The organism is Variovorax trehalosi (genome assembly GCF_051216415.1).
In the GTDB taxonomy this organism is placed as follows: domain Bacteria; phylum Pseudomonadota; class Gammaproteobacteria; order Burkholderiales; family Burkholderiaceae_C; genus Variovorax.
Map to the genome: position 1 here is coordinate 564,420 of NZ_JBPJZG010000006.1, position 42,005 is coordinate 606,424.

Consider the following 42,005-nt stretch of genomic DNA (forward strand, 5'->3'; position numbering starts at 1 on the left):
TCGACGAACGAAGGCATCGCGCCATGATGCCCGAAGGGATGCGCAGGCGCGGAAAGCGTGCTACTGTGAACTCCTTCACGCGTCTTTTTTGCCGGAGGTTCTCCGATGCGCAGGCCCGCTTTCTACAGCCGTTCGCCCCGCACGCCGCCGCCGGCCGCAGAACAAGCGGCCGATCCGGCGGATGCCGAGGCATCGCCGGACACGGCAGGCGCAGGTGGCGCCGTGCAGCCACCGGCCGTCCGCACCGGCTGGCAGCCGGGACGCAAGAGCTTCGCCCTCCTCCTCGTGCTGTGCGCGGCGCTGGTCGCCGGCGGCACCGTGTGGTGGCCGCGCCAGGGCAAGGTGATCACGCAGAAGGACATCGACGCGGCCGTGCTGCGCACGATGCAGACCGCTACCCTCCCCTCGCCCGCCGCCAGAGCGGCCGACATCATCCGGCCCTCGGTCGTTCGCGTGGTGGGCTATGGCACCGAGAAGGCCACGCCCGAAGCCAAGACCCAGAAGCGCGGCCGCAACATGGCCAAGGGCAAGCCGCCCGAAGCCCCGCTCGACGGCACGGCGCCCGGCGAAGTCGAGCGCGGCGTCGGCACCGGCGTGGTGATCGTCGACAAGGGCGTGATCCTGACCAACCTGCACGTCGTGGCCGGCGCCGAGAAGATCAAGGTCACCTTCGCCGACGGGCTGGAGGCGGTGGCCGTCATCACCGGCGTGCAGCCCGAGAACGACCTCGCGGTGCTGCAGGCGCAGAAGATTCCCGACGACCTGATTCCCGCCGCGATGCGCTCCACCGCCGACCTGCGCCCCGGCGACCAGGTGGCAGCCGTGGGCTTTCCGTTCGGCATCGGGCCCTCGGTGTCGGCCGGCGTGGTGTCGGGCCTGAAGCGCTCGTTCCGCTCGCCCGAGGGCAAGCAGGAGCTGGGCAACCTGATCCAGTTCGACGCGGCCGCCAACCCCGGCAACTCGGGCGGCCCGCTCATCAACATGGACGGCGAGGTGCTGGGCATCGTCACCGCCATCCTCAACCCGACGCAGCAGCGCACCTTCATCGGCATCGGCTTCGCGGTGCCCATCGAGAACGCGGCCTCTGCGGCAGGTTCGCCGCCGTTCTGATTTCTTCGAAAGCCCTTCGCATGAGCACAGAGAACCCGCCCCTGTCGACCTTCTCCACCGCGCCCGCCACCGCCGAGCTGATGGAGCAGATCCTCTACGAGGTCAAGCGCGTGGTCGTGGGCCAGGACCGCTTTCTCGAGCGCGTGATGGTCGCGATGCTCGCGGGCGGCCACCTGCTGGTCGAAGGCGTGCCGGGCCTGGCGAAGACGCTCACCATCAAGACGCTGGCCGACACGGTGCGCGGCCAGTTCAAGCGCATCCAGTTCACGCCCGACCTGGTGCCGGCCGACCTGGTGGGCACGCGCATCTACAACCAGAAGACGGGCGACTTCAGCACCTCGCTCGGCCCGGTGTTCGCCAACCTGCTCTTGGCCGACGAGATCAACCGCGCGCCGGCCAAGGTGCAGAGCGCGCTGCTCGAGGTGATGCAGGAGCGCCAGGTCACCATCGCCGGCGAAACGCACAAGGTGCCGCGGCCCTTCCTCGTGATGGCGACGCAGAACCCCATCGAGACCGAAGGCACCTACCCGCTGCCCGAGGCGCAGGTCGACCGCTTCATGATGAAGGTGCTGGTCGACTACCCGAGCGACGAGGAAGAGTTCGTCATCGTGCAGCGCGTGATCGGCCCGGCGGTGGAAGCCCGCCCGGTCGCCACCACCGAGCAGCTCGCGGCGCTGCAGGCGGAGGCGCGGCGGGTGTACGTCGACCCCTCGCTGATCCAGTACGCGGTGAAGCTCGTCTCGGCCACCCGCACGCCCGAGAAGCACGGCCTGAAGGACATGCGCCGCTTCATCACCTTCGGTGCGAGCCCACGCGCCAGCATCAGCCTCACCGAGGGCGCGCGTGCGCTCGCGCTGTTGCGCGGCCGTAGCTATGCGCTGCCCGAGGACATGACGACGCTGGTGGGCGACGTGCTGCGCCATCGCGTGACGCTTTCCTACGAAGGGCTGTCCGAGGGCCTGACGCCCGACAGCCTGATCGAAAAGATCATGCGGGCCATCCCCGCTCCACCCAAACCGCTCGAACATGAAAAGCTGGTGGCGTAAGGCCCCCGCGGCCGCGAACGACGAACGGCTTGCCGCGGAGGCCGGTGGAGCCGAACGCGCGCTGCGCCGGCTCGAATGGACCGTCATCCGCCGCCTCGACGGCCTGCTGCAGGGCGACTACCGCACGCTGATGCGCGGCAGCGGGCTCGACCTGGCGGACCTGCGCGAATACCAGCACCACGACGACGTGCGCCACATCGACTGGAACGTCACCGCCCGTCTGCAGACGCCGCATGTGCGCGTCTTCACCGAAGACCGCGAGATGGCGGCCTGGTTCGTGCTCGACCTCAGCCGCTCGGTCGATTTCGGTTCGGGCCTGAAGGCCAAGCGCGAGATCTCGGCCGGCTTTGTCGGCGTGCTGGCGCGACTGCTCACGCGGCACGGCAACCGGGTCGGTGCGCTGGTCTACGGCAACGACCTCGAGGCCGTGATCCCGCCGCGCAGTGGCCGGCGTCACGTGCTGCACCTGCTCCATGCGATGGAGCGCCGCGCCGACAAGGCCGGCGCGCCGGCGCAAAAGGGCATGACCCGCCTGGACGACCTGCTCAAGTCCGCCGCCAACCTGATGCCGCGCCGTTCCACCGTCTTCGTGGTGTCCGACTTCCTGAGCGAGCCCGGCTGGGAACGCCCGCTCGGCCAACTGGTGCAACGGCATGAAGTGATCGCCGTGCGCCTCTTCGATCCGCTCGAACTCGAACTGCCAGACCTCGGCCTCGTGCCACTGCGCGATGCCGAGACCGGCGAGCAGCTCTGGGTCGACACCCACGATGCCGGTTTTCGCAAGCGCTTTGCGCGCCTGGCTGCCGAGCGCGAGGCGACGTTGCGCGCCTCGCTCGCCAAGGCCGGCGTCGACGCCCTGGAGCTTTCGACCAGCGACGACCTGGTGGAAGCCATCGTTCGTTTCGCCGACCTGCGCAAGCGCCGTACGCGCGTCGGCGCAGGGTCGGTCTCGGGCAGCGTGAAGGCGGTGGCAGCATGACTTTTCTCTGGCCTCAATTCCTCTGGTTGCTGGCGGCGTTGCCGCTGCTGGTGTTGCTCTATGTCTGGCTGATCCGCCGCAAGAAGAAGCTCGCGGTGCGCTATGCGAGCCTCTCGATCGTGCGCGAGGCGATGGGTGCCGGGCAGAGCTTCAGAAGGCACATTCCGCCCTTGCTGTTCCTCTTGGCCATGGCCGCGATGCTGGTGGCCGCGGCGCGGCCGATGGCGGTGGTGATGCTGCCGTCGAACCAGCAGACCATCATTCTTGCGATGGACGTCTCGGGCAGCATGCGCGCGGCCGACGTGCTGCCCAACCGGTTGGTGGCGGCGCAGGAAGCGGCCAAGAGCTTCATCAAGGATCTTCCGCGCACCGTGAAGGTGGGCATCGTCGCCTTCGCGGGCAGCGCGCAGGTGGCGCAGTTGCCCACCACCAACCACGACGACCTGGTGACCGCCATCGACAGCTTCCAGCTGCAGCGTGCGACCGCCACCGGTAACGCCATCGTGGTGTCGCTCGCCACGCTGTTCCCCGATGCCGGCATCGACGTCGAGCAGTTCAGCGCCCCGAGCCGCCAGCGCGGCACGCCGATCGACCAGACCGAGAAGAAGCTCAAGGACTTCACGCCCGTGGCGCCCGGCTCGTTCACCTCGGCCGCGATCATCATGCTGACCGACGGCCAGCGCACCACCGGCGTCGATCCGCTCGATGCGGCCAAGGCCGCAGCCGACCGCGGCGTGCGCATCTACACGGTGGGCGTGGGCACGGTCGATGGCGAAACCATCGGCTTCGAAGGCTGGTCGATGCGCGTGCGGCTCGACGAGGAAACGCTCAAGGCCGTCGCCAACAAGACCAATGCCGAGTACTTCTACGCCGGCACCGCGAACGACCTGAAGAAGGTCTACGAAACGCTCAGCTCCAAGCTCACCGTGGAGAAGAAGGAAACGGAAATCTCGGCGCTGTTCGCGCTCGGCGCGGCGGTGCTCACGCTGCTGTCGGCGGGGCTGTCGCTGCTGTGGTTCAACCGGATTCTCTAGGTCAGGCCTTCGGGGCCGACTGAAGGCCGGCGAGCACCTCGCGCAGGATTTCTTCCGACAGTGCTTCGTCGTCCACGGCGCGGGCCAGCACCACGCCACCGTACATCGACGCCAAAGTCCGGATCGCGTCGCCCCGGGCATTCTTCTTCGAGCGCCATGGAAAATTCCTGGCGAAGCGGTCGATGACCGACTTCAGGTACGTCGTGAGCGACGCGCCCACGCCATCCCCGCTGCCCGTCTGGCCCGCGAACGCCGCCACCAGGCAGCCCTCGGCGCGTCCGTCGCGGTGCTCGTGGCTCAGGTAATCCTGCACATAGGCGCGCATGCCTTCGGGCGTCTCGCCGGCCGCGTCGAGGTCGGCGAGCGCCGCCTGCGCAGAGTGCGCGATGCACTCGGCCATCAGCGCTTCTTTCGAATCGAAGTGGTTGTAGAAGGGCCCGTGCGTGAGGCCCGTGGCTTTCATGATCTCGCTCACGCTCACGCCGAAGCCGCGCTCCTTGAACAGGCGCGAGGCTTCGGCCAGGATCTTCTGGTGCTTTTCGGCGGTTTCTGCTGGGGGGTATCGCATGTGACCTCTTTCTGTCGCGGGGTACTTCCGGGTCTCGTTTGACGTTAAGCATGATAACCATCATGCTTCGCCACCTCAAACATGATGGTCATCATGCTTGCAGTGCCGGCCACCGTCCCACCCACTTTTTGAATGGATTCGAAATGAGCGAACAAGCAACCCTCGGCACCGCCGTCGTCACCGGCGCATCGGCCGGCCTCGGCAAGATCTATGCGGACCGCCTGGCCCGCCGCGGCCACGACCTCGTGCTGGTGGCACGCCGCGCCGACCTGCTGGAAGAAGTCGCGACCGCCCTGCGCGCCAAATACGGCGTGAAGGTGCAGACGCTCGCCGCCGACTTGGCCGTTGCCGGCGACCTCGCGCGCGTCGTCAAGACCGTGTCCACCGACGCGTCGGTCACGCTGCTGGTCAACAACGCCGGCCTCTCGACGCTCGCGCCCGTCGCGCAGACCACGGCCGCGCAACTGCAGAGCATGCTCGACGTGAACATCAACGCCCTCGCTCACCTGAGCCACGCCGCGCTGGCCGCCTTCAAGGCACGCAACCGCGGCACGCTGGTGAACATCGGCTCGGTGCTGGGCTTCCACACGCTGCCGATCAGCAGCATCTACAGCGGCACCAAGGCCTTCGTGGTCGCGTTCACGCGCGGGCTGCAGGACGAAGTGGCTGGCACCGGCGTGAAGGTGCAGCTGGTGCTGCCAGCGGCAACGGCCACCGACATCTGGGAACTCTCGGGCGTGCCGATGTCGGCACTGGCCGAAGGCACGATCATGGCCGCCGAAGATTGCGTGGACGCCGCCCTGGCCGGCCTCGACCTGGGCGAGCCGATCACCCTGCCGTCGGTGAACGATGCGGCCTTGCTCGCGACTTTTGTCGATGCGAGCGCCAAGCTGTTCGGCGCTTCGCAGACCAGCAAGCCGGCAGCGCGCTATTTGGCAGCGGCCTGATCAGCTGCCTGCGCGGCCGCGATCGCCGCGTAATCCGGTGACTTCACCGCGCCGATGCCGCCCAGGAACAGATCGGCCACGATCGGCGCAATCGCCGCGTGGTCGAGCGTTCCGCCCGGCTTCATCCAGGTGAACATCCAGTTGATCATGCCGAACAGCAGCATGGTCAGCGGCTTGGCGAGGTCGTCGCTCGGCGCACCGGGCCGCAGCGCCGACACCGCGCGCGCAAAGCCCGCGACCACCTCGCGCTCCTTGTCGAGCACGCGCTCGCGGTCTTCTTCCTCGAGAAAGCGCACGTCGTCGGTCAGCACGCGGTGCGCGTCCTGCGCGCCGGCATATTCCTCGACGATGCGGTAGATGAAGCGGCGAAGGCGCTCTTCATCGGTGTGCGTCGACGCCTCTTCCTCGGCCACCAGCGCCGCGAGCTTGGACACGTGCGTCTCGGCAATGCTGATCAGGAGGCTGCTCTTGTCCTTGTAGTAGTGATAGAGCGTGGCCTTCGAGAGGTTGCACGCCTCGGCCACCTGGTTCATCGACGTGGCGGAATAGCCCCGGCGCGCGAACAGCTGGGCGGCCTGCGCGAGGATCAGTTCGCGCTGGTCGTCGTAGGTGGCGGATCTTCCACGCGGCATCGGGTCTTGTTCCTTGATTAAGCGGTTGGGGGCAACGCGCGATCTTGCATGAAGCGAGGCGCGGGCTATCCGCGCCGCGTGGCAATGAGCGGACGCACATCGATCGCCGGCAGGCGCGGCCGGTCCGCCTCCACTTCGGCAAGCGGCGCGACCTCGCGCAGGCTCTCGAGGCTGCGCACCGTCAACGCCTGGTAGACGTGCGTGCCTTCGAGCTTCCAGGCAACCTCTTCATCGGTGAGTTCGCGTTTCACCTTCGCCGGAATGCCCGACACCAGCGAACGCGCCGGCACCTTCATGCCGGCCGGAACGAAGGCACAGGCCGCGACGATGGCCTTCTCGCCGATCTCGGCCTCGTCCATCACCACCGCATTCATGCCCACCAGCGCATCGCGCCGCACGATGCAGCTGTGCAGGATCGCGCCGTGGCCGATGTGGCCGTTGACCTCCACCACCGTGTCGTTGTCGGGAAAGCCGTGGATGCAGCAGTGGTCCTGCACGTTCGAGCCCTCCTCCAGCACGATGCGGCCGAAGTCGCCGCGCAGGCTCGCCAAAGGGCCGACATAGCAGTTCGGGCCGACGATCACGTCGCCGATCAGGACTGCGCTGGGGTGTACGTACGCGCTCGGGTCGACGACGGGAATCACGCCGTCGATGGAATAGCTGGGCATTTGGTCAGTCTCCTTTTTTGGGGGGACTCAGGGTTTGCCCTGAATCAACCCGCTTGTGTCGGGATTGGGCTCGATCCTAAAATCAACCGAACGGTCGGTCAATAGTGTTTGCGAGCCGATTCGTACCCACACAAGGATGAGAGACACCTCATGTCAGAACCTTTAGTTCTCACAAGCAATGCCGGCGCGGTCCGCACGCTGAGCCTGAACCGCCCCGCGGCGCTCAACAGCTTCACGACCGAACTGCATGCCGAACTGATGGCGGCGCTCGAACTCGCAGCGGGCGACGACAGCGTTCGATGCGTCGTCCTCACCGGCGCCGGCCGCGCCTTCTGCGCGGGGCAAGACCTCGCCGATCCCGCCGTCGCCCCGGACCCCACGCCCGGCGCCGCGCCCAAGGACCTGGGCCGCATGATCTCCACCTACTACGCCCCGCTCGTCGCGCGCCTGCGCTCGATGCCGGTGCCAGTGGTCGCAGCCGTGAACGGCGTTGCCGCTGGAGCGGGCGCCAACCTCGCGCTGTGCTGCGACCTCGTCGTGGCCGGCCGCTCGGCCAGCTTCATCCAGGCCTTCACCAAGATCGGCCTCGTGCCCGACACCGGCGGCACCTGGCTGCTGCCGCGCCTTGTGGGCTCGGCGCGCGCACTCGGCATCGCGCTGCTCGGCGACAAGCTCCCCGCCGAAGAAGCCGCGCGCATCGGCCTGATCTGGCAGTGCGTGGACGACGCGGCACTGCCCGACGCGGCCGCCGCACTCGCCTCGAAGCTGGCCGCCATGCCGACCCGCGCCCTCGTCGCCACCCGCCAGGCCCTGGCCGCGGCCCAGGACATGAGCCTCGATGACGCACTCGCCGAAGAAGCGCGCCTGCAGCGCGAGATGGGCAACGCCAACGACTACCGCGAAGGCGTCGAGGCCTTCCGCGCCAAGCGCGCGCCGGTGTTCAAGGACCGCTGAACCATGACCGAACCGACCCGCACGCCCCAGCAGACCGCCGAGTACGTCCGCGACGGCATGCTCGCCAACGACAACGCCACCAAGGGCCTGGACATGCGCATCGTCGAGGTCGGCCCCGGCCAGGCCACCATCGAGATGCGCGTTCGCCCCGACATGCTCAACGGCCACGCCACCTGCCACGGTGGCTTCATGGCCACGCTGGCCGATTCGACCTTCGCCTTCGCCTGCAACTCGTACAACGAGCTGACCGTGGCCTCGGGCTTCTCGATCGACTTCATCGCTCCCGCGCGCGAAGGCGACCTGCTCACCGCGCGCTGCCACGAGGTCTCCAAGGCCGGCCGCACCGGCGTGTACGACACCGAAATCACCAACCAGCGCGGCGAGCGCATCGCGATGTTCCGCGGCCGCTCCTACACCGCCAAAGGCCGCCCCGCCGTCCCCGCCTGAACGAAGAGACAAGACCACCATGACCGCCCGACACCCCGCCCCCGGCGAACTCGATCCCATCGAAACCGCGAGCCGCGACGAGATCGCCGCGCTGCAGCTCACGCGCCTGCGCGCCACGCTGCAGCGCGCCTACGACAACGTGCCGCACTACCGCAAGGCTTTCGATGCGAAGGGCGTGCAACCCAACGACCTGAAGTCGCTCGCCGACCTGTCGAAGTTCCCGTTCACGGTGAAGAGCGACCTGCGCGACAACTACCCCTTCGGCATGTTCGCCGTGCCGCGCGAAAACGTGGCGCGCATCCATGCCTCGTCGGGCACCACCGGCAAGCCGACCGTGGTCGGCTACACGCTCAAGGACATCGACACCTGGGCCAACCTCGTCGCCCGCTCCATCCGCGCGGCGGGCGGGCGGCCCGGCGACATGGTGCATGTGTCGTACGGCTACGGCCTCTTCACCGGCGGCCTGGGCGCGCACTACGGCGCCGAGCGCGCGGGCTGCACCGTCATCCCCATGTCAGGCGGCCAGACCGAGAAGCAGGTGCAGATCATCCAGGACTTCAAGCCGAACATCATCATGGTCACGCCCAGCTACATGCAGGTGATCATCGAGCAGTTCGAGCGCCAGGGCCTCGACGCCAAGGACAGCTCGCTCAAGATCGGCATCTTCGGCGCCGAGCCGTGGACCGAGGCGATGCGCCGCGACATCGAGGCCAAGGCCGGCATCGATGCGGTCGACATCTACGGCCTCTCCGAAGTGATGGGCCCGGGCGTCGCGAGCGAATGCGTCGAGAGCAAGGACGGCCCGGTGATCTGGGAAGACCACTTCTACCCCGAGATCATCGACCCCGAGACCGGCGAGCTGAAGGCCGACGGCGAAGAAGGCGAACTGGTCTTCACGTCGTTGAGCAAAGAGGCGATGCCGATCATCCGCTATCGCACGCGCGACCTCACGCGCCTCCTGCCGCCCACCTCGCGCGCCTTCCGCCGCATGGGCAAGATCGTCGGGCGCAGCGACGACATGATGATCATCCGCGGCGTGAACGTCTTCCCCACGCAGGTGGAAGAGATCGTGCTCGCGCACAAGAGCCTCTCGGGCCTCTACCAGGTGCATGTGAGCCGTGCCGACAAGCTCGACCAGGTCGAGGTGCACTGCGAGCTCAACCCCGCCGACGCCGCCTCGGCGGACCGCACCGCCATCGGCGACTGGGTGCAGCACCGCGTGAAGACGCTCATCGGCATTTCGACGCGCGTGGTGGTTCATGCGCCCAACGAGATGGAACGCACCCAGACCGGCAAGGCCCGCCGCGTGATCGACACGCGCCCGCGCTGAGCCGCCCCACATACCCACCGAAAGGACACGCACATGTACACCCAGGCCATGGACACCATGGGCAAGGACGCAGGCGACGGCAAGAAGGCCGTGCGTTCCGCCGACGAGATGCGGCTCGAGGAGCGCTTCGACGCTCAGATCGATGCCGGCGAATTCATCGAGGCGAAGGACTGGATGCCCGAGCACTACCGCAAGACGCTGGTGCGCCAGATCAGCCAGCACGCGCATTCCGAAATCGTCGGCATGCTGCCCGAGGGCAACTGGATCAGCCGCGCCCCCACGTTGAAACGCAAGGCCATCCTGCTGGCCAAGGTGCAGGACGAAGGCGGCCACGGCCTCTACCTGTATGCCGCCGCCGAGACGCTGGGTACCTCGCGCGACCGGATGTTCGATGCGCTGCACAGCGGTAAGGCCAAGTACAGCTCGATCTTCAACTACCCCACTCTCACCTGGGCCGACATGGGCACCATCGGCTGGCTCGTCGACGGCGCGGCCATCATGAACCAGGTGCCGATCTGCCGCTGCTCGTACGCGCCGTATGCGCGCGCCATGATCCGCATCTGCCGCGAGGAGAGCTTTCACCAGCGCCAGGGCTACGAGGCCCTGCTCACCATGATGACCCACGGCACCGACGCGCAGAAGGCGATGGTGCAGGACGCGGTCAACCGCTGGTGGTGGCCCTCGATCATGATGTTCGGCCCGCCGGATGACCAGTCGCCCAACTCGGCGCAGTCGATGCGCTGGGGCATCAAGCGCTTCAGCAATGACGAGCTGCGCCAGAAGTTCATCGACGCCGCCGTCGAGCAGGCCGCCATCCTCGGCGTGACCCTGCCCGACCCCGACCTGAAATGGAACGAAGAACGCCAGGCGCACGACTTCGGCGCCATCGACTGGAGCGAGTTCTGGCGCGTGGTGGGCGGCGACGGCCCCTGCAACCGCGAGCGCCTGCAAGCGCGCGTCGACGCCTGGGAAGACGGCGAATGGGTCCGCGAAGCCGCCATGGCCCACGCCAACAAACAACCATTGAAGGAGGCCGCATGAGCGCCGATACGACAAAACAAGAGTGGCCCCTGTGGGAAGTGTTCGTGCGCAGCAAGGCGGGCCTGGACCACAAGCATTGCGGCAGCCTGCACGCGGCCGATTCGAAGATGGCGATCCAGATGGCGCGCGACGTGTACACGCGCCGCCAGGAAGGCAGCAGCATCTGGGTGGTGCGCTCCGAACAGATCGTGGCAAGCGACCCGGGCGAGAAGGACATGTACTTCGATCCGGCGGAAGACAAGGTCTACCGCCATCCGACCTTCTACGCGCTGCCCAAGTCCGTGGACCACATGTGAGCGGCCATTGACGGGAACATCATGCAAGCATCGATCGAACTGAACCGCACGCCCGCCGTGCAATACCTGCTGCGCATCGGCGACACGTGCCTCGTGCTCGCGCAACGCTTGGGCGAATGGTGCGGCCATGCGCCCGTGCTGGAAGAAGACATCGCGATGGCCAACATCGCGCTCGACCTCGTCGGCCAGGCCCGCGGCCTGCTCACGCATGCCGGCAAGCTCGAAGGCGCCGGCCGCGAACACGACGAAGACCAGCTCGCCTACCTGCGCGACGAGCGCGACTACTTCAACCTCACGCTGGTCGAGCTGCCGCGCGGCGACTTCGCCTTTGCCGTGCTGCGCAACACCATGGTCGCCACCCTGCTCAAGCTGCTGTGGCAGCGCCTCGCGGCATCGAGCGATGCCGAGGTGGCCGCCATCGCCGGCAAGGCGGTGAAGGAAGCGCGCTACCACCAGCAGCACTCGGCTGACTGGGTCGTGCGCTTGGGCGACGGCACCGACGAATCGCGCCGCCGCACGGAGAAGGCGTTGAAGCAACTCTGGCTCTACGTGCCCGAACTCTTCGAGAGCGATGCGGTGGACGAAGCCGCCAGCGCGAGCGGCCTCGGCCCGGCATGGAGCGAACTGCGCGAACCGTGGCTCGCCGAGATGCAGCAGGTGCTCGATGCGGCCGGTCTCGCGATGCCGGAGGAAGCCGCGTTCCGCAGCAACGGCAAGCGGGGCGTGCACAGCGAGCACATGGGCTACATCCTCACCGAGATGCAGCACCTGCAGCGCAGCTTTCCCGGAGGCGTGTGGTGACGAGCGTGGTTGCGTCGCGCGTCGATGCGGCCTGGGCCGTGCTGCACACGGTGCTCGACCCCGAGGTGCCGGCCGTGTCGGTCTGCGACCTGGGCATCGTGCGCGAGGTGATCGAGCACGACGACGGCCTCGAGATCGTACTCACGCCGACCTACTCCGGCTGCCCCGCGACCGAAGCCATCGAGCATGACGTGCTGGCCGCCATCGAGCAAGCAGGCCTCGGCCGCGCACGCGCCACGCTGCGCCGCGCGCCCGCATGGAGCAGCGACTGGATCAGCGACGAAGGCCGTGCCAAGCTCAAGGCCTACGGCATCGCGCCGCCGGCCCACCTCACGCCCGAGGTCGCCGCCAACACCGCGATGCCGATCAAGCTCTTCGGCCGCATCGCCGGCGAACGCATCGCCTGCCCGCGCTGCGCGAGCGAGCGCACCGAACGGCTCTCGGCCTTCGGCTCCACCGCCTGCAAGGCCCTGTATCGCTGCATGGCGTGCCGCGAACCCTTCGAACACTTCAAGCCAATCTGAGACGGTTCCCACGATGAGTACCCTTTTCCATCCCCTGCGCGTGAAGGCCATCGAGCCCGACACGCACGAGGCCGTCATCGTCTCATTCGAGGTGCCGGCCGACCTGCAGGAAGTCTTCGGCTTCACGCAGGGCCAGTACCTCACCCTCCGCCACGACATCGACGGCCAGGACCTGCGCCGTTCCTATTCGATCTGCGCGGGCCTGGACGACGGCGAGCTGCGCGTCGGCGTGCGCAAGGTGCGCGGCGGCGTGTTCTCCAACTGGATCAACGCGAGCCTGCAACCCGGCGACACCCTGCAGGTGATGGCGCCGCAGGGCCGCTTCTTCGTGCCGATCGAGCCGGCGTCGGCCCGGCATCACGTCGGCATCGCGGGCGGCAGCGGTATCACGCCGATCCTCTCGATCATGAAGACCGTACTGGCGCGCGAGCCCGCGAGCCGCTTCACGCTGATCTACGGCAATCGGCAGCTGCAGTCCACGATGTTCAAGGAAGAAATCGAGGACCTGAAGAACCGCTACATGACGCGCCTGGTGCTGCTGCACGTTTTCTCCGACGAGCACACCGATTCGCCGCTGGGCTTCGGCGTGATGAACCGAGAGAAGATCGGCGAGTTCCTCTCGTCGGTGGTGCCGGCGAAACGCATCGACCATGTGTACGTCTGCGGCCCGTTCCAGATGAACGACGAGGCCGAGGCTGCACTGCTCGCGGCCGGTGTGCCCGAGGACCGCATCCACATCGAGCGCTTCGGCGTGGCCTTGCCCTCGGCCACGCAGGTCGGCGCCGTGGTGCACGAGCCGCAGCCGGGCGATGCCAAGCAGGCCCGCATCACCATCGTGCGCGACGGCCTGCAACGCGAGATCACTTTCACCGAAGGCCAGCCCAGCATCCTCGATGCCGCATCGGCCGCGGGTCTGGAAGTGCCGTTCTCGTGCACCTCCGGCGTGTGCGGCACCTGCCGCGCCAAGTGCGTGGACGGGGAAGTCCGCATGGAAAGAAACTTCGCGCTCGACAAGAATGAAGTGGCCGCGGGCTTCGTGCTGACTTGCCAGGCCCACCCTCTCACCGAACGTGTCACCTTGTCTTTCGACGAGCGCTGATACGCCAGGCCTCAACGATTTTTCAACCCGGAGACAAAACCAATGAAATTCTTCTTCAAGCCCCTGCTGATCGCCGCGCTGTGCGCCACCGCCGCCGCGGCCTGGGCCGACGTCAATGTCGGCGTGACGGTGTCGGCCACCGGCCCCGCCGCCTCGCTCGGCATTCCCGAGAAGAACACCATCGCGCTGATGCCCAAGACCATCGGCGGCCAGAAGATCAACTACATCGTGCTGGACGATGCCTCCGACACCACCGCGGCCGTGGCCAACACCCGCAAGCTGATCGCCGAGAACAAGGTCGACATCGTGCTGGGCTCCACCACCACGCCCAACTCGCTCGCCATGATCGACGTGGTGAGCGAAGCCAAGGTGCCGATGATCTCCATCGCCGCCTCGGCCCGCATCATCGAGCCGATGGACGCCAAGAAGAAGTGGGTCTTCAAGACGCCGCAGAACGACATCATGATGTCGCTCGCCATCGCCGAGCACATGGCCGCCAACGGCGTGAAGACCGTCGCCTACATCGGCTTCTCCGACGCGTATGGCGAAGGCTGGTCGGAAGAATTCGCCAAGGCCGCCGCGCTCAAGAAGATCACCGTGGTCGCCAACGAGCGCTTCTCGCGCAGCGACACCTCGGTGACCGGCCAGGCGCTCAAGATCATGGCCTCCAAGGCCGACGCCGTGCTGGTCGGGGGCTCGGGCACGCCGGCCGCGCTGCCGCAGAAGACGCTGAAGGAGCGCGGCTACACCGGCAAGATGTACCAGACGCACGGCGTGGCGAACGCCGACTTCCTGCGCGTGGGCGGCAAGGACGTGGAAGGCACCTTCCTGCCCGCGGGCCCCGTGCTCGTGGCCGACCAATTGCCGGCCAGCAACCCGGTGAAGAAGTCCGCACTGGCTTATGTGGCGGCGTATGAAGCGGCCAACGGCAAGGGCACCGTGTCGACGTTCGGCGCGCACGCGTGGGACGCGGGTCTGCTGATGACGTCTGCCGTTCCGGTCGCGCTGAAGAAGGCGCAACCGGGCACGCCCGAGTTCCGCGCAGCGCTGCGCGATGCGCTGGAGCAGGTCAAGGAAGTGTCGGGCGCGCATGGCGTGTTCAGCATGACGGAGAAGGACCACCTCGGCCTCGACCAACGCGCCCGCGTGATGGTCAAGATCGAAAACGGCGCCTGGAAATACCAACCGTGATGTCTTTGCTCCCTCCCCTCCCGGGGGAGGGCTGGGGTGGGGGCACGACGGCGCACAACAAAGCACTGCGCCGAACAAGTGCCGCTTGCCCCCATCCCAACCTTCCCCCAGAGGGGGAAGGAGCCATACGGTGCAGCGACTGATTCGATAAACGGGCCAAGCCCGAAGGTTTTCTTATGGATTTGCAGATCGCCCTGTTGTTGGGGCAGGACGGCATCGTCAACGGTGCCGTCTATGGATTGATGGCGCTCGCCCTCGTGCTGGTGTTCTCGGTCACGCGCGTCATCTTCATTCCCCAGGGCGAATTCGTCGCCTTCGGGGCCCTCTCGATGGCGATGCTGCAGGCCGGCCGCGTGCCGGCCACGCTGTGGCTGTTGCTCGCACTCGCGGTGATGGTGCTGATCGTCGAGTTCTGGCGCTGGAAGCGCGGCGCGGTGGTCGACTGGGCCTCGGCGCTCGCCTGGTGCGTGGTGCTGCCGCTGGCCGCCGCCGCGCTGGTGCTGCTGCTCAAGCCCACCTCGATGGCGGGGCAGACGCTCACCACGCTCATCCTCATCATGCCGCTCGGCCCGCTGCTCTACCGCCTGGCCTACCGGCCGCTGGCGGATGCCAACGTGCTGATGCTGCTGATCGTTTCGGTCGCGCTTCATGGCGTGCTGGTCGGTCTGGGTCTGCTGTTCTTCGGCGCCGAAGGTTCGCGCACCACGGCGTTCTCGGACGCGCGCTTCGACATCGGCGGCATTCCGGTCAGTGGGCAATCGCTGGTGGTGGTCGGCGTCACGCTGCTGCTGGTGATCGCGATGTTCCTGTTCTTCGGGCGATCGATGGTCGGCAAGGCACTGCGCGCCACTGCCATCAACCGCGTCGGCGCACGGCTCTCGGGCATTCCCACCGAGCTGTCGGGCGACCTGAGCTTCGCGCTCGCGGCGCTCATCGGCGCGGTGTCGGGCCTGCTCATCGCACCGATCACCACCGTGTACTACGACACCGGCTTCCTGATCGGCCTCAAGGGCTTCGTCGCGGCCATCGTCGGCGGGCTCGCGAGCTATCCGCTGGCGCTCGTCGGCGCGCTGCTGGTCGGCCAGCTCGAAGCCTTCGCCTCTTTCTGGGCCAGTCCGTTCAAGGAAGTGCTGGTCTTCACTTTGATCATTCCCGTGCTGTGGTGGCGTTCGCTGCGCAGCCATCATGTGGAGGACGAGGAATGAGCCCGTCTTCGAATCCCGTTGCCGTGAATTCGCCGCCCGCCGGCAAGCCGCTGGTCACGCCGCGCCAGCTCACGTTGGTCTTCGTCGTCGCGCTCGCGCTGGCCTGGGGCTTCCTGCCCGAGTTCACCGTGTCCGTGCTGAGCAACATCGGGCTCTACGCACTGGTCGCGGCCGGGCTGGTGATGCTCACCGGCGTGGGCGGCATGACTTCCTTCGGCCAGGCCGCATTCGTCGGCATGGGCGCCTACGCCACCGCCTGGATCTGCACCTCGCCCACGGCCGCCGCCTGGATGGGCGGCGCGGTGAGCCCCGCGCTGCTGCCGTGGGCCGGGCTGCTGCTGGGCCTGGTCTTCACCTTCGCGCTCGCCTGGGCGCTGGGCGCGGTCACGCTCAAGCTGCAGGGCCACTACCTGCCGCTGTGCACCATCGCGTGGGGCCTGAGCCTCTACTACCTGTTCGGCAACATGGAGTTCCTGGGCGGGCAGACCGGCATCACGGGCGTGCCGCCGCTGGTGGTCGCGGGCTTCTCGCTCGCCACGCCGCGTGCGCTGGGCGTGGTGATCTGGGCCGTGCTGCTGCTCGCGCTGTGGGCGATGCACAACCTGCTCGACTCGCGCGAAGGCCGCGCCATCCGCGCGCTCAAGGGCGGGCGGTTGATGGCCGAGTCGATGGGTGTGGACACCGCACGCCACCGCATCAAGCTCTTCGTGCTGGCTGCGCTGCTCGCGGCGGTGTCGGGCTGGCTCTATGCGCACCTGCAGCGCTTCGTGAACCCGACGCCCTTCAACCTGAACATCGGCATCGAACTGCTGTTCATGGCGGTGGTCGGCGGCGCGGGGCACCTGTGGGGCGCCGTACTTGGCGCGGCACTCATCACGCTGCTGAAGGAAAAGCTGCAGGACGTGCTGCCCGCGCTGCTGGGCACCAGCGGCAACTTCGAAGTGATCGTGTTCGGTCTCCTGATGCTCTTCGTGCTGCAGCGCTTTGCGGATGGGCTCTGGCCCACGGTCTCGCGGCTCGCGAGCCGCTGGGTGCGCAACGATGTGAAGGAGACGCCTGCCGTATCGAAGACCGCTCCCGCGCAACTCGCGCAGCGCACGCTGCCCGCATGGGGCGAGTTGCTGCTCGAAGCCAGCGACGTGAGCAAGCGCTTTGGCGGCCTCGTCGCCAACAACGCGATCTCGATGACGCTGAAGGCCGGCGAGATCCATGCGCTGATCGGCCCGAACGGGGCAGGCAAGAGCACCTTCTTCAACATGATCTCGGGCGTGGACGATCCGAGCTCGGGCGTGGTGCGGCTCTCGGGCCAATCGATGGCGACCAAGCCCTCGCGTGCCTTCGCCGCCCTCGGCCTCGGCCGCACCTTCCAGCATGTGCGCCTGCTCGGGCAACGCAGCGTGGTCGAGAACGTCGCGCTCGGCGCCCACCTGCGCGCCAGGCGCGGCTGGCTCGCCGCGATGCTGCGATTGGACCGCGCCGAAGAGGCCGCGCTGATGGCAGAAGCACGCCGCCAGATCGAACGCTGCGGCCTTGGCGCGCACGCCGACACGCCGGCCGCTTCGCTCTCACTGGGTCAGCAGCGCGTGGTGGAAATCGCCCGCGCCCTCGCCGGCCAGCCTTCGGTGCTGCTGCTCGACGAACCTGCCGCGGGCCTTCGCCATCTGGAAAAGCGCGCGCTCTCCGTGCTGCTGAGCCAGCTGCGCGCCGAAGGCCTCGGCATCCTGGTGGTGGAGCACGACATGGAATTCGTGATGAACCTCGCCGACCGCATCACGGTGCTCGAGTTCGGCACCGTCATCGCCACCGGCACGCCCGCCGAAGTGCAGGCCAATCCGCGTGTGCTGGAGGCCTACCTCGGCGGCGCCGACGACGAACTGCTGGAGGACGCACGATGAGCCATCCCCTGCTTCAACTGGACGATTTCTGCGTCGCCTACCGCACCGTCGAAGCGGTGCACAGCGTGCACCTGCATGTGAACGAAGGCGAGATCGTCACCGTCATCGGCCCCAACGGCGCGGGCAAGACCACGCTGCTGTGCGCGGCGATGGGCCTCCTGCCTTCCACCGGCGCGCTCACGCTCTCGGGCGAACGCATCGCGCGCCCCGGGGTCGAGACCATGGTCGCGCGCGGCGTGGCGCTGGTGCCCGAGCGGCGCGAGCTGTTCGGCGAGATGTCGGTCGAAGACAACCTGCTGCTCGGCGGCTTCTACCAGTGGCGCAAGGGCAAGCGCGACCAGCGTGCGCGCATGGAGGAAGTGTTCGAGATCTTCCCGCGCCTGCGCGAGCGCAAGCCCCAGATGGCCTCGACGCTCTCGGGGGGCGAACGCCAGATGCTCGCCATCGGTCGCGCGCTGATGGCGCGGCCGCGCCTCCTGATGCTCGACGAGCCTTCGCTCGGCCTCGCACCGCTCGTGGTGCGCGAAGTGCTGCGCGTGGTCTCGCAACTGCGAAGCCATGGCGTCTCGGTGCTGCTCGTGGAGCAGAACGCGCGCGCCGCGCTGCAGGTGGCCGACCGGGCGTATGTGCTGGAGATGGGCGACGTGGCGCTGGAAGGCAATGCACGCGACCTGCTGCACGACCAAAGAATCATCGATACCTATCTGGGTATCGGCAACAAACACTGACCCCGCCTTGCTCCCTCCCCTTCCGGGGGAGGGTTGGGGTGGGGGCAAGCGGCCTTTGATAGAGCACTGCGCCGAACGAGCAATGCCCCCATCCCAACCTTCCCCCAAAGGGGGAAGGAGCAATACCGATATCGCAGAAAGGACATCCTCATGACCACCCTCCAAAGCTACATCGCCGGCCGCTGGATCGGCAAAGAGAGCGCGCAGCAATTGCGCAGCGCCATCAATGGCCAGGCCGTGGCCAGCACGCACGCCGAAGCCATCGACTTCGCCGAAGCGCTGCAGTACGCGCGCCGCACCGGTATCCCCGCGCTCATGAAGCTCGACTTCCAGCAGCGCGCCGAACGCCTGAAGGCGCTGGCCAAGTACCTTGCCGCGAACAAGGAAACGCTTTATGCGATCTCGGCCCACACAGGCGCCACGCGCGCCGACAGCTGGATCGACATCGAAGGCGGCGCCGGCACGCTGAGCGCCTACGCCGGCATCGGCTCCAACGAATTGCCCTCGGGCAACCTGGTGCATGAAGGCCCGGCCTTCCCGCTCGGCAAGAAGGGCGGCTTCGCGGGCACGCACATCCTGGTGCCGCGCGGCGGCGTGGCGGTGCACATCAACGCGTTCAACTTTCCGGTGTGGGGGCTGCTCGAGAAGTTCGCGCCCAGCTTCCTCGCGGGCATGCCGTGCATCGGCAAGCCGGCTTCGGCCACCAGCTACCTCACCGAGGCGGCCGTGCGGCTCATCGTGCAGTCGGGCATCCTGCCCGAGGGCAGCCTGCAACTGGTGATCGGCGGCACGGGCGATCTGCTCGATCGCCTCGAAGGCCCCGACGTCGTGACCTTCACCGGCTCGGCCGACACCGCCGCCAAGTTGCGCGTGCATCCGAACCTCGTGCGCCAGTCGATTCCGTTCAACGCCGAGGCCGACTCGCTCAACTGCGCGATCCTCGCGCCCGACGTGACGCCCGACGACGAGGAGTTCGATCTCTTCGTGAAGGAAGTGGCGCGCGAGATGACGACCAAGGCGGGCCAGAAGTGCACCGCGATCCGCCGCGCGATCGTGCCGCGCCAGCACCTCGATGCGGTGGCCGAGCGCCTGCGCGCACGCCTGGCCAAGACCGTCATCGGCGACCCGTCGCGCGAAGAAGTGCGCATGGGCGCCCTCGCCTCGCATGCGCAGCAGGCCGACGTGGCCGAGCGCGTCGCCACGCTGCTGCAGGGCGCCGAGCTGGTCTACGGCGAGCGCGACGGCTTCTCGCCCGTGGGCGACGGCGTGAGCGAAGGCGCCTTCTTCGCGCCCACGCTGCTACTGAGCCGCAAGCCCCTCGAACACGATGCCGCGCACGACGTCGAGGCCTTCGGCCCCGTCAGCACGCTCATGCCCTATGACGGCATCGACGAAGCGCTGGCGCTGGCCGCTCGCGGCCGCGGCAGCCTCGTCGGCACGCTGGTCACGCGCGATCCGGCCGTTGCGGCCAAGGTCATTCCGGTGGCCGCCGCATGGCACGGCCGCCTGCTGGTGCTCGACCGCGAGGCTGCTGTCGAATCGACCGGCCACGGCTCGCCGCTGCCGCAGTTGAAGCACGGCGGCCCCGGCCGCGCGGGCGGCGGCGAAGAGCTCGGCGGCCTGCGCGCCGTGAAGCACTACCTGCAGCGCGCCGCGGTGCAGGGCTCGCCCACCATGCTGGCCGCGATCACCGGCGAACACGTGCGTGGCGCGGCCGTGCGCGAGAGCGACGTGCATCCGTTCCGCAGCTACTTCGAAGACCTGCGCATCGGCGACTCGCTGCTCACCCATCGCCGCACCGTCGGCGAGGCCGACATCGTGGCCTTCGGCGGCATATCGGGCGACTATTTCTACATGCACTTCGACGAGGTCGCGGCGAAGGAGTCGCCCTTCGGCAAGCGCATCGCGCACGGCTACTTCGTGCTGTCGGCGGCGGCGGGCCTGTTCGTCTCGCCCGCGCCCGGCCCGGTGCTCGCCAACTACGGCCTGGACACGCTGCGCTTCGTCAAGCCCGTGGGCATCGGCGACACCATCCGCGCGCGCCTCACATGCAAGCGCAAGATCGACCGCAACAAGAAGGACGCGAGCGGCCAGGGCCAGGGCGTGGTGGCCTGGGACGTGGAGGTGACGAACCAGGATGGCGACGTGGTCGCGAGCTACGATATCCTGACCCTCGTCTCCAAGAAACCAGAAACCACCTGATGTTCGATCTCACGGGAAAAGTAGCGCTCGTCACCGGCGGCAACGGCGGCATCGGCCTCGGCATGGCCGAGGGCCTTGCGAAAGCCGGGGCGCGCGTCATCGTCGCGGCGCGCAATGCACAGAAGTCGGCCGCCGCGGTCGAGGCGCTCAAGGCGCTGGGCAGCGACAGCTTCGCGCTCGCACTCGATGTGACCGACGAGGCCTTGGTGCAGAAGGCCTTCGACGACGTGGCCGCGCGCTGCGGCCGGCTCGACATCCTCGTGAACAACGCCGGCACCACGGTGCGCAAGCCGGTCGACCAGCTCGCGCTCGCCGAATGGCACCAGGTGATGGACACCAACCTCACGAGCGCATTCCTCTGCAGCCGCGCCGCGCACCCGCATCTTCAGCGCGCGGGTGGCGGCAAGATCATCAACATCGGCTCGATGATGTCGATCTTCGGCGCGCCCTATGCGCCGGCCTATGCCGCGAGCAAGGCGGGCATCGTGCAGCTGACCAAATCGACCGCGCTCTCGTGGGCGGCCGATAACATCCAGGTCAACGCGATCCTGCCCGGCTGGTTCGAGACCGAGCTCACCGACGGTGCCCGCAATCAGATCCCGGGCCTGTACGACCGCGTGGTGGCCCGCGCCGCCGCCGGCCGCTGGGGACAGCCGGCCGACATCGCCGGCACCGCGGTGTTTCTCGCGAGCCCCGCTTCGGACTACGTGACGGGCACGGCTATTCCGGTCGACGGCGGGTTTTCTATCTCTGGCTGAAGCCGGGCGGTCCGTGTAGATTCGGCCGCCATGCTCTTCTGGTTCCAGATCTTCCTTTTCGTCGCCGGCACCGCCGCGCTGCTCTATGTCTCGCGCGGGCCGCTGAGCCAGCCCGGCTCGCACGGCTTCTACCGCTTCTTCGCGTGGGAATGCATGCTGGTGCTGATCGTGGTGAACCTGCCGGTGTGGCATGTCGATCCGTTCTCGGCCACACAGATTCTTTCCTGCGTGTTCCTGGCGCTGTCGATCTGGCTGCCGATCCACGCGGTGCGGCTTCTCAAGGCACAAGGCAAACCCAGCGATGCGCGCAATGACGATCCCGCGCTCTACGGTTTCGAGAAGACCTCCTCGCTCGTGACCTCGGGCGCCTTCCGCTACATCCGCCACCCGATGTACACCGCACTGATGCTGCTGGCCTGGGGCGCCTTCCTCAAACAGTTCACCTGGCTCACGCTGGCGCTGGTGCTGGCGGCGACGCTGCTGCTGGTGCTGACGGCGCTGCGCGACGAGAAGGAATGCCTCGCGCATTTCGGCGAGACCTACCGCGACTACATGCGCGGCACGCGGCGCTTCATTCCGTTCGTGGTGTGAAAGCCGCAACCGTACATCGGGTCGTGCTGGCACTCTGGGCCGCGATTGCACTCGTCTCCCTGGGCGGATGCGTGCTGGCGCCCGTGGTCGTGCGCGCCTCGCAGCAGCCGTATCACAACAGGATGGATGCGCTGGAAGAGCGCTACGTGCAGCTCCGGGCCGAGCGCAAGAACCTGGTCGCGGCGCTCGAGGGCATCTCCGCGGAAGAAGGCGCGCCACAGAGGGAGCGGCTGGCGGCAGTGAACGCTGAAATCCGGGCGGTTGCCTTGCAGCTGGATCTGCCTGTCTCCAACAAGTAGCTGCCGGCCCGAAGGTAATATCCGCGCCTCTTCCCCGGCGCCCCGACCTCTTCATGTCCTCTCCGAAACGCACGGCCTTTCCCTCCGCCGTGCAGGCCGTCCTGCTGTTCGTGGCGCTGTTTCTCTGCGAACTCGTCGTCGGCGCGGCGCTCCGGGACGCCAACGGCTGGCTCGGGCTGAACGGCATGCAACTGGGCGTGTTGGCCACGGTGCTGGGCAACGGCTGCGTGTTCGCAGTGGTCATGCACTACCAGCAACTCACCTACCGCCAGCTCTTTCACCAGTCGCCGATTTCGGCGCGGGCCACGCTGATGCTGGTGGTGCCACCGGTTCTGCTGCTCGTGCCCGCGCTGATGGTGACGATGATGGCCGCGCTCAACCTGCTGACGTACGTCGCGCCGCTTTCGCCCTGGGAAGAATCGCTGTTCAGCCGCATGGCCGACGGCAGCATCGCCGCCACGCTGGCGGTGTGCGTCGTGGCGCCGCTGCTCGAGGAGATGCTGTTCCGCGGCATCGTGCTGCGGGGCTTTTTGCAGCGCTATGCGCGCTGGCATGCCATCGTCGGCTCGGCGGTGCTGTTCGGGGCTGCGCACCTGAACATCTACCAGTTCCTTGTCGGCCTGGTGCTGGGAACGGTGCTCGGCTGGCTCTACGAGCGCACCCGCTCGCTCATTCCGTGCGTCGCGCTGCATGCGGCCTACAACACCGGCACGATGTTCGTCGGCGACTGGCCCACAGACGCGTCCAGGGCGGACACGATGTGGACCGTGCTGCTGGTCGTGGTGGCGGCCGTCGTGGGCACGCTGGCCTTGCGGCGCATGCTGGTGACGCCGAGGGCAGGCAAGCGCGAACTCTGAATCGCCGGCGCTACGGTTGGACCGGCGGCAGTGGCCGCGCATCCACCGCCTCGCCATCGACGATGAAGTGCCCGCCCGCCACATGGTGCAGCGTGCGCAGTTCGTCGTGGCCGGTGAAGTTCCAGCGACCGTCGGCGAAAACGCGCGCATCGGCCTGCGCGGCGATCACTTCGCCGAGGAAGAGGTCGTAGCGCTGCTGGATCGGCGGCTCAGGCATGAGCCGGCATTCGAGCCAGGCCGCGCAGCCTTCGAGCAGTGGCGCATCGGTCGCGGTGCCGGCGAAAGTCTCGAGGCCATAAGCAGCGAACTTGTCGCGCCCCGAGGTCTCGACGATCTCGCGGCCCGAGCTGTTGCCCAGCGCCTCGGTCAGGTCGAGTTGCGCGCGCACCGGCACCTGCAGCGCGAAGGTGCCCGCGCCTTCGAGCAGCACGCGCGTCCAGGTGCTCTTGTCGAGCACCACGGCCACCTTGGGCGGATCGAAATCGAGCGGCATCGCCCAGGCGGCCGCCATGATGTTGCGCTGGCCGCCATGCGCGGCGCTCACGAGGACCGTGGGGCCGTGATTGAGCAGGCGGTAGGCCTTGGCCAGCGGGACGGGGCGGCGATGCGAAGACGAGGAGGCGTTCATGAAGTCGTCGGAAAATGAAGCGGAAACCGGCGGCAAGCGTCGCACAAAGCCCGCCCTTCGTCATCCTCTGCCCGGAGCGCCCCTTCATGGAACCCTCGAAAGCCAGCCAGACCGCCCTCGTCACCTCGCTGATGCGGGCCCTTCACACGCGCAGCGATCCCGCGCCGCTGCTGGACGACCCTTGGGGCGACCGCTTGGTGCCCGAGGCGGTGCAGGCCGGCCTGCGCGAGCGGGCGATGGCACGGTTGGACCCCGCGCTGCGCGCCGAAGCCGCGCCTGCCAGGGTGCTGGATGCCGCGATGCGCGCGAACGCGGCCTACCCCGGCGTCATCCTGCGAAGCCGCTACACCGAAGACATGCTGGAGGCTGCGGTCGCGCGCGGCATCACGCAGTACGTGCTCATCGGCGCTGGCTTCGACAGTTTTCTCTGCCGTCGCCCGGCCTGGGCCGAGGGGCTGCAGATCTATGAAGTGGATCACCCTGCGACGCAACAGTTGAAGCGCGAGCGCCTGCAGCACTGCGGCATCGCCGAATCCGATGCGGTGCATTTCGTGGCGGCGGACCTGTCTGAAGAGACGCTGCAGTCGGCGCTCGCACGCTCGTCCTTCGATCCGGCGCAACCGAGCTTCTTCTCATGGCTCGGCGTCACCGTGTATCTCACGCGCGAAGCGAACCTCGCAACGCTGCGCGCCATCGCCTCCATCGCACCTGCGGGGAGCGAGCTGGTCTTCACCTACATCGACGAAGCGGCGCTGCAGCCCGGCCACGTGGGCACCGAGGGGTTCCGCAAGCTGCGCAGCGATGTGTCCGGCGTCGGCGAGGCCTTTCTCTCGGGCTTCGATCCAGCGGCGCTCGGTGCGCTGCTTCTGGAGACCGGTCTTGTGCTGACGGAGGACCTGGATGGCGAAGAGACCGTGGCCCGGTACGACGCGGAGGGCGTCAACGGCCTGCAGCGGGCGGGCGCGGGGCACATCGCCCATGCACGCGTGCGGCCTCGTGCAGTCAGCGCACTGCCGCCTGCCGCCTGAACTCGCTCGGGCTTCCGCCCGTGTGGTCGCGGAACACGCGGCTGAAGTGCGAGAGGTTGCTGAAGCCCGAGGCCAGCGCGATGTCGGTGATGGAGCGCGCCGCGTTCGCCGGATCGAGCAGCGCGCGGATGCTGGCCGCGAGCCGCTGGTGGAGGATGTAGCCGGTCAGCGTGTCGTCGTCGCCCGCGAAGGCGCTGTGCAGGAGGCGCTTGCTGCAGCGCAGGGCCAGCGCCATGCCGTCGATGGAGAGCGACGGGTCATGCAGATTCTGCGCGACGTAGCGCTGGATGCGGTCTTTCAACGCCTCGCGCTGGGTGCGCGGCGTGCTCTGGCCCGCGAGTTCCATCAGCGAGAGCCGCACCAGCTGGATCAGCAACTCGCCCGCGCCGCGCGCCGCCGCCTCGCTCATGAAGGGCAACTCCAGGTACGTGTTGCGCATGGTCTCCAGCGCCACGCGCGAGATGCCGCTGTCGCCGCCGATGCGGCGCGCCACGAGGTCGGCGAGCGGCAGCGCGGGCGAGGCGATCTGGTCCTTGGGCAGCATCACGATCAGGTGGTCACTGCGCTCGGGGTTCTCCACGCGGTAGTCGAGCGTGGTGTCGTAGAGCGTCCATCCGCCCGAACGCACCGCGGCGGCACGGCCGCGCTGCGTGACCTCCGCCGAGCCCTGCCAGGGCGCGACGATCTTCAGGTAGGGCGCATCGCTCAGGCGCGCCATCTGCGGTGTGCGCAGCACGCGGTGGCGATTCGCCTCGAGCCGCGTGAGGATCACGTCGCCCGCATGCGAGGCGGCGATGTGGCCGTCGAACTCGCTGTCGCCGTACAGGTCGGAGCCCAGGCCGCCGAAATGCCGCCATACCCACTCGCACCACTGCGGCCCGCGCTCCTTCGGCGGGATCGGGTCGGTGGACAGCAGCAGGGACTCGGTCATGGGCGGCAGCAACAGGTGGCAGCGCATTGTGAAGCGCCGGGTCGATGTCCGGACTTGCGGGTTAACCACTAGGCGCCTGCACGCTGCGTCAAGTGCTTTGTGCGCGGCGGGCACAGCACCCGAAGGCCCCCTTTCCTACGATGCCTCCAGCGGGCGCACACCGACGCCCCGAGGAGACTTTCATCATGTTGCACGCCACCCGCCGCCGCTGGATACAAGGGGCGGCCACCGCCCTCGGCACCGCCGCCGTCGCCCCGCGCCTGTTCGCGCAAAGCGGCCCCGTCCGCATCGGCTATGCCATCGCACGCACCGGCCCGTGGGCGGCCGGCGCACAGGTCAGCCAAGAGCCCAACTACCTGCTGTGGGCCGAGCAGGTCAATGCGGCGGGCGGTCTTTCGGTGAAGGGTGCCAAACGCCCCATCGAGCTCATCGGCTACGACGACCGCAGCGAGACCGAGACCTGCGTGCGCACCTTCGAAAAACTGATGGGCAGCGACAAGGTCGACCTCGTGCTGCCGCCCTGGGGGTCGGGCGCCAACTTCGCGGTTGCGCCGCTCGCCAATCGCTTCGGTTATCCGCTGCTCGCGCCCACCGCGCTCTCGCGCAAGCTGATCGACATGCGCCTGCCCTTCTTCTTCTCGCTGCTGCAGCAGCCCGACAAGATGATGGGCGCGCTGGTCGACATGCTGGTGGCGAACAACGTGAAGACCATCGCCATCGTCTACATGGACGACCTGTTCGGCCTGGAGAACTTCGCCGCGCTCAACAACGCGCTGAAGAAGACGCAGATCCAGGTGCTCGACCGCAAGAGCTACCCGCTCGGCGTGAAAGACCTCGCACCCGTGCTGCGCACCATGAAGGACCTGAACCCCGACGCCTTCATCGGCATCACCTACCCGCCGGACACCATTCTTGCGAGCCGGCAGGCGCGCGAGGTGGGCTTCAACCCGAAGTACTTCTACGCCTCGGTGGGCACGGCCTTCCAGCTCTACAAGAACGTGATGGCCGCCAACACCGAGGGCGTGATCGGCATGGGCTCGTGGAACGGCAAGACCAGCCCCGAGGCCAAGGCCTACTTCGATGCGCACACGAAGAAGTTCGGCAAGGAGCCCGACCGCTGGGCCAGCGGCCACGCGTGGGCCGGCCTGCAGATCTTGCAGCAGGCGGTGGAGAAGGTGGGCCTGGACCGCAAGGCGCTGCGCGAGCAGATCGCCAAGAACGAGTTCAAGACCATCCTCGGGCCGATCCGCTTCGAGGGCAGCGAGAACGCGTCGATCCCCGGCACCGTGTCGCAGTGGCAGGGCGGCGACTTCGAAGTGGTGTGGCCCAAGGACCGCGCCACCGCGCAACTGATGCCGAAGCCGGCCTGGAAATAACAGCGTGTCGTTCTCTGGATGGGCCGAGCTCCTGGCCGGCGGATTGATCACGGGCGGCATCTATGCGCTGGTGGCCATCGGACTGAACCTGCAGTACGGGCTGATGCGCATCATGAACATCTCGCACGGCGAGTTCCTGATGCTCGGTGCCTTTCTCACCTGGTGGGCGCACACGGCGCTGGGCGTCTCGCCGCTGGTGTTCATGCCGGTGGCTTTCGTGCTGCTGATGGCATTGGGCATGGCGGTGCACTGGCTGTGCTTTCGCCAGGTGGCGGCGCGCGCGCCGAACGTCGACGTGTTCGAGGCGCGCAGCCTGATGGTCGGCTTCGGCCTGATGTTCTTCGTGCAGAACACCGCGCTGCTCGTGTGGGGCGGCGACCTGCGCGGCTACGACTACCTGGCCGAGCCGGTGCAGCTGGGTGAGATGCGTTTCACGGCCAACAAGCTGGTGCTGTTCGGCGTGGCGCTGGCCCTGAGCATCGCGCTCATCGCGCTCCTGAAGCTCACGCTGCTGGGCAAGGCGGTGCGCGCGCTGATGCAGTCGCCCACCGGCGCGCAGCTCGTGGGCATCAACACCAAGCGGCTGCATCCGCTGATGTTCGGCATCGGCCTCGGCCTCTCGGGCGTGGCGGGCGCGCTGCTGTCGATGACCTACGAGATCTCGCCTTCGATGGGCGAGCCCTACACCGTGACGGCGCTGATCGTCATCACCCTCGGCGGCTTCGGCAGCATCGCGGGCAGCCTCGTCGGCGGCCTGCTGCTCGGCGTGGTGGAGGCGCTGGGCATGTACTACACGAGCCCCTCGCTCAAGATGCTGCTGTCGTATGCCGTGTTCATCGGCGTGCTGATCTGGCGGCCCAACGGACTGTTCTCCCGCAAATGATTTCCCTCCTTCAAAACAAGCCCTGGTGGGTGCTCGCGGCGGTCCTTGTGCTGGCTGCCGCCGTGCCGTGGGTCGCGTCCGAGTTCGTCGCCTCGGTGGCGCTCGGCTGCCTGATGTACATCGCACTCGCGACGAGTTGGTCGCTGTTCTGCGGTGCCACGCGGTACCTGTCGCTCGCGCCCTCGGCCTTCTTCGGGCTCGGCGCGTATGCGAGCGCCACGCTGCTCGAGGTGCTGCCGTGGCCGCTGGTCATCTTGAGCGGCGCGGCCATCGCGAGCGCGGTGGCGGTGCTGATGGGTGCGGCGGTGCTGCACCTGCGCGGCACCTACTTCGCGGTGCTGACCTTCGGCATGACGGAGCTGATCCGCCACGCGGTCACCTTCGTCGAGAAGCAGGTCTCGGGCACGGTGGGCCGCGTGCTCACCGTCGTGCCGTCGAACGAGACGGTGTACCTCACGGTGCTGGCGATTGCAGGTGTCGCGATTGCCACGGCGCTCGTCGTGAAGCGCAGCCGCTTCGGCCTCGCATTGGCCGGCATCGGTGCCGACGAGCAGCGCGCGCAGACGCTCGGCGTGGACACGCGCCGCGTGAAGATCGCCGGCTTCGCGCTCACCGCCGCCTTCGCCGGTGCGGTCGGCGCGGCGATGGCGGTGCGCTGGACTTACATCGACCCGCCCGCCGTGTTCAGCCCCTTCATCGGCTTCCAGACCGTGCTGATTGCAATGATCGGTGGCGCCGCCAGCATCGGCGGGCCGGTCGCCGCGGCCATTGTCTTCAGCCTGCTGTCGGAGACGCTGCGGCTGCAGCTGCCCTACGGCTACATGATGGTGCTCGGGCTCCTGCTGATCCTGTGCGTGATGTACCTGCCCAACGGCCTTGCGTCGCTCTGGCAGCGCAAGGTGACGGCATTGCGGACTCACGGCCATGAGTAGCGCGCAACCTCTTCTCGAAGCCCGCGAACTCACGGTGCGCTTCGGCGGACTCACGGCCGTCGATGCGGTGAGCGCGACGCTGCACGCAGGCGAGCTGGTCGGCATCATCGGCCCGAACGGCGCGGGCAAGACGACCTTCTTCAACGCGATCTCGGGCGTGGTCATGCCGACATCGGGGCAGCTGCTGGTCGAGGGCGATGTCGACCTCACGCGGCGTGGGCCGCATCTCTACGCCGCCCACGGCATCGCGCGCACCTTCCAGACGCCGCGCGTGATGGCCGGCATGACGCTGGAGGACAACGTGCGCTTCGGCATGCAGTTCGCGGGACGGCATCGCACGCCTATCGCGGGGCTGGGCAGCACCGGCGAGATCCTCGACATGCTGGGCCTCGGCCACCTCGCGAAGAACATCGCAGCCGATGTCACGCCTTCGCAGCAACGGCTGCTCGAAATCGGCATGGCGCTCGGCACCCGGCCGCGCGTGCTGCTGCTCGATGAAGTGGCGGCGGGCCTCACCGAAGCGGAAGTCGATGCGATGGCGCGGCGCATCCGGAAGCTGCGCGACGACCACGGCCTCACGGTCGTGTGGATCGAGCATGCGGTCGCGACGCTCTTGAAATACGTCGAGCGCGTGCTGGTGCTGCACCAGGGACGCAAGATCGCCGACGGCACGCCGGCCGAGGTCGTGCGCAATGCCGAAGTGGTCGAGGCCTACCTCGGCGACGAGATGGAGGCCACCGCATGAGCGGCACGCAACTGACCGTGCGCGGCCTGTCCGCGGGCTACCACGGCTTCCAGGTGATCCAGGGCATGAGCCTCGATGTGCTGCCCGGCATCACCGTCGTTCTGGGGCCCAACGGTGCGGGCAAGACCACGCTGCTGAAGGCGCTGGCAGGTCTGTTGCCGCGCACCGGCGATGCGGTGCTCGACGATGCGGCATTGCCTTCAGGTGAAGCCACCGCCTGCGTGCGCCGCGGCCTCGCGCTGGTCGCCGAGGGGCGCCAGCTCTTCCCGCAGATGACCGTCACCGAGAACCTCGAGCTCGGCGGCTGGCTGCTGCCCGCGCGCCTGCGCACCGAGCGCCTCGCGCGCGCCTTCGACGACTTTCCGCGCCTGAAGGAACGCGCCACGCAACTCGCCGGCACGATGAGCGGCGGCGAACAGCAGATGGTGGCGGTGGCGCGCGCCATGATGAGCGGCCCGCGCCTGCTGATGCTCGACGAGCCTTCGCTCGGCCTCGCGCCGCGCATGGTCGACGAGCTGCTTTCCATCGTGCGCCGCATCGCATCGCAAGGCGTGACCGTGCTGATGGTCGAACAGAACGTGCGCAAGGCGCTGCAGGCGGCCGACCGCGGCTATGTGCTCGAACGCGGGCGCGTCGTCGCTTCGGGCGAAGCGCAAGTGCTGCTGCATTCCGACGTGGTGCGACAGGCCTACCTGGGCGTCGCCTGACGCCCTCCCGCCCTCCCCTCTTTCTCAAAGGACACACTTCCATGATCGACGTTTTCATGTTCATCGACGGCGAGCACCGTTCTGCCTCGGACGGCACCACCTTCGAGCGTCGCAACCCTCTGGATGGCGGCGTTGCCACCCGCGCGCCTTCAGGCACGCCGGCCGATGCGGTCGCGGCGGTGGAGGCCGCACACCGCGCCTTCGCCACCTGGTCGCAGACCGGCCCCGGCGAGCGCCGCGCGCTGCTGCAGAAGGCGGCGCACGCCATCGAGGCGCGCGCCGATGCGTTCATCCAGGCCATGGCGCGCGAGACGGGTGCGTCGGCGCAATGGGCCGGCTTCAACGTGCACCTCGCGGCCGGCCTGCTCACGGAGGCCGCTTCGCTCACGACGCAGATCAGCGGCGAAGTGATTCCCTCCGACGTGCCCGGCAGCCTGGCCATGGGCGTGCGCCAGGCGGCCGGCGTCGTGCTCGGCATCGCGCCGTGGAACGCACCGGTGATCCTCGCCACCCGCGCCATCGCCACGCCGCTGGCCTGCGGCAACACCGTGGTGCTCAAGGGCTCGGAGCTGTGCCCCGAGACGCATGCGCTCATCATCGAAGCGCTGAGCGAGGCCGGCCTGCCGAAGGGCGTCGTCAACTTCGTGACCAATGCGCCCGCCGATGCCGGCGCCGTGGTCGAAGCGATGGTCGCGCACCCCGCCGTGCGGCGTATCAACTTCACCGGCTCCACGCGCGTGGGTCGGCTCATCGCGCAGACCTGCGCCAAATACCTGAAGCCCGCCGTGCTCGAACTCGGGGGCAAGGCGCCGCTGGTGGTGTTGGACGACGCCGACATCGATGCCGCGGTGAACGGCGCGATCTTCGGCGCGTTCGCCAACTCGGGCCAGATCTGCATGTCGACCGAGCGCATCGTGGTGGACAACGCCATCGCCGATGAATTCGTCGCGAAGTTCGCGGCGCGTGCGCAAAGTCTGCCGCTCGGCGATCCGCGAGAAGGCCCCGTCGTGCTGGGCTCGGTGGTGGACATGAGCACCGTCACGCGCTGCAACGCGCTGATCGACGATGCGCTCGCCAAGGGCGCGAAGCTGGTCTGCGGCGGCAAGGCCACCAGCACGCTGATGCCTGCGACGGTGCTCGACCATGTGACCGCGGCCATGGAGATCTACCGCGAGGAATCCTTCGGCCCCGTGAAGGCTGTGGTGCGCGTGAACGGCGTCGAAGAAGCCGTGTCCACCGCGAACGACAACGAGTTCGGCCTGTCGTCCGCCGTGTTCGGGCGCGACGTGGCGCGCGCATGGAACGTGGCACGCCGCATCGAGGCCGGCATCTGCCACGTCAACGGCCCGACCGTGCACGACGAGGCGCAGATGCCTTTCGGCGGCGTCAAGTCATCGGGCTACGGGCGGTTCGGTGGCCGGGCCGGCGTGGAGGCCTTCACCGAGCTGCGCTGGATCACGGTCCAGACAACGCCACGGCACTACCCGTTCTGAGGAACGGCCTCGGACTACGACGACCGGCCGGACTCTTCCTGCACGCCGGTCGCGGGAATCCACATCACCAGCGGACGAAGCCAGCGCGGACGCCAGCTCAGCGTGAACGTCACGACCAGCGCCGCGCCGGCGAGCGTCATGAACCAGACCAGCGAGGCCATCGAGACGTGGTCCGCGCCCAGGCACAGCACGAGCGATGCGAGCACGCAGGCGGCCCCGAGGACGCGCAGAAGCCGGACCATGCGCGGCGAGCACTGCGGATCGGTGCGTACCTGTTCCCAGTGCACATCCATCGACAGCGCGAGAAGGCCCGCGCCGGCAATGCTGATGATCGATGCGATGAGCAGGAGCATGGCGTCAGGCACGGGCGGCGGAGGTGCTGCCGCCGGATGCGGGTCGCGCGGGCGCAGTGATGGCTGCCTCGGCCCGGCGCTTGAGCCTGCGCGCGGCCACCACGGCCAGCGCGGCGCTTGCGAGCAGCGAAAGATCGACGCCCGCCACCGGCCAGTAGCCGGTGCCGATGGTGCGCAGCAGGTGGTCGCCCGTGGTGATCCAGTTGAGCAGCACCGCGGCCACTGCCATCACGGCCACGGCCCAGCACTGCTCGGCCCAGGCGGGCGACAGGCGTCCTTCGGCGGTCGGCGCGGTCCGCCAGATGCCGTGCGCGAAGGCCAGCAGCCAGGCGCCCAGGAAAATGCCCTTCTCCCAGCTGCCGCGCAGCGGCAGGCTGTCGGGCAGCAGGCGGTTGCCGATGAGCATGGCGAAGGTCGCGACCAGGAGGCCGGTCACGGTGGCAACCGCGCAGGCATCGACCCAGCGCGCGCCGCTCACGCCCTGCTTGGCGTGCTGGCGCTTGCGCTTTTCCACGAAGAAGATGAAGCCGGTGGCAATGCACGCGCAGCCCGACAGCCCGCCCAGCACGTACAGCCAGCGCAGCAGCCAGTGCTCGAAATGCTGCAGGTGCAGGCCGGTCAGGAAGTCCACGATGCCGGCCACGACCGTCGGCGGCGGGTCTTCGCGAATCACCTCGCCCGTGGACCCCTTGAAATGGATGCCTTCGCCGGTGAGGGTGACACGGTCGCTGCCCGCGCGGTAGACACTGACGTAGGCGTTGGCATCGTTCACATGGCGCACCACGAGCAGCCCCACCTCGCCCGCCGCGTCGCGGGCGGCCCAGCGCCGCTTGGCCTCGGCCATCATCGCGTCCACCGACGCCAGCGTGCCGGGAACGCCGGCGCGGTCGTGCGGGAGCCCGGTTTTCTGGGCGTCGAGTTTCTCGTGCAGCTCGTGCAGCGGCTCCAGCTGGGTGTGCGTGACCGGGAAGTAGACGCCCGCGAAGACCACCAGGCCCGACAGCGCGAAGATGAAGTGGAACGGCAACGCCACCACGCCCGTCAGGTTGTGAAGATCGAGCGCGCTGCGCTGGGTGTGCTTGGCCGGGCGGAAGGTGAAGAGTTCGCGGAAGATCTTGCGGTGCATCACCACGCCGCTCACCAGCGCGGCCAGCATCACGAGCGCGGCGAGGCCGACGATCCAGGTGCCCAGGTTCAGCCAGTCGAGGTGCAGGCTGTAGTGCAGCGGATAGAAGAATTGGCTGCCGATCTTGAGCCGGTCGTCCGGCAGTGCCTTGCCGACGCGCGGGTCGATGGTCCGGTCGCCGAACACGCCGTCTTCCGGGTCCTTGGCATTGGGCAGCGTATAGCTCGTGAACAGGCTCAGCACCGGATCGCGGTGGGTGGTGTAGGCGGCCCATTGCTTGGGGCTGAAGGTCTCGGCCATCGGCCCGTTCACCCGGCTGCGCGCCTGTTCGATGCTCTCGGCGGTGGGCTTGATGTCCTGGAAGATGGGCAGCAGCATGCGGTCGAAGGACGGCATCGGCTGCGGCTCGAAACGGGTCTCGGGGATCGCCCAGCGGTCGATCTCGCGGTCGAACACCGACAGCGAGCCGAAGAAGAAGACGACCATCAGAACGAACCCGAGCGTCAGGCCGAACCAAGTGTGCAGCCAGGCCATGGACAGCCGGAAGTTCTGAAACACGGGGGAGCTCCTAGGGGAAAAGGTCAGAGGCTCAGAGCAGGGCCAATTGCACCAGCGAGGCCGCACCCGTCATGACGAGCCCGCCGCCCAGCAGCACGAGCCACACGCGCGTGAGGCTCCCGGCCGCAAAGGCCCAGAGGAACGCGACCAGGAACACGAGGAAGGCCAGCATGCTGCTGAGCGACTCGGCGTCATGGAACGGCATGCCGGCGCTGAACAGGAGACCGACGCCCAGCGCGATGAACCCCCAGCAGAAGACGTAGCCCCCCAGCACGCCGGCAGCGATGCGGGAGACGACGTGGACGGCGGACGCAGCGCTACGGGCCATGGCTTGGACGGGGATTGCTGGGATGGATCAAATGAGAACGGCTCGCATTATCTTCTATGCGAGCGCGATCCGGTCGATCAACCCTACGGCGCAGACTTGGATACCCCAGGCCAGGTCACACGGCGGCCGCGATCTCCTGCGTGATCTTGAGAAATTTCTCCACGTCGGCCATCGAGTGGCAATGCAGCGGCGACACGCGCACCGTGCCGGCGAGCCCGAAGGACTCGAGCATCCGCTTCGAATAGATGCTGGTCGCCACGCGCTCGTACACCGTGACGCCGCGCTTGCCGTACTCGACCACCGCCTGCGTGCAGTCGGTGCGGTCGAAGCCGATGCCCAGGATCAGGTCGCGCTTCGTGAGGTCTTCGTGGTCGAGGAACACTTCGACGCCCCGCATCTCGCGCAGCCCGGTCGCGTTGCCGGTGCCGTCGAGCAGCGCGGCGAGCAGCGCGCGCTCGTGCAGCTCGATGCGCCCGATGCCTTCGACGAACAGTGCGCGGCGCTCCGTGGCTTCGGTGAAGTGGCCGCCGATCCAGCACACGTAGTCGACGATCTCCGTGAGCGCCGCGAACTGCCACGGCGCGGAGCTGCCCAGGTCCCAGAAGTCCGGCTTCTTGCCCGCGAGCTTGTGGTGCGGCAGCACGGCCGCGCGGTCGGACACCCACGAGAGCCCCGAGCCGCGGCAGCCGAAGAACTTGTAGGGCGCGAGGTTGATGCCGTCCACCGGCGTCTTCTGCAGGTCGATGAGGCCATGCGGCGCATGCTGCACCGCGTCCACGAGGATGTACAGGTCGGGCTTGACGGCGCGCGCGCGGCGCACGATCTCGGCCATGTCGAGCTTGGCGCCCGAGATGTTCGAGGCGTAGATCACGTTGAGGAGGCACGTGTCCTTGTCGACGAGACGCACGATCTCTTCGACGTCGACGCCGCCTGTCACCGGGTTGCTTTTCGCCACGCGCAGCTCGCGGCCGAGCCGGCTCGCGTAGAGGCTCATCGCATCGAAGGCCGAGGGATGCTCCAGCACCGTCGTGACCATGTTCGTGCCCGGCACGTTCTCGGCCACCGCGCGCACCATGTCGAACATGGCGCCCGAGGCGGTGAGCGAGGCATACACGCTGCCGCCACGCGCATTGAGGATGGTGCGCAGGTCGTCGCCGGCCTTCGCCTGGATCTGCTGCAGCTCGACGGCGGTCGCGTGGATGCGCTCGGCGTTGTCTGGAATCGCATCGACCTCTGCGAAGCGCTCGGCCGCGGCCTTGAGGCGGAACGAGCCGCCGGCGTTGTCGAAGTACAGGCGTTCGTGGCCGTGGTGGTCGCGGTCCACGAGCAGGAAGCGCGACTTCACCTCACGCATCAGCGCATCGGAAAACGCGAGGCCGTGGGGGTGGTTTTCAAGGGTGGTCGCCATGTGTTTTGCTCAGACGCCCTTGTTGTTCGGGTTCTTGTAGATGTCGCGCACCGCGTCGGACATCGGGAAATTCAGGTTCGCGTTCTTCGGCGGAATCGGCGACATGAACCACTTGGCATAGAGCTGCTCGATGGCGCCCGACTTCATGAGACCGGTGACCGTTTCATCGACCAGCGCCTTGAACTGCGGGTCGTCCTTGCGCAGCATGATCCCGTACGGCTCCTGGCGCAGCGACTCCTTCAGCAGCTTGTACTCGCCCGGGTTGGTGGCGCTGGCAATCATGCCGGCGAGCTGCACGTCGTCGAGCACGTAGGCATCGGCGCGGCCGGTCGAGAGCAACAGGAAGCCGTCGGAGGTGTCCTTGCCCGCGATCTCGTTGACTTCGATCGTGCCGCTCTTGCGCGCGCCGCGCAGCAGCTGGATCGAGGTGCTGCCCGAGACGGTGGCCACGTTCTTGCCATTGAGATCGGCCAGGGCGTTGATGCCCGAGTTCTTGCGCACCGCGGCGGTGATGTTGGTCACGAAGTGGCTGGGCGCGAAATCGACCTGCGCCTGGCGCTGCGTGGTGTTGGTGGTGGTTGCGCAGTCGAGGTCGACCGTGCCGTTCTGCAAGAGCGGAATGCGGTTGGTCGAGTTCAGCATCGTGTAGCGCACCTCGAGCTTCGCGAGGCCCAGCTTGGCCTTCACCGCATCGACGATCTTCAGGCAGATGTCGTTGGTGTAGCCGATGGGGGCACTGTCGGCGCTGAGCTTGTAGGAGAACGGGATCTGGCTGTCGCGCGCGCCGATCTGGATCGTGCCGCTCTCCTTGATCTTCTGCAGCGTGCCGCCGTCCTGGGCGCTGGCGGCGCCGCAGGTGAAGGCGAGGGTGAGTCCCAGGGCGAGGGGCAGTTTGAAGAAGTCCATGGCGTGTATTCCTTGGTTTGCGGTGAGGGGTGAACCGAGCGAATCTTCTGCGCCTCGATGAATTTCTAAAAGCGATTTTTTGTGATCGAATCGCATGAAGAAAAGCGTTCTTTTCCGACCGCCTGCAGAGGAGACCCGAACCGTGATGACCTTCAAGCAACTCGAAGCCCTCTACTGGATCGGCCAGCTCGGCGGCTTCGCGCAGGCCGCGAACCAGCTGCACACATCCCAGTCCGCCGTCTCCAAGCGGGTGCACGAGCTGGAGTTGCTGTTCGACACCGAACTCTTCGACCGAAGCCAGCGCACCGCGCGCCTCACCGAAAAAGGCGAGGAAATGTTCGTGCTCGCCAAGAAACTGCTGGAGCAGCGCGATGCCGCGGTCGAGCAGTTCGGCAAGCCCGGCGTGGTGGAGCGCCGCATCCGCATCGGCGTGACCGAGCTCACCGCGATGACGTGGCTGCCGCGCTTGGTCGGCCTGATCCAGCAGCACTACCCCAAGGTGATCCTGGAGCCCGACGTGGACGACAGCCTGCAGCTGCGCGACAAGCTCTTGGTCGATGCGCTCGACGTGGTCATCGTGCCCGACACCTTCGCCGACTCGCGCATGCAGAGCAAGGTCATCGGCAAGGTCAAGAGCGCGTGGATGTGCAAGCCCGGCGTGGTGCAGACGACGGGCACCGTGCGCCTGCACGACCTTGCGCGGCACCGCATGCTGGTGCAGGGCAACAACTCGGGCACCGGGCGCGCCTACGACGCGTGGATGAAGGACCAGGGCGTGCAGCCTTCCAACGTGATCGTGGTGAGCAACCTCGTGGCGCTCACGGGGCTCACCGTGTCGGGGCTGGGCGTGAGCTACCTGCCGCGCGAATGCCTCGCGCCACTGGTGGCGGCCGGCATGCTGTCGGTGATCGAGGTCACGCCGCCGCTGCCGGTGGTGCGCTACGTGGCGATGCACAAGGGCGAGCACCGCAGCGCGCTCACCTCGTCGATCGTGATGCTGGCGCAGGAATGCTGCGACTTCACGCGCATGTTCCAGGCGCAGGCGGAGGACGACGAAGCTTCCTAGGACTCATGCAGCGCACCGCGCACGCACGAATCGCTCGATCCGCATCGCAAGCTCCTGCGGTGCTTCGCTGCTGTCGAACCGCGCGCACTGCAGTGCCATGAACAAGGGAAACCGTTCGCGTATGCGCGCCTCTTCGCTCGCCCGGTTGCCGGCCAGGTACGGCCGCGCCAGTTGTCTTTGCACGATGGCTTCCACGCATGCCTCCAGATCGAAAGACGGCAGCAGGAGCACGGTCAGCGCGTCGTGCTCGATGGCCTGTCGAAGCGCCACGTACTGCGGGTCCGTCGTTGCAGCGTAGGTCATGAAACCGGACGAGAGCGCGAAAACGGTGGGCGCCGTGCGTGCGTTCATCGCCTCGCGATAGACAGCCACGTTTCGCAGCGCATAGCCCGCATACCCATGGACCGCCATGTACGTGGCGACATCGCCTTCCCGCGCGATGAACTCCCGGTCCAGATCGATGAAGCGCCCGCTGAGCCGGCCCGCCAGCAAAGGGCCGACCGTCGTCTTTCCGGCGCCGCCGGGACCAACAAGGTGAACGACGGAACGAGGCGCCGCTGTGTGCATGGAAAGGGCTGTGCGTGGAAGTGGCGCACATCCTATCGACCGCCATGCGGCATCGACTGGCCTCGTCAAGCTTCGACAAGTCGATTGAAAAGTTATTTCAAAACAAGAAGAAATATGCGTGAATAGGGCGATTCATCGCATATTTCATGCAATTTCAAAGCAATTAAGAAAAAACCTTTCATTTTCTAGACCAACCAAGAGCAACGCACACCTTCTCCTTCCCCAGATCCCACCGTCACAAACACCTCCACCAGAAAGTGCCCATGACCATCACAGTGACACGCCAGGATGCGCGCTACAACACCCTGAAGAAGGGCTTCAACCTGCGATGGCCTTCCACGGAGTCGGATGCGGCTTCGCGCATCGAGCTGGTGGAGAACGCGGGCGATGCCGCCGCTGCATTGCAGCGCATCGTCGATGCGGGCCTGCGGCCCACCCTGCGCAGCGGTGGTCATTGCTATGAGGACTTCGTCTCCAACAACCCCGACGGCGCGATCCTCGACCTGAGCCTGCTCAGCGGCGCAAGCACCGGCAAGACCGACGGGCGCTACCGCATCGGCCCCGGCACGCAGAACTGGAACGGCTACCTCGAGCTCTACAAGCAGAGCAACGTCACGCTGCCCGGCGGCTCGTGCTATTCGGTAGGCGCGGGCGGGCACATCTGCGGCGGCGGCTACGGCCTCTTGTCGCGCCTGCAGGGGCTCACGGTCGACTGGCTCTCCGCAGTGGACATCCTCACGGTCGATGCGCGCGGCAAGGTCGTGCCGCGCACCGTGGATGCGACGCGCGATCCCGAGTTGTTCCGCGCCTGCCGCGGCGCGGGCGGCGGCAACTTCGGCGCGATCACCAGCTATGTGTTCGACACGCTGCCGACAGCGCCGCGCGAAGTGGCGATCGCGGTGGTCGCGTTCGACTGGGCCACGATGACGCCCACGCGCTTTGCCGAACTGCTCTCCATCTACGGCGACTACTGGGCCACGCGCGGCAAGGCGCCGGACACCTGGGGCATGTTCTCGCTGCTCAAGCTCACGCACCGCTCGTCGGGCCAGATCGTGATGCTCACGCAGTTCTGCAACCCCGACGGCACCTGCAACGACCTGACGGTGCTCAACGATTTCCTCGACCGCTTCCGCACCTGCGCGCCGGTGCCCCTGAAGGGCCGCCCGCCCGGCGTGGGCCCGGCGCCGCAGCGCGATGCGGGGCAGCTGCTGTGCGCCAAGCCGCACACCGTCACGCGCTACGACTGGCTCACGGCGACGCAGTACCTCAACGGCTCGGGCGAGAACCAGCGCGGCAAGTACAAGTCGGCCTACATGAAGCAGAACTTCAGCGCCCGCGAGGCGCAGCGCATCTACACGCACCTCACGCGCACGATGCCCGGCGTCGACCTGAGCCAATCACTGGTGCAGGTCGACTCCTATGGCGGCGCGGTCAACAAGCCCGAACGCGTCGGCGACACCGCCGTGCCGCAGCGCGCATCGATCATGAAGCTGCAGTACCAGACCTACTGGCGCAGTGCGGCGGACGATGCGGGTCACCTGCGCTGGATCAGCGACTTCTACCGCGACGTGTACGGCACGCCCGACGTGCCCGAGCGCTACGCCGGCACGCCCTATCCCGGCGAGCGCTACGAAGGCTGCTACATCAACTACCCGGACAACGACATGCTGGCGTATCCGTTCTGGTCGCAGCTCTACTATGGGGACCAGGGGCTCTACGACTTCCTGCGAAAAGTGAAGCGGCGCTACGACCCGAACAACGTCTTTCACCATGCCATGTCGGTGCGGCCCTGAACGAGAGGAAGGAAACCCATGACACACAGCCCCAGCCAACCCGGCCAGAACCGCCGCGCCGTCATGCAGTGGATCGGCGGCGCCTCCGCCCTTGGCGCATTGACGCCATTGACTCCCGCAGGCGCGCAGACCCCGGACACCGCAAGCAGCAGCCCGGCCATCGGCAATGCGCCGGCACCGCGCTTCGCCTACGTCGGCACCTACACCTTCGACGCCCCCGGCGGCACCGCTGGCGGGCCAGCCTCGAAGGGCATCTACGTGCTCGCGATGCGGGACGGCAGCTGGACACAGGTGCAGACCATCGCGAGCGCGAACCCTTCGTTCCTCGCGGTGCACCCCAGCCGTCGCTTCCTCTATGCGATCAACGAAATCGACACCTACCAGGGCCTGCCCACCGGCACGGCCGAGGCCTATGCGATCGATGCGAACGACGGGCGCCTCACGCTGCTCAACCGCCAGCCGCTCTCGCTCTCGGGCGTGATCCCCGCGCACCTGGCCGTGTCACCCGATGGCCGCGCGCTCGCCGTGGCGCTGTATGGCGGCGGCGCCTACAACGTGCTGCCCATCGAGGCGGACGGCAAGCTCGGCAAGGTTTCGGGCATCGAGAAGGAAACCGGGTCGGGCCCCGACACCGAACGGCAGGAGTCGCCGCATCCGCACATGGTGGCCTTCGATGCCTCGGGCCAGCGCGTGCTCGGCACCGATCTGGGCAGCGACCGCATCAATGTCTTCACGCTCGCCGACGGCAAGCTGGCCGTGCTCGGCCGCACGTCGGTCGCGCCCGGCAGCGGACCGCGCCACCTGGCGCTGCATCCGTCGCAGCGCTTCCTGTACCTGGTGAGCGAGCTCGATGCCACGGTCGCCTCCTTCGGCTACGACGCGGCGAGCGGCAAGGTCGGCGAGCAGCGACAACGCGTCTCGACCTTGCCCGAGGGCTACAGCGGCCAGAAGAGCGCGGCGGCGCTGGTGATGCATCCGTCAGGGCAATTTCTCTACGCGACCAACCGCCGGTTGAAGTCGGACCACCCGATGGCCGACAGCATCGCCGCGTTCCGCATCGACGCGGGCAATGGCGCGCTGACACCGCTGCAGCACTGGAGCGAAGGCCTGCGCTTTCCACGGGCGCTGGCGATGGCGCCGGGGGGCAGTCACCTCTACGCGCTCAGCCAGAAAGGCGACACCATCCTGCGTCTGCGCATCGACCCGGCGAGCGGCAAGCTCGACCAGCCGGTGCAGGTGGCGCAGGTGCCTACGCCGGTCTGCTTGGTGTTTGCTTGACGCCTAGCTTCCGCGCGTGAGCATCCGGCCCGCACGCGCGAGCACGCGGGCTTCGCCCTCGCCACCGCGATAGGCCAGCACGCCGTTCACGAACACGCGCTCCACGCCTTCGCTCACGCCGTGCGGCTTGTCGTAGGTCGCGGTGTCGGCGATGGTCTCGGGATCGAACACCACCACGTCGGCCATCGTGCCGACGCGCAGCAGGCCACGGTCCGCGATGCGCAGATTGCGGGCGGTCATGCCGGTCATCTTGTGCACCGCCTGCTCCAGCGTGAACAGGCGCCGCTGGCGCCAGTAGCGCGCGAACACGCGAGGGAACGCGCCCCACAGGCGCGGATGCGGATGGCGGTCGTGCGGCAGGCCATCGCTGCCGATCATCGTGAGCGGATGCGAGATGACGCGCTCCACGTCTTCTTCCTGCATCTGGAAGTAGCAGGCGCCGCCGGGCTTCAGGCGCAAGCACGCCTCCTGCTCGGTGGTGCCCCATTCGCGCGCGATGTCGGAGACGAGGCGGCCGGTCATCTCGGGATGCGGATCGGACCAGGTCAGCAGCACGTCGATCACGCCGTCCACCAGGTCTTCGCGCAGCACGGTGGAGCCGGCCACGTAGGGGTAGACGTCCATCGCGATCTGCTGGCGCTGTGCGAGCGACTCGATCAGCGGCAGCGTCTCTTTCGTGCGGCCCCAGTTCGCGGGG

The 42,005-nt window shown here is 67.7% G+C and carries 45 protein-coding genes (1 of these 45 only partly in view); 32 read left to right on the forward strand and 13 right to left on the reverse strand.

Translation table 11 applies throughout. The features are described 5' to 3' along the window. A protein-coding gene (locus tag ACSFA7_RS24475) for a TatD family hydrolase (protein ID WP_435501757.1) crosses the window boundary here: on the reverse strand, positions 1-17 show its 5' portion. 844 nt of this gene lie to the left of the window's left edge; the window shows 17 of its 861 coding nt (coding positions 1-17); its start codon is at positions 15-17; the stop codon falls past the left edge of the window. Positions 18-105: 88 nt separating this feature from the next. On the opposite strand from ACSFA7_RS24475, the gene ACSFA7_RS24480 reads away from it, so the two are divergent. From ACSFA7_RS24480 to ACSFA7_RS24495, 4 genes are read left to right on the forward strand one after another with little or no spacing between them, the layout of a single operon-like run. Then, positions 106-1,110 carry a S1C family serine protease gene (locus ACSFA7_RS24480; RefSeq protein ID WP_435501758.1) on the forward strand — a complete coding sequence of 335 codons (1,005 nt, stop codon included), beginning with the start codon at positions 106-108 and terminating at the stop codon, positions 1,108-1,110. Between the two features lie 20 nt (positions 1,111-1,130). Next, on the forward strand, positions 1,131-2,156 hold the full coding sequence (locus ACSFA7_RS24485; RefSeq protein ID WP_435501759.1) for an AAA family ATPase: 1,026 nt from the start codon (positions 1,131-1,133) through the stop codon (positions 2,154-2,156). Then, positions 2,137-3,135 carry a DUF58 domain-containing protein gene (locus ACSFA7_RS24490; protein WP_435501760.1) on the forward strand — a complete coding sequence of 333 codons (999 nt, stop codon included), beginning with the start codon at positions 2,137-2,139 and terminating at the stop codon, positions 3,133-3,135. The genes ACSFA7_RS24485 and ACSFA7_RS24490 overlap by 20 nt, the downstream gene beginning before the upstream one ends. After that, entirely contained in the window at positions 3,132-4,169 is a 1,038-nt protein-coding gene (locus ACSFA7_RS24495; protein WP_435501761.1) for a VWA domain-containing protein, read from the forward strand. The genes ACSFA7_RS24490 and ACSFA7_RS24495 overlap by 4 nt, the downstream gene beginning before the upstream one ends. A 1-nt stretch (position 4,170) precedes the next feature. Here ACSFA7_RS24495 and ACSFA7_RS24500 read toward each other — a convergent pair whose 3' ends face one another. Continuing rightward, positions 4,171-4,737: a TetR/AcrR family transcriptional regulator gene (locus ACSFA7_RS24500; RefSeq protein ID WP_435501762.1), complete on the reverse strand. Its 567-nt coding sequence runs from the start codon at positions 4,735-4,737 to the stop codon at positions 4,171-4,173. 143 nt (positions 4,738-4,880) lie between these two features. Here ACSFA7_RS24500 and ACSFA7_RS24505 point away from each other — a divergent pair, with 143 nt between their 5' ends. After that, positions 4,881-5,684, forward strand: a complete 804-nt coding sequence (locus ACSFA7_RS24505; protein WP_435501763.1) for an SDR family NAD(P)-dependent oxidoreductase — start codon at positions 4,881-4,883, stop codon at positions 5,682-5,684. Here ACSFA7_RS24505 and ACSFA7_RS24510 read toward each other — a convergent pair. Further along, a complete protein-coding gene (locus ACSFA7_RS24510) occupies positions 5,666-6,316 on the reverse strand; it encodes a TetR/AcrR family transcriptional regulator (RefSeq protein ID WP_435501764.1) in 651 nt (216 codons plus the stop codon). The genes ACSFA7_RS24505 and ACSFA7_RS24510 overlap by 19 nt on opposite strands. Positions 6,317-6,381: 65 nt before the next feature. After that, positions 6,382-6,984, reverse strand: coding sequence for a phenylacetic acid degradation protein PaaY (locus ACSFA7_RS24515; protein WP_435501765.1), 603 nt, complete (start codon positions 6,982-6,984; stop codon positions 6,382-6,384). Positions 6,985-7,134: 150 nt separating this feature from the next. On the opposite strand from ACSFA7_RS24515, the gene ACSFA7_RS24520 reads away from it, so the two are divergent. The 17 genes from ACSFA7_RS24520 (at position 7,135) to ACSFA7_RS24600 (ending at position 23,202) form a co-directional block, all read left to right on the forward strand. Next, positions 7,135-7,938 (forward strand): enoyl-CoA hydratase-related protein, encoded by an 804-nt coding sequence (locus tag ACSFA7_RS24520; RefSeq protein WP_435501766.1) that lies wholly within the window; start codon positions 7,135-7,137, stop codon positions 7,936-7,938. A gap of 3 nt (positions 7,939-7,941) precedes the next feature. Continuing rightward, positions 7,942-8,385, forward strand: coding sequence for a hydroxyphenylacetyl-CoA thioesterase PaaI (gene paaI / locus ACSFA7_RS24525; RefSeq protein ID WP_435501767.1), 444 nt, complete (start codon positions 7,942-7,944; stop codon positions 8,383-8,385). 19 nt (positions 8,386-8,404) lie between these two features. Continuing rightward, a complete protein-coding gene (gene paaK / locus ACSFA7_RS24530; protein WP_435501768.1) occupies positions 8,405-9,715 on the forward strand; it encodes a phenylacetate--CoA ligase PaaK in 1,311 nt (436 codons plus the stop codon). 33 nt (positions 9,716-9,748) lie between these two features. Then, positions 9,749-10,756, forward strand: a complete 1,008-nt coding sequence (paaA, locus tag ACSFA7_RS24535; RefSeq protein ID WP_435501769.1) for a 1,2-phenylacetyl-CoA epoxidase subunit PaaA — start codon at positions 9,749-9,751, stop codon at positions 10,754-10,756. After that, positions 10,753-11,052, forward strand: coding sequence for a 1,2-phenylacetyl-CoA epoxidase subunit PaaB (paaB, locus tag ACSFA7_RS24540; protein WP_013539788.1), 300 nt, complete (start codon positions 10,753-10,755; stop codon positions 11,050-11,052). The genes paaA and paaB overlap by 4 nt, the downstream gene beginning before the upstream one ends. Positions 11,053-11,073: 21 nt before the next feature. Next, positions 11,074-11,853 (forward strand): 1,2-phenylacetyl-CoA epoxidase subunit PaaC, encoded by a 780-nt coding sequence (gene paaC / locus ACSFA7_RS24545; RefSeq protein ID WP_435501770.1) that lies wholly within the window; start codon positions 11,074-11,076, stop codon positions 11,851-11,853. Continuing rightward, positions 11,850-12,377, forward strand: a complete 528-nt coding sequence (paaD, locus tag ACSFA7_RS24550; protein ID WP_307650514.1) for a 1,2-phenylacetyl-CoA epoxidase subunit PaaD — start codon at positions 11,850-11,852, stop codon at positions 12,375-12,377. The genes paaC and paaD overlap by 4 nt, the downstream gene beginning before the upstream one ends. Positions 12,378-12,390: 13 nt before the next feature. Next, positions 12,391-13,476, forward strand: a complete 1,086-nt coding sequence (gene paaE, locus ACSFA7_RS24555; RefSeq protein ID WP_435501771.1) for a 1,2-phenylacetyl-CoA epoxidase subunit PaaE — start codon at positions 12,391-12,393, stop codon at positions 13,474-13,476. A gap of 42 nt (positions 13,477-13,518) precedes the next feature. After that, complete coding sequence (locus ACSFA7_RS24560; protein ID WP_435501772.1) at positions 13,519-14,667, forward strand: ABC transporter substrate-binding protein; 1,149 nt, start codon at positions 13,519-13,521, stop codon at positions 14,665-14,667. Positions 14,668-14,843: 176 nt separating this feature from the next. Further along, entirely contained in the window at positions 14,844-15,872 is a 1,029-nt protein-coding gene (locus ACSFA7_RS24565; RefSeq protein ID WP_206177578.1) for a branched-chain amino acid ABC transporter permease, read from the forward strand. Then, positions 15,869-17,767, forward strand: a complete 1,899-nt coding sequence (locus ACSFA7_RS24570) for a branched-chain amino acid ABC transporter ATP-binding protein/permease (RefSeq protein WP_435501773.1) — start codon at positions 15,869-15,871, stop codon at positions 17,765-17,767. Before ACSFA7_RS24565 ends, ACSFA7_RS24570 begins: the two co-directional genes overlap by 4 nt. Continuing rightward, positions 17,764-18,495: an ABC transporter ATP-binding protein gene (locus ACSFA7_RS24575; RefSeq protein WP_435501774.1), complete on the forward strand. Its 732-nt coding sequence runs from the start codon at positions 17,764-17,766 to the stop codon at positions 18,493-18,495. The genes ACSFA7_RS24570 and ACSFA7_RS24575 overlap by 4 nt, the downstream gene beginning before the upstream one ends. Before the next feature lie 150 nt (positions 18,496-18,645). Next, positions 18,646-20,697, forward strand: coding sequence for a phenylacetic acid degradation bifunctional protein PaaZ (gene paaZ / locus ACSFA7_RS24580; protein WP_435501775.1), 2,052 nt, complete (start codon positions 18,646-18,648; stop codon positions 20,695-20,697). Further along, positions 20,697-21,455 (forward strand): SDR family NAD(P)-dependent oxidoreductase, encoded by a 759-nt coding sequence (locus tag ACSFA7_RS24585; protein WP_435501776.1) that lies wholly within the window; start codon positions 20,697-20,699, stop codon positions 21,453-21,455. Before paaZ ends, ACSFA7_RS24585 begins: the two co-directional genes overlap by 1 nt. 30 nt (positions 21,456-21,485) lie before the next feature. Continuing rightward, on the forward strand, positions 21,486-22,046 hold the full coding sequence (locus ACSFA7_RS24590) for a methyltransferase family protein (RefSeq protein ID WP_435501777.1): 561 nt from the start codon (positions 21,486-21,488) through the stop codon (positions 22,044-22,046). Positions 22,047-22,069: 23 nt separating this feature from the next. Then, positions 22,070-22,345 (forward strand): hypothetical protein, encoded by a 276-nt coding sequence (locus ACSFA7_RS24595; protein ID WP_435501778.1) that lies wholly within the window; start codon positions 22,070-22,072, stop codon positions 22,343-22,345. Positions 22,346-22,398: 53 nt separating this feature from the next. Continuing rightward, on the forward strand, positions 22,399-23,202 hold the full coding sequence (locus ACSFA7_RS24600) for a CPBP family intramembrane glutamic endopeptidase (protein ID WP_435501779.1): 804 nt from the start codon (positions 22,399-22,401) through the stop codon (positions 23,200-23,202). 10 nt (positions 23,203-23,212) lie between these two features. Here ACSFA7_RS24600 and ACSFA7_RS24605 read toward each other — a convergent pair whose 3' ends face one another. Beyond that, entirely contained in the window at positions 23,213-23,830 is a 618-nt protein-coding gene (locus ACSFA7_RS24605; protein ID WP_435501780.1) for a flavin reductase family protein, read from the reverse strand. A gap of 86 nt (positions 23,831-23,916) precedes the next feature. Here ACSFA7_RS24605 and ACSFA7_RS24610 point away from each other — a divergent pair, with 86 nt between their 5' ends. Further along, positions 23,917-24,858, forward strand: a complete 942-nt coding sequence (locus ACSFA7_RS24610) for a class I SAM-dependent methyltransferase (protein WP_435501781.1) — start codon at positions 23,917-23,919, stop codon at positions 24,856-24,858. Here the strand turns inward: ACSFA7_RS24610 and ACSFA7_RS24615 are convergent. Further along, entirely contained in the window at positions 24,833-25,789 is a 957-nt protein-coding gene (locus ACSFA7_RS24615; protein ID WP_435501782.1) for an AraC-like ligand-binding domain-containing protein, read from the reverse strand. The genes ACSFA7_RS24610 and ACSFA7_RS24615 overlap by 26 nt on opposite strands. 185 nt (positions 25,790-25,974) lie before the next feature. Between ACSFA7_RS24615 and ACSFA7_RS24620 the strand changes: the two genes are divergently transcribed. Genes ACSFA7_RS24620 through ACSFA7_RS24645 form a run of 6 tightly spaced genes read left to right on the forward strand, consistent with a single transcriptional unit; the run spans position 25,975 to position 31,925 of the window. Beyond that, positions 25,975-27,165 carry an amino acid ABC transporter substrate-binding protein gene (locus ACSFA7_RS24620; protein WP_435501783.1) on the forward strand — a complete coding sequence of 397 codons (1,191 nt, stop codon included), beginning with the start codon at positions 25,975-25,977 and terminating at the stop codon, positions 27,163-27,165. Between the two features lie 4 nt (positions 27,166-27,169). Continuing rightward, positions 27,170-28,048: a branched-chain amino acid ABC transporter permease gene (locus ACSFA7_RS24625; RefSeq protein WP_435501784.1), complete on the forward strand. Its 879-nt coding sequence runs from the start codon at positions 27,170-27,172 to the stop codon at positions 28,046-28,048. Next, positions 28,045-28,980, forward strand: coding sequence for a branched-chain amino acid ABC transporter permease (locus tag ACSFA7_RS24630; RefSeq protein ID WP_435501785.1), 936 nt, complete (start codon positions 28,045-28,047; stop codon positions 28,978-28,980). The genes ACSFA7_RS24625 and ACSFA7_RS24630 overlap by 4 nt, the downstream gene beginning before the upstream one ends. Next, on the forward strand, positions 28,973-29,725 hold the full coding sequence (locus ACSFA7_RS24635) for an ABC transporter ATP-binding protein (protein WP_435501786.1): 753 nt from the start codon (positions 28,973-28,975) through the stop codon (positions 29,723-29,725). Before ACSFA7_RS24630 ends, ACSFA7_RS24635 begins: the two co-directional genes overlap by 8 nt. Then, the gene (locus ACSFA7_RS24640; protein WP_435501787.1) at positions 29,722-30,432 is read left to right on the forward strand and encodes an ABC transporter ATP-binding protein; all 711 of its coding nucleotides are present in this window, start codon (positions 29,722-29,724) and stop codon (positions 30,430-30,432) included. The genes ACSFA7_RS24635 and ACSFA7_RS24640 overlap by 4 nt, the downstream gene beginning before the upstream one ends. Before the next feature lie 41 nt (positions 30,433-30,473). Then, a complete protein-coding gene (locus ACSFA7_RS24645) occupies positions 30,474-31,925 on the forward strand; it encodes an aldehyde dehydrogenase (protein WP_435501788.1) in 1,452 nt (483 codons plus the stop codon). 14 nt (positions 31,926-31,939) lie between these two features. Here the strand turns inward: ACSFA7_RS24645 and ACSFA7_RS24650 are convergent, their stop codons facing one another. The 5 genes from ACSFA7_RS24650 to ACSFA7_RS24670 form a co-directional block, all read right to left on the reverse strand. Beyond that, entirely contained in the window at positions 31,940-32,278 is a 339-nt protein-coding gene (locus ACSFA7_RS24650) for a DUF3325 domain-containing protein (protein ID WP_435501789.1), read from the reverse strand. A 4-nt stretch (positions 32,279-32,282) separates the two neighbouring features. Then, positions 32,283-33,962 carry a PepSY-associated TM helix domain-containing protein gene (locus tag ACSFA7_RS24655; RefSeq protein WP_435501790.1) on the reverse strand — a complete coding sequence of 560 codons (1,680 nt, stop codon included), beginning with the start codon at positions 33,960-33,962 and terminating at the stop codon, positions 32,283-32,285. 31 nt (positions 33,963-33,993) lie between these two features. Beyond that, positions 33,994-34,290 carry an iron uptake protein gene (locus ACSFA7_RS24660; RefSeq protein ID WP_435501791.1) on the reverse strand — a complete coding sequence of 99 codons (297 nt, stop codon included), beginning with the start codon at positions 34,288-34,290 and terminating at the stop codon, positions 33,994-33,996. A 115-nt stretch (positions 34,291-34,405) separates the two neighbouring features. Beyond that, complete coding sequence (locus ACSFA7_RS24665) at positions 34,406-35,698, reverse strand: aminotransferase class V-fold PLP-dependent enzyme (protein ID WP_435501792.1); 1,293 nt, start codon at positions 35,696-35,698, stop codon at positions 34,406-34,408. Positions 35,699-35,707: 9 nt separating this feature from the next. After that, a complete protein-coding gene (locus ACSFA7_RS24670; RefSeq protein ID WP_435501793.1) occupies positions 35,708-36,604 on the reverse strand; it encodes a transporter substrate-binding domain-containing protein in 897 nt (298 codons plus the stop codon). Between the two features lie 145 nt (positions 36,605-36,749). Here ACSFA7_RS24670 and ACSFA7_RS24675 point away from each other — a divergent pair, with 145 nt between their 5' ends. Continuing rightward, entirely contained in the window at positions 36,750-37,670 is a 921-nt protein-coding gene (locus tag ACSFA7_RS24675; RefSeq protein ID WP_435501807.1) for a LysR family transcriptional regulator, read from the forward strand. A gap of 3 nt (positions 37,671-37,673) precedes the next feature. Here the strand turns inward: ACSFA7_RS24675 and ACSFA7_RS24680 are convergent, their stop codons facing one another. Further along, positions 37,674-38,237: a shikimate kinase gene (locus ACSFA7_RS24680; protein ID WP_435501794.1), complete on the reverse strand. Its 564-nt coding sequence runs from the start codon at positions 38,235-38,237 to the stop codon at positions 37,674-37,676. Positions 38,238-38,500: 263 nt separating this feature from the next. Here ACSFA7_RS24680 and ACSFA7_RS24685 point away from each other — a divergent pair, with 263 nt between their 5' ends. Beyond that, on the forward strand, positions 38,501-40,030 hold the full coding sequence (locus ACSFA7_RS24685) for an FAD-binding oxidoreductase (protein WP_435501795.1): 1,530 nt from the start codon (positions 38,501-38,503) through the stop codon (positions 40,028-40,030). A gap of 18 nt (positions 40,031-40,048) precedes the next feature. Next, positions 40,049-41,308, forward strand: coding sequence for a lactonase family protein (locus ACSFA7_RS24690; protein WP_435501796.1), 1,260 nt, complete (start codon positions 40,049-40,051; stop codon positions 41,306-41,308). A gap of 3 nt (positions 41,309-41,311) precedes the next feature. On the opposite strand, the gene ACSFA7_RS24695 is transcribed toward ACSFA7_RS24690, so the two are convergent. Beyond that, positions 41,312-42,005, reverse strand: a 694-nt coding sequence (locus ACSFA7_RS24695) for an amidohydrolase family protein (RefSeq protein WP_435501797.1), incomplete at its 5' end; no start/stop codon positions are given.

Coding starts and splice junctions, on each gene's coding strand:
- paaI (WP_435501767.1), top strand. CDS start 7,942: ATGACCGAACCGACCCGCACGCCCCAGCAGACCGCCGAGTACGTCCGC.
- ACSFA7_RS24675 (WP_435501807.1), top strand. CDS start 36,750: ATGACCTTCAAGCAACTCGAAGCCCTCTACTGGATCGGCCAGCTCGGC.
- ACSFA7_RS24585 (WP_435501776.1), top strand. CDS start 20,697: ATGTTCGATCTCACGGGAAAAGTAGCGCTCGTCACCGGCGGCAACGGC.
- ACSFA7_RS24635 (WP_435501786.1), top strand. CDS start 28,973: ATGAGTAGCGCGCAACCTCTTCTCGAAGCCCGCGAACTCACGGTGCGC.
- ACSFA7_RS24660 (WP_435501791.1), bottom strand. CDS start 34,290: ATGGCCCGTAGCGCTGCGTCCGCCGTCCACGTCGTCTCCCGCATCGCT.
- ACSFA7_RS24680 (WP_435501794.1), bottom strand. CDS start 38,237: ATGCACACAGCGGCGCCTCGTTCCGTCGTTCACCTTGTTGGTCCCGGC.
- ACSFA7_RS24480 (WP_435501758.1), top strand. CDS start 106: ATGCGCAGGCCCGCTTTCTACAGCCGTTCGCCCCGCACGCCGCCGCCG.
- ACSFA7_RS24610 (WP_435501781.1), top strand. CDS start 23,917: ATGGAACCCTCGAAAGCCAGCCAGACCGCCCTCGTCACCTCGCTGATG.
- ACSFA7_RS24690 (WP_435501796.1), top strand. CDS start 40,049: ATGACACACAGCCCCAGCCAACCCGGCCAGAACCGCCGCGCCGTCATG.
- ACSFA7_RS24570 (WP_435501773.1), top strand. CDS start 15,869: ATGAGCCCGTCTTCGAATCCCGTTGCCGTGAATTCGCCGCCCGCCGGC.
- ACSFA7_RS24615 (WP_435501782.1), bottom strand. CDS start 25,789: ATGACCGAGTCCCTGCTGCTGTCCACCGACCCGATCCCGCCGAAGGAG.
- ACSFA7_RS24510 (WP_435501764.1), bottom strand. CDS start 6,316: ATGCCGCGTGGAAGATCCGCCACCTACGACGACCAGCGCGAACTGATC.
- ACSFA7_RS24515 (WP_435501765.1), bottom strand. CDS start 6,984: ATGCCCAGCTATTCCATCGACGGCGTGATTCCCGTCGTCGACCCGAGC.
- ACSFA7_RS24505 (WP_435501763.1), top strand. CDS start 4,881: ATGAGCGAACAAGCAACCCTCGGCACCGCCGTCGTCACCGGCGCATCG.
- paaC (WP_435501770.1), top strand. CDS start 11,074: ATGCAAGCATCGATCGAACTGAACCGCACGCCCGCCGTGCAATACCTG.
- ACSFA7_RS24500 (WP_435501762.1), bottom strand. CDS start 4,737: ATGCGATACCCCCCAGCAGAAACCGCCGAAAAGCACCAGAAGATCCTG.
- ACSFA7_RS24685 (WP_435501795.1), top strand. CDS start 38,501: ATGACCATCACAGTGACACGCCAGGATGCGCGCTACAACACCCTGAAG.
- paaE (WP_435501771.1), top strand. CDS start 12,391: ATGAGTACCCTTTTCCATCCCCTGCGCGTGAAGGCCATCGAGCCCGAC.
- ACSFA7_RS24630 (WP_435501785.1), top strand. CDS start 28,045: ATGATTTCCCTCCTTCAAAACAAGCCCTGGTGGGTGCTCGCGGCGGTC.
- ACSFA7_RS24665 (WP_435501792.1), bottom strand. CDS start 35,698: ATGGCGACCACCCTTGAAAACCACCCCCACGGCCTCGCGTTTTCCGAT.
- ACSFA7_RS24490 (WP_435501760.1), top strand. CDS start 2,137: ATGAAAAGCTGGTGGCGTAAGGCCCCCGCGGCCGCGAACGACGAACGG.
- ACSFA7_RS24560 (WP_435501772.1), top strand. CDS start 13,519: ATGAAATTCTTCTTCAAGCCCCTGCTGATCGCCGCGCTGTGCGCCACC.
- ACSFA7_RS24565 (WP_206177578.1), top strand. CDS start 14,844: ATGGATTTGCAGATCGCCCTGTTGTTGGGGCAGGACGGCATCGTCAAC.
- ACSFA7_RS24670 (WP_435501793.1), bottom strand. CDS start 36,604: ATGGACTTCTTCAAACTGCCCCTCGCCCTGGGACTCACCCTCGCCTTC.
- ACSFA7_RS24600 (WP_435501779.1), top strand. CDS start 22,399: ATGTCCTCTCCGAAACGCACGGCCTTTCCCTCCGCCGTGCAGGCCGTC.
- ACSFA7_RS24650 (WP_435501789.1), bottom strand. CDS start 32,278: ATGCTCCTGCTCATCGCATCGATCATCAGCATTGCCGGCGCGGGCCTT.
- paaK (WP_435501768.1), top strand. CDS start 8,405: ATGACCGCCCGACACCCCGCCCCCGGCGAACTCGATCCCATCGAAACC.
- paaZ (WP_435501775.1), top strand. CDS start 18,646: ATGACCACCCTCCAAAGCTACATCGCCGGCCGCTGGATCGGCAAAGAG.
- ACSFA7_RS24520 (WP_435501766.1), top strand. CDS start 7,135: ATGTCAGAACCTTTAGTTCTCACAAGCAATGCCGGCGCGGTCCGCACG.
- paaB (WP_013539788.1), top strand. CDS start 10,753: ATGAGCGCCGATACGACAAAACAAGAGTGGCCCCTGTGGGAAGTGTTC.
- ACSFA7_RS24605 (WP_435501780.1), bottom strand. CDS start 23,830: ATGAACGCCTCCTCGTCTTCGCATCGCCGCCCCGTCCCGCTGGCCAAG.
- ACSFA7_RS24640 (WP_435501787.1), top strand. CDS start 29,722: ATGAGCGGCACGCAACTGACCGTGCGCGGCCTGTCCGCGGGCTACCAC.
- paaA (WP_435501769.1), top strand. CDS start 9,749: ATGTACACCCAGGCCATGGACACCATGGGCAAGGACGCAGGCGACGGC.
- ACSFA7_RS24620 (WP_435501783.1), top strand. CDS start 25,975: ATGTTGCACGCCACCCGCCGCCGCTGGATACAAGGGGCGGCCACCGCC.
- ACSFA7_RS24575 (WP_435501774.1), top strand. CDS start 17,764: ATGAGCCATCCCCTGCTTCAACTGGACGATTTCTGCGTCGCCTACCGC.
- ACSFA7_RS24495 (WP_435501761.1), top strand. CDS start 3,132: ATGACTTTTCTCTGGCCTCAATTCCTCTGGTTGCTGGCGGCGTTGCCG.
- ACSFA7_RS24485 (WP_435501759.1), top strand. CDS start 1,131: ATGAGCACAGAGAACCCGCCCCTGTCGACCTTCTCCACCGCGCCCGCC.
- ACSFA7_RS24590 (WP_435501777.1), top strand. CDS start 21,486: ATGCTCTTCTGGTTCCAGATCTTCCTTTTCGTCGCCGGCACCGCCGCG.
- ACSFA7_RS24645 (WP_435501788.1), top strand. CDS start 30,474: ATGATCGACGTTTTCATGTTCATCGACGGCGAGCACCGTTCTGCCTCG.